General features: G+C 71.6%; 51 protein-coding genes and 3 pseudogenes (2 of these 54 cut by a window edge). 27 read left to right on the forward strand and 27 right to left on the reverse strand.

All coding sequences use genetic code 11. The features are described from left to right. A protein-coding gene (locus ACFU5F_RS09390; protein ID WP_383884281.1) for an ABC transporter substrate-binding protein crosses the window boundary here: on the reverse strand, positions 1-79 show its start. The gene continues 1,319 nt to the left of window position 1, outside the view; only the first 79 of its 1,398 coding nucleotides appear in the window; it begins with the start codon at positions 77-79; its stop codon lies off the left edge, out of view. 202 nt (positions 80-281) lie between these two features. On the opposite strand from ACFU5F_RS09390, the gene ACFU5F_RS09395 reads away from it, so the two are divergent. The 3 genes from ACFU5F_RS09395 (at position 282) to ACFU5F_RS09405 (ending at position 2,872) form a co-directional block, all read left to right on the forward strand. Next, positions 282-656 carry a response regulator transcription factor gene (locus ACFU5F_RS09395; protein WP_383884284.1) on the forward strand — a complete coding sequence of 125 codons (375 nt, stop codon included), beginning with the start codon at positions 282-284 and terminating at the stop codon, positions 654-656. A gap of 236 nt (positions 657-892) precedes the next feature. Next, positions 893-1,858: a hypothetical protein gene (locus ACFU5F_RS09400; RefSeq protein WP_383884287.1), complete on the forward strand. Its 966-nt coding sequence runs from the start codon at positions 893-895 to the stop codon at positions 1,856-1,858. A 102-nt stretch (positions 1,859-1,960) separates the two neighbouring features. Next, positions 1,961-2,872 (forward strand): carbohydrate kinase, encoded by a 912-nt coding sequence (locus tag ACFU5F_RS09405; protein ID WP_383884290.1) that lies wholly within the window; start codon positions 1,961-1,963, stop codon positions 2,870-2,872. A 144-nt stretch (positions 2,873-3,016) separates the two neighbouring features. On the opposite strand, the gene ACFU5F_RS09410 is transcribed toward ACFU5F_RS09405, so the two are convergent. Both ACFU5F_RS09410 and uvrA read right to left on the reverse strand, forming a co-directional pair. After that, positions 3,017-3,880 carry a helix-turn-helix domain-containing protein gene (locus ACFU5F_RS09410; RefSeq protein WP_383884293.1) on the reverse strand — a complete coding sequence of 288 codons (864 nt, stop codon included), beginning with the start codon at positions 3,878-3,880 and terminating at the stop codon, positions 3,017-3,019. Positions 3,881-4,077: 197 nt separating this feature from the next. Continuing rightward, on the reverse strand, positions 4,078-7,119 hold the full coding sequence (uvrA, locus tag ACFU5F_RS09415; RefSeq protein WP_383884296.1) for an excinuclease ABC subunit UvrA: 3,042 nt from the start codon (positions 7,117-7,119) through the stop codon (positions 4,078-4,080). A gap of 224 nt (positions 7,120-7,343) precedes the next feature. Between uvrA and ACFU5F_RS09420 the strand changes: the two genes are divergently transcribed. Beyond that, positions 7,344-8,030, forward strand: a complete 687-nt coding sequence (locus ACFU5F_RS09420; protein ID WP_383884299.1) for a maleylpyruvate isomerase family mycothiol-dependent enzyme — start codon at positions 7,344-7,346, stop codon at positions 8,028-8,030. 9 nt (positions 8,031-8,039) lie between these two features. Further along, positions 8,040-8,693: an MBL fold metallo-hydrolase gene (locus ACFU5F_RS09425; protein ID WP_383884302.1), complete on the forward strand. Its 654-nt coding sequence runs from the start codon at positions 8,040-8,042 to the stop codon at positions 8,691-8,693. 456 nt (positions 8,694-9,149) lie between these two features. Here the strand turns inward: ACFU5F_RS09425 and ACFU5F_RS09430 are convergent, their stop codons facing one another. Continuing rightward, entirely contained in the window at positions 9,150-9,395 is a 246-nt protein-coding gene (locus ACFU5F_RS09430) for a hypothetical protein (protein WP_383884305.1), read from the reverse strand. Positions 9,396-9,457: 62 nt separating this feature from the next. Between ACFU5F_RS09430 and ACFU5F_RS09435 the strand changes: the two are divergent. Next, a pseudogene (locus ACFU5F_RS09435) lies at positions 9,458-10,072 on the forward strand (type III effector protein). A gap of 251 nt (positions 10,073-10,323) precedes the next feature. Here ACFU5F_RS09435 and ACFU5F_RS09440 read toward each other — a convergent pair. After that, on the reverse strand, positions 10,324-10,998 hold the full coding sequence (locus tag ACFU5F_RS09440) for a TetR/AcrR family transcriptional regulator (protein WP_383884308.1): 675 nt from the start codon (positions 10,996-10,998) through the stop codon (positions 10,324-10,326). A 109-nt stretch (positions 10,999-11,107) separates the two neighbouring features. On the opposite strand from ACFU5F_RS09440, the gene ACFU5F_RS09445 reads away from it, so the two are divergent. The 5 genes and pseudogenes from ACFU5F_RS09445 (at position 11,108) to ACFU5F_RS09465 (ending at position 15,142) form a co-directional block, all read left to right on the forward strand. Next, a complete protein-coding gene (locus tag ACFU5F_RS09445) occupies positions 11,108-11,533 on the forward strand; it encodes a nuclear transport factor 2 family protein (protein WP_383884311.1) in 426 nt (141 codons plus the stop codon). Between the two features lie 490 nt (positions 11,534-12,023). Then, a pseudogene (locus ACFU5F_RS09450) lies at positions 12,024-12,221 on the forward strand (MBL fold metallo-hydrolase); the annotation flags it as partial. 328 nt (positions 12,222-12,549) lie between these two features. Beyond that, positions 12,550-13,449, forward strand: a complete 900-nt coding sequence (locus ACFU5F_RS09455; RefSeq protein WP_383884313.1) for an ABC transporter substrate-binding protein — start codon at positions 12,550-12,552, stop codon at positions 13,447-13,449. After that, positions 13,446-14,363 carry an amino acid ABC transporter permease gene (locus ACFU5F_RS09460; protein ID WP_383884316.1) on the forward strand — a complete coding sequence of 306 codons (918 nt, stop codon included), beginning with the start codon at positions 13,446-13,448 and terminating at the stop codon, positions 14,361-14,363. Before ACFU5F_RS09455 ends, ACFU5F_RS09460 begins: the two co-directional genes overlap by 4 nt. After that, positions 14,360-15,142, forward strand: a complete 783-nt coding sequence (locus tag ACFU5F_RS09465) for an amino acid ABC transporter ATP-binding protein (RefSeq protein ID WP_383884319.1) — start codon at positions 14,360-14,362, stop codon at positions 15,140-15,142. The genes ACFU5F_RS09460 and ACFU5F_RS09465 overlap by 4 nt, the downstream gene beginning before the upstream one ends. An 86-nt stretch (positions 15,143-15,228) precedes the next feature. Here the strand turns inward: ACFU5F_RS09465 and aroQ are convergent, their stop codons facing one another. Further along, positions 15,229-15,702, reverse strand: a complete 474-nt coding sequence (gene aroQ / locus ACFU5F_RS09470; protein ID WP_383884322.1) for a type II 3-dehydroquinate dehydratase — start codon at positions 15,700-15,702, stop codon at positions 15,229-15,231. 101 nt (positions 15,703-15,803) lie between these two features. Here aroQ and ACFU5F_RS09475 point away from each other — a divergent pair, with 101 nt between their 5' ends. Both ACFU5F_RS09475 and ACFU5F_RS09480 read left to right on the forward strand, forming a co-directional pair. Further along, positions 15,804-16,850, forward strand: a complete 1,047-nt coding sequence (locus ACFU5F_RS09475) for a S66 peptidase family protein (protein WP_383884325.1) — start codon at positions 15,804-15,806, stop codon at positions 16,848-16,850. Positions 16,851-16,973: 123 nt separating this feature from the next. Then, entirely contained in the window at positions 16,974-18,251 is a 1,278-nt protein-coding gene (locus ACFU5F_RS09480) for an MFS transporter (protein ID WP_383884459.1), read from the forward strand. A 42-nt stretch (positions 18,252-18,293) separates the two neighbouring features. Here the strand turns inward: ACFU5F_RS09480 and ACFU5F_RS09485 are convergent, their stop codons facing one another. From ACFU5F_RS09485 to ACFU5F_RS09510, 6 genes are all read right to left on the reverse strand, one after another. Beyond that, positions 18,294-19,394, reverse strand: coding sequence for a calcium:proton antiporter (locus tag ACFU5F_RS09485; protein WP_383884328.1), 1,101 nt, complete (start codon positions 19,392-19,394; stop codon positions 18,294-18,296). 111 nt (positions 19,395-19,505) lie between these two features. Then, a complete protein-coding gene (locus ACFU5F_RS09490) occupies positions 19,506-20,507 on the reverse strand; it encodes a TerC family protein (RefSeq protein WP_383884331.1) in 1,002 nt (333 codons plus the stop codon). Positions 20,508-20,786: 279 nt separating this feature from the next. Next, positions 20,787-22,850 carry a TerD family protein gene (locus ACFU5F_RS09495; protein WP_383884334.1) on the reverse strand — a complete coding sequence of 688 codons (2,064 nt, stop codon included), beginning with the start codon at positions 22,848-22,850 and terminating at the stop codon, positions 20,787-20,789. A gap of 47 nt (positions 22,851-22,897) precedes the next feature. Next, the gene (locus ACFU5F_RS09500; RefSeq protein WP_383884337.1) at positions 22,898-23,476 is read right to left on the reverse strand and encodes a TerD family protein; all 579 of its coding nucleotides are present in this window, start codon (positions 23,474-23,476) and stop codon (positions 22,898-22,900) included. Positions 23,477-23,647: 171 nt separating this feature from the next. Further along, positions 23,648-25,777 carry an excinuclease ABC subunit UvrB gene (uvrB, locus tag ACFU5F_RS09505; RefSeq protein WP_383884339.1) on the reverse strand — a complete coding sequence of 710 codons (2,130 nt, stop codon included), beginning with the start codon at positions 25,775-25,777 and terminating at the stop codon, positions 23,648-23,650. 39 nt (positions 25,778-25,816) lie between these two features. Then, positions 25,817-26,680: an MHYT domain-containing protein gene (locus ACFU5F_RS09510; RefSeq protein ID WP_383884342.1), complete on the reverse strand. Its 864-nt coding sequence runs from the start codon at positions 26,678-26,680 to the stop codon at positions 25,817-25,819. 282 nt (positions 26,681-26,962) lie between these two features. Between ACFU5F_RS09510 and ACFU5F_RS09515 the strand changes: the two genes are divergently transcribed. Then, positions 26,963-27,832, forward strand: a complete 870-nt coding sequence (locus ACFU5F_RS09515; RefSeq protein WP_383884345.1) for a glycerophosphodiester phosphodiesterase — start codon at positions 26,963-26,965, stop codon at positions 27,830-27,832. Positions 27,833-27,916: 84 nt separating this feature from the next. Continuing rightward, the gene (locus ACFU5F_RS09520; protein ID WP_383884348.1) at positions 27,917-28,471 is read left to right on the forward strand and encodes a methylated-DNA--[protein]-cysteine S-methyltransferase; all 555 of its coding nucleotides are present in this window, start codon (positions 27,917-27,919) and stop codon (positions 28,469-28,471) included. A gap of 158 nt (positions 28,472-28,629) precedes the next feature. Here ACFU5F_RS09520 and ACFU5F_RS09525 read toward each other — a convergent pair whose 3' ends face one another. Next, positions 28,630-29,058, reverse strand: a complete 429-nt coding sequence (locus ACFU5F_RS09525; protein WP_383884351.1) for a VOC family protein — start codon at positions 29,056-29,058, stop codon at positions 28,630-28,632. 66 nt (positions 29,059-29,124) lie between these two features. On the opposite strand from ACFU5F_RS09525, the gene ACFU5F_RS09530 reads away from it, so the two are divergent. Together ACFU5F_RS09530 and ACFU5F_RS09535 are read left to right on the forward strand one after the other, a co-directional pair. Next, the gene (locus ACFU5F_RS09530) at positions 29,125-30,063 is read left to right on the forward strand and encodes a pseudouridine-5'-phosphate glycosidase (protein WP_383884354.1); all 939 of its coding nucleotides are present in this window, start codon (positions 29,125-29,127) and stop codon (positions 30,061-30,063) included. A 1-nt stretch (position 30,064) separates the two neighbouring features. Further along, positions 30,065-30,967, forward strand: a complete 903-nt coding sequence (locus ACFU5F_RS09535) for a carbohydrate kinase family protein (protein WP_383884357.1) — start codon at positions 30,065-30,067, stop codon at positions 30,965-30,967. A 151-nt stretch (positions 30,968-31,118) separates the two neighbouring features. On the opposite strand, the gene ACFU5F_RS09540 is transcribed toward ACFU5F_RS09535, so the two are convergent. Further along, positions 31,119-31,916 carry a methyltransferase domain-containing protein gene (locus tag ACFU5F_RS09540; RefSeq protein ID WP_383884359.1) on the reverse strand — a complete coding sequence of 266 codons (798 nt, stop codon included), beginning with the start codon at positions 31,914-31,916 and terminating at the stop codon, positions 31,119-31,121. 256 nt (positions 31,917-32,172) lie between these two features. Between ACFU5F_RS09540 and ACFU5F_RS09545 the strand changes: the two genes are divergently transcribed. Beyond that, a complete protein-coding gene (locus ACFU5F_RS09545) occupies positions 32,173-33,300 on the forward strand; it encodes a magnesium and cobalt transport protein CorA (protein ID WP_383884361.1) in 1,128 nt (375 codons plus the stop codon). A gap of 52 nt (positions 33,301-33,352) precedes the next feature. Here the strand turns inward: ACFU5F_RS09545 and ACFU5F_RS09550 are convergent, their stop codons facing one another. Together ACFU5F_RS09550 and ACFU5F_RS09555 are read right to left on the reverse strand one after the other, a co-directional pair. Continuing rightward, the gene (locus ACFU5F_RS09550) at positions 33,353-33,781 is read right to left on the reverse strand and encodes a CBS domain-containing protein (RefSeq protein WP_383884364.1); all 429 of its coding nucleotides are present in this window, start codon (positions 33,779-33,781) and stop codon (positions 33,353-33,355) included. 255 nt (positions 33,782-34,036) lie between these two features. Then, the gene (locus ACFU5F_RS09555) at positions 34,037-34,678 is read right to left on the reverse strand and encodes a uridine kinase (RefSeq protein ID WP_383884461.1); all 642 of its coding nucleotides are present in this window, start codon (positions 34,676-34,678) and stop codon (positions 34,037-34,039) included. Positions 34,679-34,806: 128 nt separating this feature from the next. On the opposite strand from ACFU5F_RS09555, the gene ACFU5F_RS09560 reads away from it, so the two are divergent. The 3 genes from ACFU5F_RS09560 to ACFU5F_RS09570 all read left to right on the forward strand — a co-directional run bounded on the left by ACFU5F_RS09560 (position 34,807) and on the right by ACFU5F_RS09570 (position 37,755). Further along, the gene (locus tag ACFU5F_RS09560) at positions 34,807-35,490 is read left to right on the forward strand and encodes a DUF2293 domain-containing protein (RefSeq protein ID WP_383884367.1); all 684 of its coding nucleotides are present in this window, start codon (positions 34,807-34,809) and stop codon (positions 35,488-35,490) included. 133 nt (positions 35,491-35,623) lie between these two features. Next, positions 35,624-36,103, forward strand: a complete 480-nt coding sequence (locus ACFU5F_RS09565) for a DUF1772 domain-containing protein (RefSeq protein ID WP_383884370.1) — start codon at positions 35,624-35,626, stop codon at positions 36,101-36,103. 164 nt (positions 36,104-36,267) lie between these two features. Further along, complete coding sequence (locus ACFU5F_RS09570; RefSeq protein WP_383884373.1) at positions 36,268-37,755, forward strand: glutamate synthase subunit beta; 1,488 nt, start codon at positions 36,268-36,270, stop codon at positions 37,753-37,755. A 111-nt stretch (positions 37,756-37,866) separates the two neighbouring features. On the opposite strand, the gene ACFU5F_RS09575 is transcribed toward ACFU5F_RS09570, so the two are convergent. Then, positions 37,867-38,418 (reverse strand): carboxymuconolactone decarboxylase family protein, encoded by a 552-nt coding sequence (locus ACFU5F_RS09575; protein WP_383884376.1) that lies wholly within the window; start codon positions 38,416-38,418, stop codon positions 37,867-37,869. A 41-nt stretch (positions 38,419-38,459) separates the two neighbouring features. Between ACFU5F_RS09575 and ACFU5F_RS09580 the strand changes: the two genes are divergently transcribed. Then, complete coding sequence (locus tag ACFU5F_RS09580; protein ID WP_383884379.1) at positions 38,460-39,872, forward strand: PLP-dependent aminotransferase family protein; 1,413 nt, start codon at positions 38,460-38,462, stop codon at positions 39,870-39,872. A 420-nt stretch (positions 39,873-40,292) separates the two neighbouring features. Here the strand turns inward: ACFU5F_RS09580 and ACFU5F_RS09585 are convergent, their stop codons facing one another. The 3 genes from ACFU5F_RS09585 to ACFU5F_RS09595 form a co-directional block, all read right to left on the reverse strand. Beyond that, on the reverse strand, positions 40,293-41,096 hold the full coding sequence (locus ACFU5F_RS09585) for an SAM-dependent methyltransferase (RefSeq protein WP_383884381.1): 804 nt from the start codon (positions 41,094-41,096) through the stop codon (positions 40,293-40,295). Between the two features lie 91 nt (positions 41,097-41,187). After that, positions 41,188-41,466 (reverse strand): DUF397 domain-containing protein, encoded by a 279-nt coding sequence (locus ACFU5F_RS09590; protein WP_383884383.1) that lies wholly within the window; start codon positions 41,464-41,466, stop codon positions 41,188-41,190. Positions 41,467-41,475: 9 nt separating this feature from the next. Beyond that, on the reverse strand, positions 41,476-42,336 hold the full coding sequence (locus ACFU5F_RS09595) for a helix-turn-helix domain-containing protein (protein ID WP_383884386.1): 861 nt from the start codon (positions 42,334-42,336) through the stop codon (positions 41,476-41,478). A 295-nt stretch (positions 42,337-42,631) separates the two neighbouring features. On the opposite strand from ACFU5F_RS09595, the gene ACFU5F_RS09600 reads away from it, so the two are divergent. From ACFU5F_RS09600 to ACFU5F_RS09610, 3 genes are all read left to right on the forward strand, one after another. Beyond that, positions 42,632-43,543 carry an ATP-binding protein gene (locus tag ACFU5F_RS09600; protein WP_383884388.1) on the forward strand — a complete coding sequence of 304 codons (912 nt, stop codon included), beginning with the start codon at positions 42,632-42,634 and terminating at the stop codon, positions 43,541-43,543. Then, a complete protein-coding gene (locus ACFU5F_RS09605; RefSeq protein ID WP_383884390.1) occupies positions 43,534-44,004 on the forward strand; it encodes a hypothetical protein in 471 nt (156 codons plus the stop codon). Before ACFU5F_RS09600 ends, ACFU5F_RS09605 begins: the two co-directional genes overlap by 10 nt. 257 nt (positions 44,005-44,261) lie before the next feature. Beyond that, positions 44,262-46,262 carry an ABC transporter ATP-binding protein gene (locus ACFU5F_RS09610; RefSeq protein ID WP_383884392.1) on the forward strand — a complete coding sequence of 667 codons (2,001 nt, stop codon included), beginning with the start codon at positions 44,262-44,264 and terminating at the stop codon, positions 46,260-46,262. Positions 46,263-46,264: 2 nt separating this feature from the next. On the opposite strand, the gene ACFU5F_RS09615 is transcribed toward ACFU5F_RS09610, so the two are convergent. The 3 genes and pseudogenes from ACFU5F_RS09615 to ACFU5F_RS09625 form a co-directional block, all read right to left on the reverse strand. Beyond that, positions 46,265-46,450 (reverse strand): hypothetical protein, encoded by a 186-nt coding sequence (locus ACFU5F_RS09615; RefSeq protein ID WP_037693204.1) that lies wholly within the window; start codon positions 46,448-46,450, stop codon positions 46,265-46,267. Positions 46,451-46,672: 222 nt separating this feature from the next. Then, positions 46,673-47,284 (reverse strand): annotated as a pseudogene (locus ACFU5F_RS09620) (DUF899 family protein). Between the two features lie 174 nt (positions 47,285-47,458). Continuing rightward, entirely contained in the window at positions 47,459-49,531 is a 2,073-nt protein-coding gene (locus ACFU5F_RS09625; protein WP_383884396.1) for an FUSC family protein, read from the reverse strand. 374 nt (positions 49,532-49,905) lie between these two features. On the opposite strand from ACFU5F_RS09625, the gene ACFU5F_RS09630 reads away from it, so the two are divergent. Next, positions 49,906-50,319, forward strand: coding sequence for a RidA family protein (locus ACFU5F_RS09630; RefSeq protein ID WP_383884399.1), 414 nt, complete (start codon positions 49,906-49,908; stop codon positions 50,317-50,319). 104 nt (positions 50,320-50,423) lie between these two features. Here ACFU5F_RS09630 and ACFU5F_RS09635 read toward each other — a convergent pair whose 3' ends face one another. Together ACFU5F_RS09635 and ACFU5F_RS09640 are read right to left on the reverse strand one after the other, a co-directional pair. Then, a complete protein-coding gene (locus ACFU5F_RS09635; RefSeq protein ID WP_383884402.1) occupies positions 50,424-51,158 on the reverse strand; it encodes an aspartate/glutamate racemase family protein in 735 nt (244 codons plus the stop codon). A 2-nt stretch (positions 51,159-51,160) separates the two neighbouring features. Next, positions 51,161-52,639, reverse strand: a complete 1,479-nt coding sequence (locus ACFU5F_RS09640) for an NCS1 family nucleobase:cation symporter-1 (protein ID WP_383884405.1) — start codon at positions 52,637-52,639, stop codon at positions 51,161-51,163. A gap of 191 nt (positions 52,640-52,830) precedes the next feature. Here ACFU5F_RS09640 and ACFU5F_RS09645 point away from each other — a divergent pair, with 191 nt between their 5' ends. Next, a complete protein-coding gene (locus ACFU5F_RS09645; protein WP_383884408.1) occupies positions 52,831-53,541 on the forward strand; it encodes a GntR family transcriptional regulator in 711 nt (236 codons plus the stop codon). A 67-nt stretch (positions 53,542-53,608) separates the two neighbouring features. Here ACFU5F_RS09645 and pip read toward each other — a convergent pair whose 3' ends face one another. Together pip and ACFU5F_RS09655 are read right to left on the reverse strand one after the other, a co-directional pair. After that, positions 53,609-54,568: a prolyl aminopeptidase gene (gene pip, locus ACFU5F_RS09650; protein ID WP_383884411.1), complete on the reverse strand. Its 960-nt coding sequence runs from the start codon at positions 54,566-54,568 to the stop codon at positions 53,609-53,611. A 63-nt stretch (positions 54,569-54,631) separates the two neighbouring features. Further along, positions 54,632-54,974, reverse strand: partial view of a uracil-DNA glycosylase gene (locus ACFU5F_RS09655; protein ID WP_383884413.1) — the final stretch only. 392 nt of this gene lie beyond the right edge of the window; the window shows 343 of its 735 coding nt (coding positions 393-735); the start codon falls outside the window, past its right edge; it ends in the stop codon at positions 54,632-54,634.

The following is a 54,974-nucleotide window of genomic DNA, read 5'->3' on the forward strand; positions in this document are numbered from 1 at the left end:
GCAGTGCGGCGGTCGCCGCACCTGCCATCAGGGCACGGCGTACGGGACGTTCTCCGAGGTCCCGGCGCTGCCTGTTCATCGCACACCCCCACTCCTCGGGCCTGATCGGCCCCAGGGCAGCGACATGCTACTCCTCGTGTCGCGTCCGACTCCCTGGGTGAGAGTGAACCCGTCGTTCCGGCACGGGACATGGGCACATTCCGGCGGACGGAGTCCCGCGGCGCCCACTCTTTCCCGCTAGCCGCAATGTGCGCCCATGACCGCCTTGGGAGGCTGTGCGCATGTCCACGCGCTGTCTCATCGTCGATGACAGCGCCCGGTTCCTGGAGGCTGCCCGTACGCTGCTGGAGCGCGACGGGATCCGCGTCGTCGGTGTGGCCCGTACGGGCACGGAGGCGCTGGCACGGGTCGCGGAGCTGGTCCCGGATCTCGTCCTGCTGGACGTCGAACTCGACGGCGAGTGCGGTCTGGAGCTCGCGCCGAGGCTCGCGGGCACCGCCCCGTCCGTCATCGTCCTCACGTCCACGCACCCGCTGGACGAGATGGAGGAACTCGTCACGGCCGGTCCGGCCCGCGGGTTCGTGCACAAGTCGAGGCTCTCGGGGCAGGCGCTGCGGGACCTGCTGGGGCCCGAGCACGGGCACCGGACGCGTTGAGGATCTTGCCGATGGTGTCCGGCCATGTCACGCGTCAGGTGTTGTCGGGACCTGGTCAACACGCTTCAATGCGGGGGAACTCGGGGCAAGAGGCTCTCTCCCGCGGATGTACGGACGGACGCACGTGCGGACGGACGGCCGCCGGCGGCACCCGGAGCCCCGGGGGCCCACCGGGCGCCCCTCGGCCCGCGTGGTCCGGCCACCCGTCGCGCCCTGCTCTACAGAAAGGTCTCTGCATGCGGCACGCCACAGAGCACGCGGACGTCGCGGCGGTGCGGGACGTCTCCACGGCGGAGCTGGAGTCGGTCCTGCGGGGCGGTCCCTTCCATGTCGCGCTGCGCGCCGCGATCGCCGCCCGCGGCCTGCCGCTGCAGCGCGTGCAGCACCATCTCTCGCGCCACGGGGTCAGGGTCGGCGTCACCAGCCTCAGTTACTGGCAGCAGGGCGCCCGGCGTCCCCAGCGTCCCGAGTCGCTGCGGGCCGTGCGGGCCCTGGAGGAGATCCTCCAGCTCCCGGACGAGTCCCTGATCCGGCTGCTCGTCAGGGCCGACGAGCACCCCGGCCCGGAGCGCCCCGCCGCCCGCTCGTACCGCTCGGTCGTGGAGGCATCCGGTGTCCTGGAGCGTCTCTTCGACGAGCTGCGGATGCCACTCGACGGGGGTGTGCACACCGTCGGCCACCACGAGCGGGTGCGTGTCGGCGCGGGCCGGGAGTTGCTCGGCCGCGAGTCCCAGCACATCGTGCGCGCCCACCGGGACGGCGTGGACCGCTATGTGGCCGTCCACCAGGGCGACCCGGGCTGCGCGCCGGAGCGGATCGCCGTCCGCGCCCTGGAGAACTGCCGCAGCGGCAGGGTGCGCTGGGACCGGGAGACCGGTGTCCTCGTCGCCGAGCTCCTCTTCGACACCCGGCTGTGCAGCGGTGACACCTACCTCTTCCGCTACGGCTTCGACGACGGCACGGCCGGTGTGTGCACCGAGTACGTCCGCGGCTTCCGTTCCACCGGTGGCCAGTACGCCCTCCAGGTCCGCTTCGACGAACGGGCCCTGCCCCTGCGCTGCCACCGTTTCAGCCAGCACTCCCCCGCGGCCCCCCGGGGCGGGCGGCAGGTGCTCCCGCTGAGCGTCCCGCACCGCTCGGTCCACCTCGTGGAACCGCGGGTGCGGACGGGGGTCGTGGGGATCGGCTGGGACTGGGAGTGACGGCCGGGCGGGTCACGGTCCACCCCGCCACCGCCGTCCGTCGTGGTGCGCACACCTTTGCGATACTTTCCGGCCGGTAGTCCCCGAGAAAGGATCCGCCTCGTGATCGTCGTCGCCGGTGAAGCCCTGATCGACCTGGTCCCGCGCGGTGCGGGCGCGCTCGTGGATCTGCGGCCGGCGCGCGGTGGCGGCCCCTACAACACGGCCGTGGCGCTGGGCCGCCTCGGCTCCCCCACCGCCTTCTGCTCACGGGTCTCCCAGGACGCCTACGGCGAGGCCCTGCTGGACGGCCTGCGCGACGCGGACGTGGACGTGACGTCCGTGCAGCGCGGTCCCGAACCGACGACCCTCGCCCTGGCCTCGATCGGCGAGGGCGGCTCCGCCCGGTACTCCTTCTACGTCGAGGGCAGCGCCGACCGCCTGTTCGAGACCCCCGACCGGCTGCCCCCCGGTACCCGGGCCGTCTCCTTCGGGACCTGCTCCCTCGTGCTGGAACCGGGCGCGAGCGCCTACGAGAAGCTGCTGCACGCCACCGCCGCCCAGGGCGTGTTCACCGCCCTCGACCCCAACATCCGGGCGGGGCTGATTCCCGACGCGGACGCCTACCGGGCCCGCTTCGGAAGCTGGCTGCCCTCGGTGTCGCTGCTCAAGCTGTCCGAGGAGGACGCGCGGTGGCTGGGCGGCACCCCGCGCGCGTGGCTGGACTCCGGGCCCGCCGCGGTCGTCGTCACCCGGGGCGGCGACGGCCTGACCGTCCACACCCGCGCCGGAGCGGAGCTCTCCGTGCCGGGCGAGAAGGTCGACGTCGTCGACACCATCGGCGCCGGTGACACGGTCAACGCGGCCCTCCTGCACGGTCTGTCGGCGCGGGACGCGCTCTCCGCCGGCGCCCTCGCGGCCCTCGGCACCGACGACTGGATCCGCCTGCTCCGCTTCGCCGCCCGCGCGGCGGCGATCACCTGCTCCCGGGAGGGCGCGGAGCCGCCGTACGCGGCGGAGGTGGGGGAGGTCTAGCCGCCGCCCCACGGCCGCCGGTGGGCGGGCGGGGGCCGGTGGGCGGGGGCCGGCGGGCGGGCGGGGGCCGGCGGCCGGACGGGGGCCGGTGATCGGATTCCCGCGCGGTCCCGCGCGCCCCGCGTGCCGCGTGTGTGCGTCCGTTCAGCCGCCGACCGTGCTCGGGGCCTGGTGCTCACGGCCGTCGAGGTGGTCGAGCCGGGCGAGGCGGGTGGCCGTGGCCTCGTCGGCCGGGAGGTGGACCACGAGGCGCTGGCCGTCGTCCGGCAGGGCGAGCGTCTCGTACGCCAGGCGCAGCCGGCCCGCCTGCGGATGCACGACCAGATCCGTGCCGTTGCGCAGCGGCATGGCCGGTACGCCCTTCAGCCGCAGGGTGAACCTGGCGCCCGCGGTGACCGTCAACTCGTCGGTCAGGGCGGCGACGTACGGGTCGTGCGGCGGGGCTTCGTGGCGCAGATGGGCGACCTGCTCGTCGGCGAGCCGCTCCCAACCCGGATACACCGCGCGGGCCCGCTCGTCGGTGAACAGATACCGCGTGACGTTGGGCGGGTCGCCGTCGAGCAGTCCGAGCGGACGGGCGAAACGCTCGTAGCCAGAGGTGTGGGCGACGATGTCGCCGAGCCAGTTGAGCAGCACGGCGGGGGTGGGCTCCAGCCGGTCGAGGAGGGCCCGGACGGTGGGCCGTACGCTCCGGGCGGGCGGAGCGGCAGCGTGGCGGACCGTCGTGGGGTCGCCGTTCTCCTCGGCGAGCCGGCGCAGCAGGAGCCGGTCCGGCACCCGCAGGCACAGCGCGTCGGCGAGGGCGCCGAGCACCTGGGAGGAGGGGGTGAGGTCGCGGCCGTGTTCGAGCCGGGTGAGGTACTCGACGCTGATCCCCGCGAGCGTGGCCAGCTCGGCGCGGCGCAGGCCGGGGGCGCTGCGGCGGGGGCCCGCGGGCAGGCCCGCCTCGGCGGGGGTCATGGCTTCGCGGCGGCTGCGCAGGAAGGCGGCCAACTCGTTGTCGCTCACGCGTCGAACGTACAGGGTGCGCCGCCGCCGGGGGTGACCCTTCCGCCACCCCCTCGCCCGGGGTGCGACGTGCGCCGGCCCTAGGGAGTTCCCCCGGGCCGCCACACGTTCCCGGAGGGCCGGCGGACCGGCCGCCCGGGCACCTCGGACTCCGGAGGTCTCCGTCGTCCCGAGGCGCCCGGGGTGCCCCGGCCTCCTCAGTCCTCGCGGGCCCGCGTGGTCCTCTTCGCGGGGGTCGCCTTCTTCGTGGCCGCGGCCGCCTTCCTGGCCGTGGCCGTCTTCCCGGCGGCCGTCGCCGTGCGGGCCGTCGCCGTCTTCCTCGCCGCCGCGCCGGCGGCGGCCGTCCGCTTGGCGGCGGCCTTGCGCGGGGCCTTCACCGGGGCCGCGTCGCTGATCCGGTCGGCGCCCAGGATCTCCCGCAGGAACTTGCCCGTGTGGCTGGCCGGCACCCCGGCGACCTGCTCGGGCGTGCCCTCGGCGATGACGAGGCCACCGCCGGCGCCGCCCTCGGGACCCATGTCCACGACCCAGTCGGCGGTCTTGATGACGTCGAGGTTGTGCTCGATGACGATGACCGTGTTGCCCTTGTCGACCAGGCCGGACAGCACCGTGAGCAGCTTGCTGATGTCCTCGAAGTGCAGACCGGTGGTCGGCTCGTCCAGGACGTAGACCGTGCGTCCGGTGGAGCGGCGCTGCAGCTCGCTGGCGAGCTTGACGCGCTGCGCCTCACCGCCGGACAGGGTGGTCGCGGACTGCCCGAGCCGGACGTACCCGAGGCCGACGTCCTTCAGCGTCCTGAGGTGGCGGGCGATCGCGGGGACGGCCTCGAAGAAGTCGGTCGCCTCCTCGATCGGCATGTTCAGCACGTCGGCGATGGACTTGCCCTTGTAGTGGACCTCCAGCGTCTCCCGGTTGTACCGGGCGCCGTGGCAGACCTCGCACGGGACGTAGACGTCCGGGAGGAAGTTCATCTCGATCTTGATGGTGCCGTCGCCCGCGCAGTTCTCGCAGCGGCCGCCCTTGACGTTGAAGGAGAAGCGGCCGGGCAGATAGCCGCGGACCTTCGCCTCGGTGGTCTCGGCGAACAGCTTGCGGACGTGGTCGAAGACACCGGTGTACGTCGCCGGGTTGGACCGGGGCGTACGGCCGATCGGCGACTGGTCGACATGCACGACCTTGTCGACGAGGTCGTCGCCGTCCACGCGCGTGTGCCGGCCGGGCACGTTCCTGGCGCCGTTCAGCTCGCGGGCCAGGTGCGTGTACAGGATGTCGTTGACCAGCGTGGACTTGCCGGAGCCGGACACACCGGTCACGGCGGTGAAGACGCCGAGCGGGAACGAGACGTCGATGTCCTGGAGGTTGTTCTCCCGGGCGCCGTGCACCGTGAGCTGCCGGGTCGGGTCGAGCGGGCGGCGGATGTCGGGCAGCGGGATGGCCTTGCGGCCCGAGAGGTACTGCCCGGTCTGCGACTCGGTGTTGTCGAGCAGCTCCTTGAGCGAGCCGCTGTGCACGACCTTGCCGCCGTGCTCGCCCGCGCCGGGACCGATGTCGACGATCCAGTCGGCCATCTTGATGGTGTCCTCGTCGTGCTCGACGACGATGAGCGTGTTGCCCATGTCGCGCAGCCGGACCAGGGTCTCGATCAGCCGGTGGTTGTCGCGCTGGTGCAGGCCGATCGACGGCTCGTCGAGGACGTAGAGCACGCCCACGAGACCGGAGCCGATCTGGGTGGCCAGCCGGATGCGCTGGGCCTCGCCGCCGGAGAGCGTGCCGGCCGCGCGGTTCAGCGAGAGGTAGTCGAGGCCGACGTCGACCAGGAACTTCAGCCGTTCGTTGACCTCCTTCAGCACGCGCTCGGCGATCTTCTTGTCGCGGCTGTTGAGCCTCAGCTTGCCCAGGAAGTCGGCGCAGTCGCTGATGGACATGGCGGCGACCTCGGCGATCGACTTCTCCATGACCGTGACCGCGAGGACGATCGGCTTCAGGCGTGTGCCCTCACAGGTGGGGCAGGGCACCTCGCGCATGTAGCCCTCGAAGCGCTCACGGCTGGCGTCGCTCTCGGCCTCGCCGTGCCGCCGCTTCACGAAGGGGACGGCGCCCTCGAAGGCCGTCGTGTAGACCCGCTCGCGCCCGTACCGGTTGCGGTAGCGCACCTCGATCTGTGTCTTGTGGCCGTACAGCAGCGCCTTCCGCGCGCGCTGCGGGAGTCCGGCGAAGGGGATGTCGGTGCGGAAGCCCAGCGCCTCGGCGAGGGCTCCGATGAGGCGGCCGAAGTAGTCCTTGGTGTGGCCGTGCGACCACGGGTGGATGGCGCCCTCGTCGAGCGACTTGTCCTCGTCCGGGACGATCAGCTCGGGGTCGACCTCCATGCGCGTACCGATGCCGGAGCAGTCGGGGCAGGCGCCGAAGGGCGAGTTGAAGGAGAAGGAGCGGGGCTCCAGTTCCTCGAAGGACAGGTCGTCGTACGGGCAGTACAGGTGCTCCGAGAACATGCGCTCGCGCTCGGGGTCGTCCTCGGGGAGGTCGACGAAGTCGAGCACGACCATGCCGCCGGAGAGGCCGAGAGCCGTCTCCACGGAGTCGGTGAGGCGGCGCTTGGCGGAGTCCTTCACCGTCAGGCGGTCGACGACCACCTCGATGGTGTGCTTCTCCTGCTTCTTCAGCGTGGGCGGGCTGGAGAGCTGGACGGTCTCGCCGTCCACACGGGCCCGGCTGTACCCCTTGGTCTGGAGGTCCGCGAAGAGGTCGACGAACTCGCCCTTGCGCTCGCGCACCAGCGGCGAGAGGACCTGGAAGCGGCTGCCCTCGGGCAGCTCCAGGACTCGGTCGACGATGGCCTGCGGCGACTGGCGGGAGATCGGGCGGGAGCACTCGGGACAGTGCGGCTTGCCGATGCGCGCGAAGAGCAGCCGCAGGTAGTCGTAGACCTCGGTGATCGTGCCGACCGTGGAGCGCGGGTTGCGCGAGGTCGACTTCTGGTCGATGGAGACCGCCGGGGACAGACCCTCGATGAAGTCGACGTCCGGCTTGTCCATCTGCCCGAGGAACTGCCGGGCGTAGGAGGAGAGCGACTCCACGTACCGGCGCTGCCCCTCGGCGAAGATCGTGTCGAAGGCCAGCGAGGACTTGCCCGACCCCGACAGGCCCGTGAAGACGATGAGCGAGTCGCGTGGCAGGTCGAGCGAGACGTTCTTCAGGTTGTGCTCGCGCGCGCCACGGACGATGAGACGGTCGGCCACGCCGGTCCGCACCTTTCTTGAGTGAGTGACAGAGGCCGCAGCCCCCGTCCTCCACAGACTAGGGGGAGCCACTGACAGCGCCGGTCCTGTTTCCCCGTTCCACAACAATTCCGGGCCTTCCAGCATGCCCGACGCCGCACCCGACCATATAGCACGTGCATTCGATTTGCGGGCGTGGCCGGACTCCTTCACCCGAAGGTGTGGCCGGGGCTAGGGTCGACGGCATGATGGATCACGCACGTGACCTGGCCTCTGTACGAGAAGCGACGGACCGGCTCCTCACCGCGGTCGCCCGACTGGACGCCGCCGCTGTGACCGAGGCGTCACGGCTGCCCGGCTGGACCCGGGGGCACGTCCTCGCCCATCTCGCCCGCAACGCGGACGCGCTGGTGAACGTCTTCGAGGGACGCCCCATGTACGCCTCCGGCGAGGCCCGGGACGCGGACATCGAGCGGGACGCTCCGCGGCCCCTGAAGGAGCAGCTCGCCGACGTCCACGACAGCGCGGACCGCTTCCAGGACGCCGCCGCGCTCCCCGCGGACTGGACCCGCACGGTCGAGCTGCGCAACGGAGTCACGGACACCGCGGCGCGGGTGCCCTTCCGGCGCTGGATCGAGGTGGAGCTCCATCACGTGGACCTCGGCATCGGGTACGAGCTGGAGGATCTCCCGCCGGAGTTCACGGAGCGGGAGATCGGCTTCCTCGTCGACCGGTTCACCGGGCATCCCGACGTGCCGCACACCCGCGTGACGGACGGTACGCGCGCGTGGACCACCGGTCGCGCCACTTCCGGATCCGGGGTGACGGTGACCGGAACCGCGCCGGCGCTCCTGGGCTGGCTCGCGGGTCGCCGCGACGGCACCGCGCTGCGCGTCGAAGGAGGGGCTCTCCCGCAGCTGCCCCCGCTATAGGCTGCCACCATGACGTACAGCGGAGCGGTGAAGGTCGGCGGTCCTGCGGATGTGCACGAGCTGCGGGACCTGATGATCTCCAAGGTCGCCGTCGGCCCGATGGACAACAACGCGTACCTGCTGCGCTGCCGGGCCACCGACGAGCAGCTGCTGATCGACGCCGCCAACGACGCGGGCACCCTGCTCACCCTGATCGGCGACGACGGGATCGCGTCCGTGGTCACCACCCATCAGCACGGCGACCACTGGCAGGCCCTCGCCGAGGTCGTGGCGGCCACCGGCGCCCGTACGTACGCGGGCCGGGACGACGCCGAGGGCATCCCGGTGGCCACCGACGTCCCCGTCGGCGACGGCGACGTCATCCGGGTCGGGCGCGTGGAACTCACCGCGCGCCATCTGGTGGGCCACACACCGGGTTCGATCGCCCTGGTCTACGACGACCCGCACGGGCACCCGCACGTGTTCACCGGGGACTGTCTTTTCCCGGGCGGCCCTGGCCGGACAACACGTCCGGAAGAGTTCAACTCCCTGATGGACGGCCTGGAAACCAAGGTGTTCGACGTCCTGCCCGACGAGACGTGGATCTACCCCGGCCACGGCAACGACACCACCCTCGGCACGGAGCGGCCCCACCTCGCGGAGTGGCGCGCGCGAGGCTGGTAACCCGTCCGACCACGACCGCCCCCTTTTCGAAACCGAAGCGGGGGCGGTCGCGCGTTCAGGCCCGTCGACGCTCGGGCAGTGTCTTGCCTCACGGACGGCTGGTGTCCAGAGCTCCGTCACGGACGCCGGCAGCAGTCACCGCGAGGTGAGGAACATCTGTGCCAGATCGTGCGCTAAGGCCAGGCGGGTTGCAGACGGACCGCCGACCCATGATCAGTTTCGAGGGCTACCCGGCACGATCCCACTCTTCAGATTGCGCTGCCTCGGCAAGAAGCTCCGGCTTCGGGTCGGCGGGCGGGCGGGCGGGCGGGCGGGCGGGCGGGCGGGCGGGCGGGCGCACAACGCCTGGCTCCCTACGCACGAAGCAGGTAACCGCTGAGTCTTCCTGGCCGCCGTGACGGATGGCCCCACGCTTGGTCACCAAGACCGGGCGGGGAGGCCATCCGCATGTCCGGCTCACAGATCCTCGGTGTCCCGCACGTCAATCTCGCACTCCAGATCGGGAATCGCATCGAGCTGCTTCTTCACCGCCTCACGGGCGTCACCGTTCAGCGATACCGATACCCCGGCGGGGACGTCGGGAGCGTCCGAGCGGTTGACGGATGCCACGATCGCATCCGGATCCAGGTTCTCCAGCGCGTGGAGAACCTCCTCGACACGGTCGTTCCGCACAGTCGTCGACACGTAGGTACGGACAGTCATGGTTGTCTCCCTGGTGGTAGCCCCACTCCTCCGGCCCGCCGCCCGCCGTCCTCGTCGGGCGGGTGTACGACCACGGACGGAAGCCATGCCGCCAGCCTCACCCCGGCGAAGGCAGAGCGCATCCGCACCCGTTTGCGCGAGCACGAGAGGCGTGCCAAGGACGTGCCATCTGCCTGAGAATTCGCTCGTTGTGGCTTGGCGCCGCCGCATCGTCCCCGCGTGGGTGGCCGGCCTGTACACGCTCGGCAGCGCCTTCTGGTGGCTCTCTGATGCTGCTGCGGCAGGTGCGCGAGCTGCTCGCCGGAGGGGAGACCGACCTGATCGAAACCGCACGCGACGCGGGCGCCAGCTGGGCCGACCTCGCCCATTCCCTCGGCGTCGCCAGCCGCCAGGCAGCCGAACGCCGCTACCTGCGCGGCCGCCCCGGCCCTGTCGGAACCACCGGCGAGCAGCGCGTGACGGCCACCCGCCAGGCCCGGGCCGCCGAACGCACCACCGCCGCCTGGGCCCGCGCCAACGCCGCCGACCTGCGCCGCATCGCGGGCCAGATCACCGCCCTCACCGACCTGCCCGCCGCCGCCCGCTCAACAAGCTCCACGCGGCCCTCGCCCACGACGACCCCGCCGACCTCGTCGCCCGACCTCGCCGCCCGGCTCGACACCCTCACACCCCCCTGAACCCACCCGTAGTCCCAGGGCATGCGCGAGATCCCCCTGCCGTCACGTGACACCACTCTGCGCTTCCTCAAGCGAGGCGCTGGTGAGCAAGGATCGTCACGTCCCCTCCTGGGCTGCCCCGTCCATCACATGAGGTGACGCTCTGGTCCGACATGGGAGATCGCTTCACGCTCCCCCAGGGCACGAGCCCTCCGGACCCGGCCCGTGGTCGTGCTCACAATCATCTCGACCACCCGGGGGGGACGGTCGGGTCACCCTGGGGCGCCATGGTGGGCTCCTGGGGTGTCGGGTACGGGCGCGGGCAGTGCAGTGACGTCATCACAGGGCGTCGCCTTCTGTGAGGAGCTGACGCAGGGCTCGATTCCCACGTGCACCAGACGGAGGAACAACGCCTTCCGCTGCTGCCGCACCTGCGGGTCCGCGCTCGTCTTCTTCAGCCCGTCCTCGACCGCGAGGAGGAGAAGCACGATGTCCTCGGCGGTCGCGTCGGAGGTCGAGAACTGCACTTCTCCCGCTGCCGCGGCGGTCTGCAGCGCGGAGGCGAGCCGGACGACCAGAGCCGCATGGGCCTCGCCGGCGATGTCCCCGGCGACGTCGAGACTCGCATCGAGGACTTCCCCGCCGTGCACGCTCGACGAGATCTGTGCCAGGAGTCCCCCGAAGTAGGCGGCCATCGCGGCATCGACTCGGGACAGCACATCGCCCTGCTGGGTGAGAGCCGTGTCCACCGCGCCGAGCGCCCGGGAGTGCGCCCGGCGGGACCCTGCCCGGAAGAGATCTTCCTTGCTGGGGAAATGCAGGTACAGGGCAGCCCGGGACATCCCGGCGGCACGGGCCACGTCCTGCATGGTGGTCTTGCCGTAGCCGTACTGACAGAAGGCGGTCAGTGCGGCATCGAGGATGTGTTCCGTTCGGTCGTCTGCCATGCTGTGATCCTGACGCAATGGACTCCCAGCGTCAATGAGTCCAATTTAGCTGGTCATCTGGGTTCCGCACTCAGTGCCTGGCCTCTCAACCCACCAGGAGTGAAAGCCCATGACGCAGACAGCGGCCGTCCCGGCCGGTGGTGCGATCGCCGAGCAGATCCGCGACGTCGAGCGGGCCAGGCTCCGAGCGCTCGTCGCAGGCAACATCCGTGCCGCTTCCGAGCTGCACGCACCCGACTTCCAGCTCGTCACCCCCGTCGGCCACGTGCTGCCCAAGGACGCCTACCTCCAGGCGATCGCGACCGGAGACATCGACTACGTGGAATGGGAACCCGGCCCCATCGACGTCCGCATTCACGGGAACGCCGCCGTCATCCGCTACCGGGCCACACTGGAGGTGATCTTCAAGCACCACCGGATACCCCGCGCGAGCTACTGGCACACCGACACCTATGAGAACGCAGACGGCCAGTGGCAAGCGGTCTGGTCCCAGGCAACCGCGATCGAGCAGATGACAGAGCGCCCCCTCCCGTAGCGGACCCGGACCGCCGGACCGGAGAGCGCCGTAGCTCCCAGGGACGTGGGCGCGTCCGCGGACGCATGCCGCACGCTCTGCTCACCTCGGCCTCTTCCCGCCCGGGCGGGCCGCCGGCGGCCCCGCGACGGCTCATCGCGTCTGCGCATTCGATCGCTCGGCGATGGCCGCCGCTGCGCGGGAGCGGGATACGGCAGCCGCCGGCCCCAGGTCGAGGCGCTTGCTCATGCCCAGGCGGAAGGTGCCACGACGGATTGACGTTGGACCAGAACAGCGCGGTCAGGCCTCGCCGGTCCTCGTCGCTCAGCTTCTTCACCCAGGCCGGTTCGGCCAGGACCTGCTGCACCAGCAGGGTGAGGACCCCTTGATGCGCACCATCACAAAGGCCTCCGCCAGATCCAGCACCGCAGCAACGTCATTGACGGCCGCCTCGCCGGAAAGGGCCTCACCCTGACGACACCACGCCAACAAGGTCAGGAGCGCTCTCCCGGGCAACCGCGTGTTCCCGGGCGGGGTGGGCAACACCCGCAAGGATCCGGAGACGTTCGCCCGTCTGATCCACGTCGAGCAGACGAACATCTTCGCCGCCCTGCCGGACGAGACCTGGGTCTACCCGGGCCACGGCAACGACACCACGCTCGGCGCGGAGCGCCCGCACCTGCCGGAGTGGCGCGCACGGGGCTGGTGAACTCCTGAGCGGTGTACGGCAGTTGGTGAAGCGGCCGACAAGGGGGCGTGCGCCCACCGTCGCGCGCCCCGTGTGAATCGAACACACGCGCCGACATCCCGCGCGCGCTCCCGGCGTGCGCCGTGGCGTAGTCCACTGGAAGCAGGTCCGCACGGGATGACGGCTCCCGCGCGGACGGGCCGCCGGCCACCCATCCCCGCCCTCGGCCGGCGGCCCCGCCCGGCACACGGGAAAGCGCGTTCACAGGAAGGCAACACGCGTTCCCAGAATGCGGACAGTTACCCATGTGACCTCGACAAACAGGACGTCCCGCTGTCAATCTCACGCCATGCCTCCCGTCCTGCGAGCCTCGCGTTCCCCGCGCCGTGCCGCCTCCGCCGCCCTAGCCGCCCTGCTCGCCGCCGTCGCGGTGGGCTGCGCCCCGCAGCCGGAGGACGACGCCTCCGGCTCTGCTTCCGCCTCGGCGTCCGGGGCGTCCTGCGCCAAGGGCGAGTTGGACACGAGGACCCCGGGCAAACTGACCGTCGCCACCGACGAACCGGCCTACGAGCCCTGGTTCAGGAACGACGACCCGAAGAACGGTGAGGGGTTCGAGTCGGCCGTCGCGTACGCCGTGGCCGAGCGGCTCGGTTACGCGAAGCAGGACGTCGTCTGGCAGAGCGTGCCCTTCAACAAGGCGTACGCGCCGGGCGCGAAGACCTTCGACTTCGACCTCAACCAGGTCTCGATCAGCGACGAACGCAGGAAGGCCGTGGACTTCTCCTCGGGCTACTACGACGTGCGCCAGGCCGTCGTCGCGCTGAAGGGCTCCGCGGCCGCGAAGGCCACGAGCATCACGGACCTGAGGAAGCTGCATCTGGGCGCCCAGGTGGGCACCACCAGCCTCGACTACATCGACGACGTGGTGAAGCCGACCCGGGACGCCGCCGCGTACGCGAAGAACGACCAGGCCAAGTCCGCGCTGAAGAACGGCCAGATCGACGCCATCGTGGTCGACCTGCCGACCGCGTTCTACATCACGGGGGCCGAAGTGACGGACGCGAAGGTCGTCGGTCAGTTCGAGCACCAGGGCGGCACCCCCGAGCAGTTCGGGCTCGTCCTCGACAAGGGCAGCGCCCTCACGTCCTGCGTGACCTCCGCCGTGGACGCGCTGCGCGAGGACGGCACGCTGGCGAAGGCCGAGCAGCGGTGGCTCTCCGAAGCCGTGGACGCCCCGGTGCTCAAGTGACCGTCGCCGAGCAGGAGTCCGGGCAGGAGGACGCTGGCGGCGACGGCGACATGTCCGGCGGGGAGGACGGTTACGTCCCCTCACGGCGACGACTGGACCGGGAGCGCTACCGGCGCGACCGGGCCCGCCGCGCCACCGGCGTCGCCGCCCTGTCGACCCTGGTCACGGCCGTCGTCCTGTATCTGGTCGTGGTCAACGCCCCCGGCTGGCCGCGCACCAGGGAGACGTTCTTCAGCGCCGAGTACGCGCGCGAGGCGTTCCCGAAGGTGCTCGAAGGGCTGTGGCTGAACGTCCGGCTGCTGCTGGTCTGCGGTGTCGCCGTCCTGGTCCTCGGGATGCTGATCGCCGTCGCCCGCACCCTGCGCGGCCCGGTGTTCTTCCCCCTGCGGGCGCTCGCCGCCGCGTACACCGACTTCTTCCGCGGTCTGCCGCTGATCATCAACCTGATGATCGTGGTCCTCGGCGTCCCGGCGCTCCGGCTCCAGGGGGTGACCGTCGACCCGGTGCTGCTCGGCGGCACCGCGCTGACGCTCACGTACTCGGCGTACGTGGCCGAGGTGTTCCGGGCCGGCATCGAGTCGGTGCACCCCTCGCAGCGCGCGGCGGCCCGCTCGCTGGGCCTGACGAACCGGCAGGCACTGCGGCACGTGGTGCTCCCGCAGGCGGTACGCCGCCAGGTGCCGCCGCTCCTCAACGACCTCGTGTCACTGCAGAAGGACACCGGACTGGTCTCGATCGGCGGCGCGATCGACGCCGTACGCGCCGCCGACATCATCGTCGGCCGCAGCCTCAACTACACGCCCTACATCGTCGCGGGACTGGTCTTCGTCGCCCTGACCATCCCCATGACCCGCTTCACCGACTGGGTCACGGCCCGGATGGACCGGCAGCGGGCGCAGGGAGGAACGACATGAGCGGCACCCCGGAGACCGTGGACGCAGCCGCGGAGTCCCCCGTGCTGCGGATGGAGGCCGTGCGCAAGACGTTCGGCGGCTCGGTCGTGCTGCGGGACGTCGACCTGGAGGTCGCCCCGCACACCGTCACCGCGTTGATCGGCGCCTCCGGCTCGGGCAAGTCGACGCTGCTGCGCTGCGCCAACCTCCTGGAGGACATCGACGACGGGGCGATCTGGCTGGACGGCGAGGAGATCACCGACCCGCGCGTCGACCAGGACGCGGTACGCCGCCGCATCGGTGTGGTCTTCCAGTCGTACAACCTGTTCCCGCACATGACGGTGCTGGACAACATCACCCTGGCTCCGCGCCGGGTGCACGGCGTGGGCCGGGCGGAGGCCGAGGAACGCGCCCGCGGACTCCTGGACCGGCTGGGGCTGACCGGCAAGGCGGGCGCGTACCCCGACCAGCTCAGCGGCGGTCAGCAGCAGCGCGTGGCGATCGTGCGCGCCCTGGCCGTACGCCCCCGGCTGCTGCTGCTCGACGAGATCACCGCGGCGCTCGACCCCGAGCTGGTGGGCGAGGTCCTGAACGTCGTCCGTGACCTGAAGGCCGACGGCATGACGATGGTGCTGGCCACGCACGAGATGGGCTTCGCCCGCGATGTCGCCGACCAGGTCTGTTTCCTGGACGGCGGTGTGGTGCTGGAACGCGGCAGCGCGCAGCAGGTCTTCGGCGACCCGCGTGAGGAACGCACACGGCGGTTCCTGCGCCGGATCGTGGAGGCGGGCCGTCTGTAGGAGGCGGCCACACGGAGACCGGGCTTGCCCTCCGCGTCACCGGCCGGGCCGGTCCCGGCCCGGCCGCGCACCCCGGTGACGGAGCTCTACGCCTGCGCCTTGCCCTCCCCCGCCAGCGCGGCGACCCGCTCCACACCGAACACATAGCCCTGCACCCCGCAGCCGGCGATGACCCCGTCGGCGCGCAGGGAGACGTAGGAGTGGTGCCGGAACGCCTCCCGCCGGTGGATGTTGGAGATGTGCACCTCCAGCACGGGCAGCCCGTCACAGGTGTTGAGCGCGTCGAGGATCGCCACGGACGTGTGCGAGTAGGCGCCGGGGTTGATGACGATGCCGCTGTGGTGGAGCCGTGCCTCGTGGATCCAGTCGACGAGTTCGCCCTCGTGGTTGGACTGCCGGAAGTCCACCGTGCCCCCGTGGGCGGCCGCCGCCCCGGCGCACATCGCCTCGACGTCGGCGAGGGTGTCGGAGCCGTAGATCTCGGGCTGCCGCTGTCCCAGGAGGTTCAGGTTGGGGCCGTTGAGAATCATGATCGGGGCGTGGGCCAGGCTGCGGGGCACGGTTCCTCCGGTCCGGTCGGGTGCGCGGGCCGGCGAGGACCGCTGCTCGACCCCGGTTTATCACGGTGAAACGGCACGGCAGGAGGCCGTACCCTCCCCGCATGACCATGCCCTCGTACCCGCCGAAGCCCGCTCCCGGTGATCGTGTCGCCGTCCTCTCGCCCGGCGCCGGCCTGCCCGGACTCTTCCCGCGCCCCTTCGAACTGGGGCTGCGGCGACTGCGGGAGGAGTACGGCCTCGAACCGGTCGAGTACCCGACGACCCGGAAGATGGGGTCCACCCCGCGGCAGCGGGCCGACGACATCCATGCCGCCTTCGCCGACCCGGACGTCAAGGCGGTGCTGACGTCGATCGGCGGCGACGACCAGATCACCGTGCTGCCGCTGCTGGACCGGGAGTTGCTGCGGGCCCACCCCAAGCCGTTCTTCGGACTGAGCGACAACACCAACCTGCTGGCGTTCCTGTACGCCACGGGAATCGTCGGCTATCACGGCGGCACCGTCATGACCGCGCTCGGCAGGTCCGTCGCCATGGACCCGCTGACCGCGGACTCCCTGCGCGCCGCCCTGTTCACCTCCGGGCCCTACGCACTGCGGCCGGCCGAGCGCTTCAACGACATCGACCGGGACTGGGCCGACCCGGCGACCTTCGACACGGAGCCGGACACCGTGCCCGGCACCGGATGGACCTGGGTGAACGCCGACCGTGTGGTGCAGGGCCGGAGCTGGGGCGGCTGTCTGGAGATCCTGGGCTGGCTGCTGATGGCCGACCGTGAGATACCGCGCGACCTGTCCGTGTTCGACGGCGGTGTGCTCTTCCTGGAAACCTCGGAGGAACTGCCGAGCGGCGAGGAGGTCTTCCGCACCCTGCGCAACATGGGCGAGCGCGGCCTGCTCCACCGGTTCTCCGCGCTGCTGATGGGACGCCCCAAGGCGTGGTCCCTGGAGCGGCCCACCACCCCGCAGGAGGCGGCCCGTTACACGGCCGGACAGCGGGAGGCCGTCCTGCGCGCCATGCGGACGTACGCTCCCGATGCCACGATCGTCTTCGACGTGGATCTCGGGCACACGGATCCGCAGTTCGTCATCCCCTACGGGGGCGTGATCCGGGTGGACGGTCCCGCTCGGCGCATCACCGTGACCTACTGAGGGCCGTTGACGCCTCCCGGGACACAGTGACCTCGCGCGTGCCTCCGCACGCCCCCGTAACGGCTTGTCACCGTGGGTAGTTGAGGTGGCATGCACCCAGCACGCACCGTGAGCCCGCCGTCGATGCTGCGCCTCGCGTCCGCCTCGCTCGCCGGGACGGCCATCGAGTTCTACGACTTCTTCGTCTACGGGACGGCGGCGGCGCTCGTCCTCGGGCCGCTGTTCTTCCCGACGTTCTCGCCCCTGGCCGGGACCCTCGCCGCCTTCGCCACCTTCGGGGTCGGGTTCGTGGCGCGGCCTCTGGGCTCGGTGCTGTTCGGGCACATCGGGGACCGGCACGGGCGGCGGCCGGTGCTCGTGGCGTCGCTGCTGCTGACCGGCGGCGCGACCGTGGCGGTCGGCTGTGTCCCCACGTTCGGCTCCATCGGCGTGCTGGCCCCCTTCCTCCTTCTCGTGCTGCGCTTCCTGCAGGGGCTCGGGCTGGGCGGGGAGTGGGGCGGGGCGGTGCTGCTGACGGCGGAGCACGCGCCGGCCGACCGGCGCGGGCTCTGGTCGAGCTTCCCCCAGGTCGGGCCCGCGGTGGGGTTCCTGCTGGCCAACGGGGTGATGCTGGCGCTGTCGGCGGCCCTGACGGAGGCCCAGTTCGCCGCCTGGGGCTGGCGGGTGCCGTTCTGGGCGGCGGGCGTGCTGGCCGTGGCGGGGCTGTGGCTGCGGTCCTCGCTCACGGAGAGCCCGCAGTTCCTGCGGATCGAGGAGCCCGCGCGCGTGCCGTTCGCCGAGGTCGTGCGCGGTCACTGGCGGCTGGTCCTGCTGACGGCCGGGGCGCTCGCGATCGGGTACGCGGTGTTCTACACGGTGACGACCTGGTCCCTCGCCTACGGCACCGAGCGGCTCGGCGTCAGCCGGACGGTCATGCTGACCTGTGTCATGGCGGCCGTGGTGGTGAAGGGCGCCCTGACGCCGGTGGCGGCGGTGCTCGGCGACCGCTACGGGCGGCGCCCGATGTGTCTGGTCGGCTGCGGCGTCACCGTGTTGTGGATGTTCCCGCTGGTCGCGCTGCTGGCGACCGGTGAACCCCTGCTGATCTTCTTCGGCTTCCTGGTGGCGATGCTCGCGTTCGTCACGATGTTCGCCGTCGTCGCCGCGTACCTGCCGGAGTTGTACGAGCCCCGGGTGCGCTGCACGGGCGCCGCCGTCGGCTACAACCTCGGCGGGGTGCTGGGCGGCGCCCTGACCCCGATCGTGGCCACCGCCCTGGCGCAGGGCGGGCGTGTGCCCTGGGGTGTGGGCGCGTATCTGACGGGGATCGCGGTGCTGAGCCTGGGCTGCTTCGCGCTGCTCCCGGAGACCCGGCCGGTGCCGCTGGCGACGGCGGCGGAGGCGGAGGCCGCCGCGGGGTGAGCGCCGCCTGCCCGTGCCCAGGGCTCGCGCCACGGCCTCGGTCTACGGGTTGACCGCCAGTTCCAGGTACGCCGCGAACAGCACCAGGTGGACGCCTCCCTGCAGGGGCGTCGCGCGTCCGGGGACGACGGTCAGCGAGGCGACCACGACGGTGAGGGCGAGCAGCACCATGTGGGTGGAGCCCAGGCCGAGGACGAGCGGTCCGGAGAGCCAGACGGAGGCCAGGGCGACGGCCGGGATGGTCAGGCCGATGCTGGCCATGGCGGAGCCGAGGGCGAGGTTGAGGCTGGTCTGGACGCGGTCGCGGCGGGCCGCGCGCAGGGCGGCGATGGTCTCGGGCAGCAGTACGAGCAGCGCGATGATCACACCGACGACGGCGTGCGGCATGCCCGCGGCGTCCACGCCGGACTCGATGGTGGGCGAGACCCCCTTGGCCAGGCCGACCACGCCGACCAGGGCGAGGCCGAGCATGCCGAGGCTGATCTTCGCGGTGCGGGCCGAGGGTGCCTCGGCGTGGTCGTCCTCGGCGATCACCTCGCCCATGCGGGTGATGGGCAGGAAGTAGTCCCGGTGGCGCACGGTCTGTGTCGCGACGAACAGCCCGTACAGGGCCAGTGAGGACAGTGCGGCGAAGGTGAGTTGCGCGGTGGAGAACTCCGGGCCCGGCTTGCTGGTGGTGAAGGTGGGGAGCACCAGGCTGAGGGTGGCCAGGGTCGCGACCGTGGCGAGGGCGGCACCGGTGCCCTCGGGGTTGAAGACCGCGAGTCCGTGGCGCAGTGAGGCGACCAGCAGACAGATGCCGACGATGCCGTTGCAGGTGATCATCACGGCGGCGAAGACGGTGTCGCGGGCGAGGGTCGCGCTCTTGTCACCGCCGTCGATCATCAGGGTGACGATCAGGGCGACCTCGATGATGGTGACGGCGACGGCGAGGACGAGGGAGCCGAACGGTTCACCGACGCGGTGTGCCACGACCTCGGCATGGTGGACGGCGGCCAGGACGGCTCCCGCGAGCACCACTGTCACCAGCGCGACGGCCCCGGGGGGCAGACCACGTCCCCAGGTGAGAGCGAGCAGGACGACCGCGGCCACCGGGACGACATCGGTCCATCGTGTCGTGAGCGACCGGAGCCGAGCGAGCATACGGTGATCCTTTTCAGACGTGCAGGGGCCCCGCACGCCGGTGGACGCCTGGGAACTGCGTCTCCGTCGTGCGGGGCCCCATCAGAGAGTGCTGTGCGGTACGGGCCTGTGTCAGGCCTCGATGCTGTCCTTCTCGGTGCCGTCGACCTTCTGCGACGCCGCCTCGGCCTCCGCCTGCTTCTTGGAGGCGATCAGGCTGGTGATCGTGGTGACGACCAGGACGGCGCAGATCACGCCCAGCGACACGGGGATGGAGATCTCCGGCACGTGTACCCCGGACTCGTGCAGGGCATGCAGCACCAGCTTCACCCCGATGAAGCCGAGGATGACCGACAGTCCGTAGGACAGGTGGACCAGCTTCTTCAGCAGTCCGCCGATCAGGAAGTACAGCTGCCGCAGGCCCATGAGCGCGAACGCGTTGGCCGTGAACACGATGTACGGATCCTGGGTCAGGCCGAAGATCGCCGGGATCGAGTCCAGCGCGAAGAGGATGTCCGTGGTGCCGATGGCGAGCATCACGACCAGCATCGGCGTCATGACGCGCTTGCCGTTCTGCTCGATCCACAGCTTGGTGCCGTGGTACCGGTCGGCGACACCGAAGCGCTTCTCGGCGGCCTTGAGGAGCTTGTTCTCCTCCCAGTCCTCGTCCGACTCCTCGGCCCTGGCCTCCTGGATGAGCTTCCAGGCGGTGTAGATCAGGAACGCGCCGAAGATGTAGAAGACCCAGGCGAAGCTGGCGAGGATCGCCGCGCCCGCGGCGATGAATATGGCGCGGAGCACCAGGGCTATCAGCACACCGACCAGCAGCACCCGCTGCTGGTACTGCGTGGGCACCGAGAACTTCGCCATGATCAGTACGAAGACGAAGAGGTTGTCGACGCTCAGGGACTTCTCGGTGATGTAGCCCGCGAAGAACTCTCCGGCCGGCTGGCCGCCGGAGAAGACGAGCAGCCCGAGTCCGAAGAGAGCGGCCAGGACGATCCAGACGATCGTCCAGATGCCCGCTTCCTTGATGGACACATCATGGGGCTTGCGGCCGATGAAGAAGTCGACCGCGATGAGGGCGGCGAGGCCCACGACTGTCAGGACCCAAAGGGTCGTCGAAACATCCACTGCGCCTCCGGCAGTACGTAACGGCACATAGCAGCGTCATCGCTACCGGAGGTCTCTTCCACCCGGTCCTCCAGGGCGTTCCACAACGCCTGGTGCCGCCGGGCCGACGCCCCGGGATCAGGATTGATCCGTATTGACGGGTACGCCGCAGCAAGCAGGGAGTACTCCCCTCCGCACCAAAAGAGTACCCCAATCACCAAGAACAGGTAAAGGGACAGGCAAAGAAAGCATCAAACCAGCAGGTCAGGCGGCTTTACGCGGGCTTGGTACGGAGGTGTTTCACCGGTTCCAGGAACGGCGGGCTTCCGCGACGCGGGCGAGGACGTCCTGCATGACCCGGCTGCCGGGCGGGATGTTCGACGGCTCGTAGGTCCAGGCGTGCCCGACCCACGGGTCGGCGAGGTGGTCGTCGGGGGTGGGTGTCAGTCGCATCAGCGAACGCCACAACGGGTCGAGCAACGGCCCGTAGGCGGCGGCTTCCTCACGGTCGGCGACCATCATCAGATGGACGCCGAAGGCCGGGCCCTCGTCCGCGAGATAGCGGAGCTGGGTGACGGCGCGGTCGTCGAAGCCGTGCGGGAAGTCGTTGACGATCAGCAGTTGTTCGGCCGTGTCGAAGCCGGGGGGCAGGGCGTCGGCCGCGCCGCCGCGCACCGCCATCTGCACGAGGTCGACGCGCTGGGTGAGCCGCCCCAGGAGGTCGGAGACGCCCGCGGCTCCGGCGGCGGGCGGCCCGGCCAGCACACCGGCCCCCACCAGCGGTGCCAGCGCGGACACGCCTGCCCCGGCCGCGTCGACGACGTGCACGGTGAACTCGCCGGGCGGGTAGACCGCGAGCAGGCGCGCGGCGAGCGCCACTGCGGTGTCCAGCGCCCGGCGGCGCAGCTCGTCGGAGTCGGCGAGCGAGTCGCGGGAGCCGGAGCGGCCGCTGTCGATCCACAGGCCGCGCTCCAGCGGCAGCCGGACCAGCATCGGTATGCGCACGTCCTCGCTCTCCGGGAGGCGGAGGTCGCCCAGGCGCAGCGCCATCGGGATCTCCATCGGCACCCGGTAGCCGTGCCAGACCGGGTTGTCCCAGCTCGCGAAGGCGGGGGGCAGCGCGGGCTCGACGACCTCGGCCTCGGCCCGGAGCTGGGCGAGGTCGCGGTCGAGGGCCTCCCTGGCCCGGTCGACGAGCTGGGCGTGCTTGGCGCGGGCGGCCTCGCGCACCGCGTCGCCCTGTCCGCCGATCCTGCTGCGCGGGTCGGACAGGGCCTTGTCCAGCTCCTGTTCCATGCGCGACTCGGCGAAGTCGACGGCGCTGCGATACGCGGCGGTGGTGCGGGCGAGGTCCTCGAACATGCCCCACACCTGGTTGTAGAGCCGCTCCTCCATGGACCAGCCGGTCGCGTCACCGGCGACGGGCCGCGCGGGCTCTCCCGGCCGGGCCGGTGGCGCGGTCGGCGGCGGAGGCGGCGGTGCGGTGGTCTGCCGGCCGGGGTGGCTGTAGTTGACGGGTGCGCCGCTGGTGGACGCGGCGGGCTGGGTCCCGGCGGACGGGTCGGCCGGGGCGGGGCCGCCGAGCTGCGGCGACGCGTGGTCGGGCAGGGTGGCGTCGGGCGAGGAGCCGTAGGGGGGTGTGGCGCCGTACGGGGAACCCGGCGTGTGCCCTTGCTGCGGCGGGGTGGTCCCGGGCAGCCCCTGGGGTGCCGAACCCCCGTGGGTCTGGTCGGGGCCCTGCGCGGGAGCGGCCGTCCGGCGGGGGCGGTCCGCGTCCGCGACGCGGGGCGGCGGCGCGGCCACCGAACGGGCGAGGCCCTGGAGCACGGCCTCGTGGATGCCGCCGGCGAGCTGCTGGGCCTGCGGCAGCCCCTGGTCGGCGAGCAGCTCCGCGAGGCCGCCCGCGTACCCCTGGCCGACCGCGCGGACCTTCCACACACCCTGTCTGCGGTACAGCTCCAGGGCGATGACCGCCGACTCCGGCTCCAGGTCGGTGATGGTGTAGCTGGCGACCTCGGTGCCGTCGAGGCCGGTGACCGCGACGAAGGGGGCGGCGACGGCACCGAACCTGGCCGGGCCGCCGCTGCCGGACGGCAGGGCCAGCAGCACGGTCACCCGGTGCACGGACGAAGCCAGGGCGTCGAGGTCCACGGCGAGGCGGTGGTCGGCCGCCGCCTGTCTGGGCACCTCGACGCCCGGCAGAGTGGGCGCGCCCGGATGGGCGACCCACTCCACACCCTGTATCCGGCCGCCCTCGTCGCCGAGGGTGACCCCGGCCACGATCGGCGTGCCGGCCGAGACGCGGATCTCCAGTCGGGCCTCGGGCAGCGGATGGTTCTGCCCCCGGACCAGCTCGGCCGTCATCGACTTCTTCCCCCTGTGTGGCTCACCGCGTGATGCGTCGTGCTCGCCTAGAGAACCGGCAGGATCGCCGGCATCAGGTCCTGGAAGGTACGCCCGTTGGCGGGTGTGCCGATGGCGGTCATCTGCCATCCCGCGCCCGCGCGGTGCACCTTGGCCATGATCTGGGCCGTGTACTGGCCGCCGCCCGCGAGGGTGTAGCGCGCGAGCTCCTGGCCGTTGGTCTCGTCGACCAGACGGCAGAACGCGTTCTGCACCTCCTGGAAGGTCTGGCCCGTGAAGGAGTTCACGGTGAAGATGATCTGGTCGATGTGCACCGGCACCCGGGCCAGGTCGACGAGGATCGCCTCGTCGTCGCCGCCCTGTCCCGCGCCGCCGACGAGGTTGTCGCCGGTGTGGCGGACGGAGCCGTCGTCGCTCACCAGGTGGCGGAAGAAGACGACGTCGACGGGCTGCTTGTCCGCGAACAGCACGGCGGAGGCGTCGAGGTCGATCTCACGGGTGCGGGATCCGAACAGGCCGCGCCTGGGGGCAGCCTGCCAGCCGAGACCCATGCGTACCGCGGTCAGGCTGCCTCCGTCGTTCTTCTGCAGACTGATGGCCTGACCCTTGGTCATGTTGACGGTCACGCGCTGTTTCCCCTCTCGAACTGTCCCCTGTTTCCGCGGAGTCCGCGGATGTGCAGCACCTTACGCAGCGGCAGCGGCATTGCCGCAGCCTGTGTGGCACTTTGTGTCGGTCTTGCAACACATCGCATCCACGCCGGGGGTGTGCCCCTCCCCCGGCGTCCGGCCCGGCCGTCAGGCCTGCCCCGCCTCCCTCATCTGCCGCAGCTCCTTCTTCATCTCGGACACCTCGTCACGCAGCCGGGCGGCGATCTCGAACTGCAGGTCGGCGGCGGCCGCGCGCATGCGCTGCGTCATCTCCTCGATCTGCTGGGCCAGCTCGGCGGCGGGCCGGTCGGTCGGAGCGGCCTCCTTCGCGCCACCCTTGGCCGCCCCGGCCGTCCTGCCTCCGAGGGCGGGGACGGGAGCCTTGGCGGCCTTGCCGTCCTTCCCCTGGCGGTAGCCCGTGCCGAGGAGCTGCTCGGTGTCGACGTCCTCGCGGGCGATCCGCGCCACGATGTCGTTGATCTTCTTGCGCAGCGGCTGGGGGTCGATGCCGTTCGCCTTGTTGTAGGCGACCTGCTTCTCCCGGCGGCGGTTGGTCTCGTCGATGGCCTTCGCCATCGCCGGGGTGATCCTGTCGGCGTACATGTGAACCTGCCCCGACACGTTGCGCGCCGCACGGCCGATGGTCTGGATCAGCGAGGTCCCGGAGCGCAGGAAGCCCTCCTTGTCGGCGTCGAGGATCGCCACCAGGGAGACCTCGGGGAGGTCGAGACCCTCCCGCAGCAGGTTGATGCCGACCAGGACGTCGTACTCACCGGCCCGCAGCTCGCGCAGCAGTTCGACGCGGCGCAGGGTGTCGACATCGCTGTGGAGGTAGCGGACCTGGATGCCCAGTTCCAGGAAGTAGTCGGTGAGGTCCTCGGCCATCTTCTTGGTGAGGGTGGTGACCAGGACCCGCTCGTCCTTCTCGGTGCGCTGGCGGATCTCGTGCACCAGGTCGTCGATCTGGCCCTCGGTGGGCTTGACGACGACCTCGGGGTCGACCAGGCCGGTGGGGCGGATGATCTGCTCGACGTGGCCGTCGGAGCGGGACAGCTCGTACTGTCCGGGGGTCGCCGAGAGGTACACCGTCTGGCCGACGCGCTCCTGGAACTCCTCCCACTTCAGGGGACGGTTGTCGAGGGCCGAGGGCAGCCGGAAGCCGTGGTCGACGAGGGTGCGCTTGCGGGAGGCGTCGCCCTCGTACATCGCGCCGATCTGCGGCACGGTGACGTGGGACTCGTCGATGACGAGGAGGAAGTCGTCCGGGAAGTAGTCCAGCAGGGTGTTCGGCGGGGAACCGGGCTCGCGGCCGTCGAAGTGCATCGAGTAGTTCTCCACGCCGGAGCAGGACCCGATCTGGCGGAGCATCTCCAGGTCGTACGTCGTGCGCATGCGCAGCCGCTGGGCCTCCAGGAGCTTGCCCTGCTTCTCCAGCTCGGCCAGACGCTCCCCCAGCTCCTTCTCGATGTCGTTGGCGGCGCGCTCCAGGCGCTCGGGGCCGGCGACGTAGTGCGAGGCGGGGAAGACGTACAGCTGCTGGTCGTCGCTGATGATCTCGCCGGTGAGGGGGTGGAGCGTGGAGAGCGCCTCGATCTCGTCGCCGAACATCTCGATGCGGACGGCGAGTTCCTCGTAGACCGGGAAGATCTCGATGGTGTCGCCGCGGACGCGGAAGGTGCCACGGGTGAACGCCAGGTCGTTGCGCGTGTACTGGATGTCCACGAAACGGCGCAGCAGCTCGTCCCGGTCGAACTCCTCACCGACCCGCAGGGGGACCATGCGGTCCACGTACTCCTGGGGCGTACCGAGACCGTAGATGCAGGAGACCGAGGCGACCACGACGACGTCCCGCCGGGTGAGCAGCGAGTTGGTCGCGGAGTGGCGCAGGCGCTCCACCTCCTCGTTGATCGAGGAGTCCTTCTCGATGTAGGTGTCCGACTGCGGGACGTACGCCTCGGGCTGGTAGTAGTCGTAGTACGAGACGAAGTACTCGACCGCATTGTTCGGCAGCAGCTCTCGGAACTCGTTGGCCAGCTGGGCGGCCAAGGTCTTGTTCGGCGCCATCACCAGGGTGGGGCGCTGGAGCTTCTCGATCATCCACGCGGTGGTGGCGGACTTGCCGGTACCGGTCGCGCCGAGCAGGACGACGTCCTTCTCACCCGCCCCGATGCGCTGGGCGAGCTCGGCGATGGCGGTGGGCTGGTCACCGCTCGGCTGGTAGGGGCTGACGACCTCTAGGGGCGCCACCGTGCGTTCGATCTTTGAAACGGGCCGCATGGATCCACCGTACGACCCCGCACTGACAACGGGCTCCGGTCAGCGGTTCTGCGGAGTGCGCGAACTCCGCTCGCGGTGCTCCCGGGCGACGCGGTACTCCGGGTGCCGGCAGGTGTGCGCGGTGGCCTGGGCCGGAATGCCGGGCCGCCGCTCGACCGGAACCGTGTGGAACCTGTCCATGATCATGAACGGGTCGAACATCACGACGACGCCGGCGAGGAGCAGGAAGACCAGCGGGCCGATGATCAGCGGGGCGAGCAGACCGGCGGAAGAGGCGCCCTCTGCCGGGGCGGCGGCACCGTGCAGATGGACGTCGAGGGCGGCCATGCCCGTGTAGTGCATGCCGCTGACCGCGATCCCCATGACGAGGCTGGCGCCGACGCTCCACAGGAAGCCGCGGACCTGACCGGCGGCCCACAGGGCGGCGATCGCGGCCACCACGGCGATCACCACGGACGCGGCCACGGTGACCGTGTCGTACTCGAGCGTCCCGTTGAGGCGCAGTCCGGCCATGCCCAGGTAGTGCATGGAGGCGATACCCAGTCCGGTGATGGTCCCGCCGGTGAAGAGGGCCGCCCCGGTCGCCCCCTTGGAGGTGACCATGAAGATGCCGATGCCGACCATGACGATCGCGACGGCGAGACTCGCGAAGGTGGTCAGGGGGTCGTACCCGACCGGGGTCTGCAGGACCTTGAACCCCATCATCGCCACGAAGTGCATCGTCCAGATGCCGGAGCCGATGGCCGCCGAGCCCAGGGCGAGCCAGCCGATCCGCAGACGGCCGTCCACGAGCATCGATCTGGTGGTGCAGCGCAGACCGAGCGAGCCACCGAGGCAGGCCATGAGATAGGCCACCACCGGTGTGACGAGTCCGTAGCTGAAGCCGTCGACCGTGCCCTGCATGCGCGGCTGCCTTTCCCGCCCTGTCGCGTCCCTGTCGGATTCCCTGTCGTGCCCCCGCCCCGGGGCCGTCACGACGGTCAGGGTTGTCGCAGAGAGTATGACCCCCACCGGAATGGTCGAACGATTTTCCGGCAAAGAAACACGTCCTTGCCTCACTTGTGCGGTGCCCGTGAGCGGACTTGGGCAACTCCATTCAATTCGTGGCCATCCTGCGCCCCTCTGCTGTTGACCCTCTGCTGTCAGTCTTGAACCGACCGTGATCGTTCGACGCGAGGAGTACGCATGCACGTGCGCGCAGTTGCCGCCGCGACCACAGCGTTCTTGGGGGCCACCGTCCTCCTGCTCCCCACTTCCGCCGCCCATGCGGCCGCCGACGCCGAGTATCCGCTGGTCGTCGCGCACCGCGGAGCATCCGCCTACGCGCCCGAGAACACCTTGGCCGCCGTCGACAAGGCCGACGAGATGGGCTTCGAGTGGGTCGAGAACGACGTCCAGCGGACGAAGGACGGCAGGCTCGTCGTCCTCCACGACGCGACGCTGACGCGGACGACGAACGTCGAAGAGCTCTATCCCGAGCGCGCGCCCTGGAACGTGGCGGACTTCACCGCCGCGGAGATCGCCCGCCTGGACGCGGGCAGCTGGTTCGGCAGCGAATACGCGGGCGCGCGCGTGCCGACGCTGGAGCAGTACATGAGGCGTGTGTCGCGCAACCACCAGAAGCTCGTCCTGGAGATCAAGAACCCGCAGCTCTATCCGGGCATCGAGCAGCAGACCCTGAAGGTCCTCGGCAACGAGGGCTGGCTCGGCGCGGAGCAGATGGAGAGGCTGGTGATCCAGAGCTTCGGCGCCGACACCGTCCGGCGGGTGCACGAACTGCGCCCGGCGGTGAAGACCGGCCTCCTCGGCACCCCGGACATCGCCGACCTGCCCGAGTACGCGACGTTCAGCGACCAGATCAACTCCTCGTACACGACCATCTCCGCGTCGTACGTCGCCACGCTCCACGCGCTGGAGGGCCCGCACGGCAAGCCGTTGGAGATCCTCACGTGGACCGTGAACGACGCGGCCAACGCGCGCCGGGTGGCGGGCTACGGGGTGAACGGCATCATCACCAACAAACCCGACGTGGTCAGAGAGGCCACTCAGGGCTGAGCGCGGTCCGACGCCGAACGCGTGCGTGCCCGGACCGGAACGCACGCCGGCGCCGTTGTCGGTGGCGCCCCGTACGGTGGTCGCATGAACAGCCATGCGCAGGACGAGCAGCGGGTCGTGTGGGCCGTCGTCGGCACGGACATCGGGCCGCTGCTGCTGGCCGCGACCGACGAGGGCCTGGTGAACGTCGTGTTCCACGCCACGGACGCGGTGCGCGAGCGGACCCTCGACCGGCTCGCCTCCCGCCTGGGCACCACCCCCGTGGAGTCACCCGCCGCTCCTCAGCTGGCCGAGGCGATACGCCAGGTCGAGGCGTACTTCGCGGGTGAGCGCCATGACTTCGAGCTGCCGCTGGACTGGTCGCTGATCTCGGGGTTCAACCGTCAGGTGCTGCGCGAGCTGGCGTCCGGCGTCCGTTACGGCTCGGTCGTGGGCTACGGCGATCTCGCGCGGCGCGTGGGGCAGCCGGGTGCGGCCCAGGCCGTCGGCATCGCCATGGGGTCGAACCCGCTGCCCGTGGTCGTGCCCTGCCACCGGGTGGTCGAGAGCGACGGGGGCATCGGCGGGTTCGGCGGCGGGCTGGAGACCAAGCGGAAGCTGCTGGCACTGGAGGGTGTGCTTCCGGAGCCCCTGTTCTGAGTCTGGGACTGAGACGGCGACGGCGGCGACGGGTGGCTTCGTGCATCCGTGTGCGGCCCGTGCGGGTGCGTCAGGGGGCACCGAGGGCGGGGCCGTGGCGCGAATCGGTCATCGGGCGTCGTTCCGGTACGCGGAGAGCGGCCGAAAACCGATCATGGTCAGTCGTAATGGCGTGCCTCCAGCACGTTGCCGTCCGGGTCCCGGAAGTAGAAGCTGCGCCGGGCCGCTCCCCGAGCGCCGAAGGAGTCGTAGGAGAAGGCGGAGACGGGAACCGCCCTCTCCTCGAGACGGGTGCGCAGTTCGTCGAAGGCGTGACCGGGCAGGGCCAGGCAGACATGGTTGACCGGGTGCCCCGCGCTGTCGGCGGCGCCGGGCACCATGGTCAGGGTCTCGGCCATGGCGCGCGGCATGAGGTCGAGGATGGTCTCGTCGTTGATGCGCACGGAGGGAAAGGGGGCTCGTCCCTCCGCGTACTCGCTCACCCTCACGGGCTCCAGGCCGACGGCCTCTTCGTAGAAGCCGGCCGCGGCGACCGGCTCCCGGACCCAGAGGACCACGTGGTCGAGACGTGTCGTGTTCTCCTTCATGCACCTCAGGCTGGTGTCCTGCACCACAGGGCGCAAGGGTTTGGCCGGGCGCGCCGTCCGCCAGGGATGAGGGAAGAACGACAGACAGGAGGCGAGCGCGTGCTGGTGGTGTCCGAAGAGGTGCGAGAAGCGGTTGACGCGCGTCGACCCGTGGTGGCGCTGGAGTCCACGATCATCGCGCACGGGCTTCCCCGCCCGCGCAATCTGCAGGTGGCGCTGGAACTGGAGGAGGTCGTACGGCAGGAGGGGGCCGTACCCGCGACGATCGCCGTCCTCGACGGACGGCCCCACATCGGCCTCGGCAAGGACCAGTTGGAGCGGGTCGCGAACGAGGACGGCATCCGCAAGCTCGGACACCGGGACCTGCCCCTGGCGGTGGCCTCCGGGGTGAGCGGCGCGACCACCGTGTCGGCGACCGCCCAACTGGCGGCCCTGGCAGGCGTACGGGTGTTCGCGACGGGCGGGCTCGGCGGCGTGCACCGGGAGTGGACGTCGACCCAGGACGAATCCGCCGACCTGGGGCTTCTCGCCCGCACCCGGATCACGGTGGTGTGCGCCGGCGTGAAGTCGATTCTGGACGTCCCGGCCACTCTGCAGCGTCTGGAGACGCTCGGAGTCGCGGTCGCCGGTTACGACACGGAGCGCTTCCCCGGCTTCTATCTCTCCGACTCGGGACATCCGGTGGAGTGGACGCTCCGTTCGCCCGATGAGGTCGCGGACGTCATGCGGGCGCAGGACGCTCTCGAGGGCCCGGAGTCGGCGCTGATCGTCGCCAACCCCGTACCGGAGGAGGAACAGCTCGATCCCGAGCTGCACGCGCGCGTGCTCGCCGAGGCGCTGCGGGCCTGCGAGGCGGAGGGCGTCACGGGACAGAGGGTCACCCCCTTCCTGCTGAGCTATCTGGTGCGGCACACCGACGGCGCCTCCCTCACCGCCAACCTGGCGGCGGTACGCGGCAACGTACGGCTCGCGTCACGGATCGCGGCGGCCTGGGCCGGGGCGTGACATGAGCGGGGCGCTGCTCGTCGTGGGCGACATCGTCACGGACGTCGTCGCCCGGCACCGCGGCCCGCTGGCGGCGGGCACCGACACGGCCTCCGTGATCCGGACGCTGCCGGGCGGGGCGGGCGCCAACGTGGCCTGCTGGGCGGCCCACTGGGGCTGCGCCGACGTACGGCTGCTGGGGCGTGTGGGCACGGACGGGGCCGCTTGGCACGAGCGGGAGCTGCGTGCCTCGGGGGTACGACCCCAACTCGTCGTCGACCCGCACGCGGCCACGGGGACGGTGATCTGCCTGGTGGACACGGCTGACGCGGCCGAACGTACGTTCCTCACCGACAGCGGCGCCTCGTTGCGGCTCGACCCGGACGACTGGTCGCCGTCGCTGCTCGACGGGGTCGCGCGGCTGCACCTGTCCGGCTATCTCTTCTTCTCGGAACCGAGTCGCGCGCTGGTGTCCGTCGCTCTGCGGTCCGCACGCGCACGGGGGGTGCCGGTCAGCGTCGATCCCGCGTCGGCGGGGTTCCTCCGGCGGCTGGGCGTGGCCCGTTTCCTCTCGCTCGTCGACGGGGTCGACCTGTTGCTGCCCAGCCGCGACGAGGCGAGCCTCTTGACCGGACTGCCCGACCCGGCCGACGCGGCGGCCAAGTTGAGCCGTCTCGTTCCCCTGGTCGTGGTCAAGCAGGGGAACGAGGGCGCACTGGTGGCCCGCGGGGGCGGTGTCGCGTCACGCATTCCGGCGACTCCCGCAGTGCCCCGCGACACCACCGGCGCCGGCGACGCCTTCACCGGGGCGTTCCTGGCCGCGCTGCTCGCGGGCGCGGAGGCTGAGGAGGCGGCGACGGAGGGGTGTGGGGCGGGGGCGCGGGCGGTGGAGAAGGTGGGAGGGAGGCCGCCGGTGGTGGGCTGAGACGTTTCCGGGTGCCCGTGCGGGACAGGGGTGCGTGGTTCGTGGGCCAGGCGCACGGCACACGGCACACGGCACACGGCACACGGCACACGGCACAATCCTCACTGCTCACGGCTCATCTCCGCACGCCGGTGCGGGGCTGGTCCTGTCGCTACGCCTTCCGGCCCCAGGCCGAGATGAGCGGTGGCGCGGCGATGTCCAGGGCGCCGGAGGCGACATCGGCCAGATGCCGGTCGATCTCCTCCTCCGTGGCCAGGTTCGCCGTGACGAGCGCCGGCCGCAGCCGGGCGACCGTCGTCGACTCCAGCGCGGCACAGGCGGGTGAGGCCACGGGGAAGTACGCGTCGGCCTCCACACCGCGCAGTCCCGCCGCGCGCAGCAGGCGCGGGAGTCGGCGGCCGTGCGCCGGGTCGGTCCCGCGTTCGGCGAGCAGTGCGCGGACGGCCTCGCGGAGCCGGTTGGCCAGCTGCTGCTCGGGGCCTGATTCCTCCAGGCAGGCCAGGGGCTGGAGAGCCGGGTCGGCGTCCTCGACCAGGAGCCGTCCGCCGGGCCGCAGGGCCCTGATCATGGACAGCAGTGCGCTCTCCCGGTCCGGTGCGTGGGCCAGGGCGAGGCGGGCGTGGACGAGGTCGAAGCCGTCGCCGGGCGGCTGGTCGACGCCCAGGCGGTGGACGAGGGCCTCGACCGGGGGGCGGGTGACCGAGGGGACGGCCCAGGAGATGTCGGTGTCGGTCGCGATGACCTTGCCGGTCGGTCCGACCTTCTTGGCCAGCCAGGAGACCACGGTGGTGCCGCCCGCGCCGACCTCCCAGCAGCGCCAGCCCGAACCCAGGCCGAAGCCCTCCATGTGCCGGAACGTCGTGGGGTCGAAGAGCGTGGCGAAGGCGTCGGGGCCCTGGCCCGTCTCGGCCCGCCGTTGGTCGAGGAGATACCCGTCGGTTCGCATCATGCGTGGATCATCCCATTTGACCGACTTATCACTGATGGCGACGCTCCAGCGGCACGCGAGGTCACCCGACGGCCGACCTGATCGCAGTTGCCCGATGAGACCGGCTCGGATCGGAACGTCCGGGCCGGCAGACACGTCTACAAGCGAAGTGGAGCGTTCCGTTCCCACAGCCTTACCCGGCACTCGTCCGGCCCTGGCAAACTGGCGCGACAGGGCACGAAGTGCGGTGCGAGGGGATTCACGCGAGGAGATCCAGATGTCCATGGCAGGGAATCTGCGGAAGGTCACCGGCCTCGACAAGGTAGGTGGTCTGCGCAGGGTGGCACGGCTGGCACGACGGAGTCCCCGCGTCGACCTCAGCCACCCGGCCCGCTCCCCGCTGGGCACCTCGGTGGTGAACTGCGTGACGTATCACAAGGGTGTCCGGTCCCCCGGCGGTCGCGATGTCGTCGAGGCCGTCAAGCAGGTCCGCAAGCACGATCACGGCTTCGTCTGGCTGGGGCTGCACGAGCCCACGCAGCGGGAGTTCGCCGGCATCGCCGAACTCTTCGACCTGCACCCGCTGGCCGTGGAGGACGCGGTCGAGGCGCATCAGCGTCCCAAGCTGGAGCGCTACGGCGACACCCTGTTCGCGGTGTTCAAGACGGTCTGCTACGTCGAGCACACGGAACTGACCGCGACCAGCGAGGTGGTGCACACCGGCGAGATCATGGTCTTCGTCGGCGCCGACTTCGTGATCACGGTCCGGCACGGGCGGCACGGCTCGCTCGGTCCGCTGCGGGAGGAGCTGGAGGCGAACACCGAGCAGTTGTCGAAGGGACCGGCCGCGGTGCTGCACGCGATCGCGGACCACGTGGTCGACGACTATCTGAGCGTCACGGACTCGGTCCAGACGGACATCGACCAGGTCGAGACGGATGTGTTCGCCGCGAACGGCGCGCGCGTCGACCCGGGGCGCATCTACCAGCTCAAGCGCGAACTGCTCGAACTGAAGCGGGCGGTGGCCCCGCTCGCCCGGCCCCTGATGGAACTGACCTCACGACCGATCCGGGTGGTCGAGCCGGAGATACAGGCCTACTTCCGGGACGTCTCCGACCACCTGCTGCGAGCCACGGAACAGATCGCCGCGTTCGACGAACTGCTCAACTCGATCCTGCAGGCACACTTGGCGCAGGTCAGTGTCGCGCAGAACGAGGACATGCGGAGGATCACGGCGTGGGCGGCGCTGATCGCCGTGCCGACCATGGTGTGCGGGGTCTACGGCATGAACTTCGAGCACATGCCCGAGCTGCACTGGAAGTTCGGCTATCCACTCGTCCTGGGAGTCATAGCCATGGCCTGCGTCACCCTCTACCGGGGCTTCAAACGCAACGGTTGGCTGTGACTCCCGGAGAGCGGCGACGGCACGGCAGCGCAGAGCCGGTCGGACGGTCGATTCAGCGCGTCGCGGTCTTGGCGTAGACGCTCTCGGCCCAGGCGGCGATCTGGTCGTCCGACAGATGACGGGCGAGGTCGGCCTCACTGATCATGCCGACGAGCCGCTTGTTCTCGATCACCGGGAGCCTGCGGATCTGGTGGCCCTTCATCTCCTCCAGAACCTCGGAGATGTCGGCGTCGGCGTCGATCCAGCGCGGGGTTCCCTTGGCCATCTCGCCCGCCGTGATCGTCGACGGGTCGTGGCCCAGGGCGACACAGCCGACGACGATGTCGCGGTCGGTGAGGATGCCGCAGAGCCGTTCGTTCTGGTCGCTGATGGGGAGTGCCCCGACGTTCAGCTGACGCATCAGCTGCGCGGCGCGGTCCAGGGTCTCGTGGGCGGGGATCCACTGGGCTCCGCGGTGCATGATGTCTCCGGCGGTGGTCATGTGGTACCTCCCGGTGCCGGACGGCCGGCGCGGCGCAGGAGGCACCGCTGGTCCCGGCGCCCTACATTCTTGCCGCCACCGGAGCGAAGCGCATTCGGAAGGGACCGCCCCTCCACGTGGGGCGCGCGTGTGACCTGGGCGGGCGGACGGACGGACGGCACTTCGGGGGAAGGTCGGAGGATGCGGATGGCCAGGCCGCTGGTTCCGCGGCTGCGAGATCCACGGGCCGGCGGGCGGGCTCCGTGAGAGCCGCGGTCAGCCGTTCCAGGCGGGATGTCGTGGGTCGTCGGCCCGCACCAGTACGTCTGCGGTGGCGGCCGGGTCCGTCTCGGCCTCGTAGCGCTCGAAGGCGGGGAGGGTCCAGTGTTCGCGCTCCGGAGTGCGGCGGCGCAGGGCACCCGAGGAGAGGAGGACATGGACGGTCAGATCGAAGGGGAACCAGTGCTTGAGGAGGAGAGGTCCGTGCGTCAACAGGACCGCGCCGGGCGGGAGTTGGGCGTAAGGGCTGCGGGTCGCCCGATCGGTGGCGGAGTCCCGGAGATCGGGCAGGACCCGGCCCGAGCCACCGGGGTCGAGGGGGCCGAAGACCTCGCGCCACAGGGCCGCGGTGTCGAACCAGCCGTCGTAGTAGGCCTCCACGTCCTCGTGGCCGTACTCGAACCGGAGCGAGGCGGACCGGAGGAACCCCTCGGTGCCCACGACGAGCGAGGGCCTGCCACGTACGCGCAGCGCCTCCGACACCCGCTCGGCGAGATCTCCGGGGCGGGCGGCCGGAGCTCCGTCGAAGGCGATGCGTGGCCAGGGCGATCCGTCGTCCGGCTCCAGGTCGACGATGCGGTCGGCGAGGAGGTCGCCGAGCCGTTCCCAGGTGATCGCTTCGAATCGCACACGGCCCATCATGCCGCGCCCGGTCGACCGCGCCCGCGTGGGTCGGGACCCAGGGCGGAACACCGGTCGAGACGCGGATCGGGACGCCGGTCCGACGACCGCGTGACCATGCGGCCACCAGGGGGAATGAACCGTGTATGGCAGCGCTCGCCACTCCCCCGCCCCGTACCGGAATCGTCGTCGTGCAGGCACTCAGGAAGAAGCACTGCGCCGAGTGCCGGAGCGGTCCGGTGGCGTTGCTGGTGCTGGAGGAGGGGGCGCCGCGCTGCCTGGACTGCGCGGATCTCGGGCACCTGGTGTTCGTGCCCCGCGGTGACACCGCGCTCACGCGGCGGGCTCGGGAGGAGAGTTCGCTGTCGGCGGTGGTCGTACGGTTCAACCGACGTCGGAGCCGCTACGAGCGACAGGGAGTCCTGGTCGAGGACGCCGCGCTCGCCCGCGCGGAGGAGCGGTGCCTGGCGGACGCCGAGGTGCGGCGCCGGCGGCGGCTGCGGGACGCGCGGCGGCGGGCGGTGGAGGACGTTCGCTTCACGGACGCGTTCGCCGCGGAGGTACGGCGGTTGTTCCCCGCGTGTCCGGCCGAGCGGGCCAGGGAGATCGCCGCCCACGCCTCGTTGCGCGGCAGCGGCCGTGTCGGCCGCAGCGCGGCCGGCCGCGCGCTGACCCAGGTCGCGGTGACCTCCGCCGTCATCGCATCCGTACGGCACGTGGACACGCCGTACGACCGGCTGCTGATGAGCGGCGTGCCCCGGCACGAGGCGCGACGACGGATCACGGGGACGGTGGAGGCGAGGCTGCGGGAGTGGCGGGAGGCGGGGTGAGGGGGAGGGAGGGGAGGGGGGAGGGGCCCCTCCTCCCTCCGCGACCGTCACTGCGGCTGCGGCTGTTCGCTTGTGGTGACAGTGGGTGCGGGGCAGGATCTTGGGGATTCGAGGGGGCGAGGTGGGAGCGGACATGATCGATGGGCCGTACTTCGTGCTGACGGTGCTGGGGCTGCTCGGGACGGCGATCGTGGCGGGGGTGTTCTGCGGGTTCTCGACGTTCGTGATGAAGGGGCTGGCATCGTTGCCACCCGCGCAGGGCGTGGCGGCGATGCAGGCGATCAACGTGAGTGCGTTGACGCCGGCGTTCATGCTGTTGTTCGTGGGTACGGCGGTGCTGTGTGCCGTGCTGGCCGTCGTGACCTTCGTGCTGTGGCCGGACGAGGGCAGGGTGGAACTGCTGCTGGGCAGTGCGCTGTATCTGTTCGGCTGTTTCGGGGTCACGATGGTGGCGAACGTGCCGCGCAACGAGACGCTCGCCGGGCTGGGCGCGGGCACGGCTGAGGCCGCCGCGTACTGGCGTGAGTACGTGAGCCGGTGGACGACGTGGAACACCGTCCGGGCGGTCGCGTCGGCCGCGGCCGCCCTGTCGTACCTGCTCGCGCTGGCCTGAGGCGAGGGCGGCGGGCGCGTCGTATCGTGGCGGGAAGAGAGTGTCGCCCGACGGCGTACGGCCTCGTGCTCCGCGCCCCCAGTCCCTCATGCCGGTCCAGTCCGCCGGCTGCGGTCGTGCCCGGCCGTGGCCGCACGCGTACGTCATACGTGAGGGAGACGGCCATGGCCGATCCCAAGGGTTTTCTGACCACGCCGCGCGAGGAGTGGCGCCGTCGGCCGGTGGAGGAGCGGGTGCGGGACTGGGACGAGGTGTATGTCCCGGGGGCGCTTCTGCCGATCGTCAGCAAGCAGGCGGACCGGTGCATGGACTGTGGGATTCCGTTCTGTCACGACGCCTGTCCACTCGGGAATCTGATTCCCGAGTGGAACGACCTGGTGTCGCGGGAGGACTGGCGGGCGGCGAGCGACCGGCTGCACGCCACGAACAATTTTCCCGAGTTCACCGGACGGTTGTGTCCCGCGCCGTGCGAGGCGGGGTGTGTGCTGGCGATCAATCAGCCCGCGGTGACCATCAAGAACGTGGAGGTCGCCATCGCGGACCGGGCCTGGTCGGACGGTTTCACGCCTCCTCGGCCGCCGGACCGGCTGTCGGGGCGGACGGTCGCCGTCGTCGGCTCCGGGCCCACCGGGCTGGCGGCGGCGCAGCAGCTGACGCGGGCCGGTCACACGGTGGCCGTGTACGAGCGGGCGGACCGGATCGGGGGGTTGCTGCGCTACGGGATCCCGGCGTTCAAGATGGAGAAGCGGCATCTGGACCGGCGGTTGGAGCAGATGCGGGCGGAGGGCACGAAGTTCCGTACGTCGACCGCCGTGGGGAGGGATGTCGGGGCGGCTGAGCTGCGGGCCCGGTACGACGCGGTGGTGATCGCCACAGGTGCTACGGCATGGCGTGAACTGCAGGTGCCTGGGCGGGAGTTGGGCGGTATTCATCAGGCGATGGAGTATCTGCCGCTGGCCGACCGGGTGTGTGAGGGGGACCTGGCGGTGTCGCCGCTCTCGGCGGCCGGGAAGCATGTGGTGATCGTCGGGGGTGGTGACACGGGGGCGGACTGTCTGGGGACGGCGGTGCGGGAGGGGGCCGCGTCCGTGACGCAGTTGGACATCTATCCGCTGCCGGAGGCCGAGCGTGACGAGGACGTGGATCCGTGGCCGACGTATCCGAAGGTCTATCGGCTCTCGGCGGCGCACGAGGAGGCGCGCGATCTTCGGTCGGCGCCGGCGGCGGACGCGGACGCGCGGCTGTTCGCGGCGTCCACGCTCCGCTTCACGGGGGACGAGTCGGGGCAGGTCCGGGCGTTGCACCTGGTGGAGGTCGACGGTGGGAGGCGGGCCCGGCCCGGCACCGGGCGGACGCTGCCCGCCGATCTGGTCCTGCTGGCTCTCGGGTTCTCCGGGCCGGACCGTCATGACGGGCTCGTGGAGCAGCTCGGACTGGCTCTTGATCCGCGCGGGACGATCACCCGTGGGCGGGACTTCGAGACCACCGTGCCCGGCGTGTACGCGGCCGGGGACGCCGCGCGCGGGCAGTCCCTGGTCGTCTGGGCGATCGCCGAGGGGCGCGCGGTGGCCGCCGCGGTGGACCGTCGGCTGACCGGGACGGCACGCCTGCCGGCCCCGATCGGACCGTACGACCGGCCCATGACGGCGTGACCGCGGGCCGGTGGGGCGGCGCCGGGCCGTATCGCGGGCGCGACCCGGCCGGGAGTGGCGAGCCCTTGCGGGCCCGGCGGATGGGCGAAGGCCGCTCCGGGGCCGAGTTGTTCAGCGGGTGTCCGTGCCGGCTCGTTTGGCGGTGGAGAGGGCGATGCGGTTCCACGTGTTGATGGTGAGGATCAGGGCGAGGACGTGGGCAAGTTCGGTGTCGTCGAAGTGGGTGGCGGCTTCCGCGTAGACGTCGTCGGGGACGCCGGCGTCGGCGACGAGTGTGACCGCTTCGGTGAGGGCGAGCGCGGCCTGTTCGCGGGCGGTGAAGAAGTGCCGGGCCTCTCGCCAGACCGGGATCATGTGCAGCCGGTCCTCGCTCTCGCCGGCCTTGCGGGCGTCGGTGGTGTGCATGTGGAGGCAGTAGGCGCAGTGGTTGAGGTGGGAGGCGCGGATCTGGATCAGTTCCACCAGGGCCGGGTCGAGGCCTTCGCGGGCCGCCGCGTCGAAGCCGATGAGGGCGCGGAAGGCGTTCCGGGCGGTCTTCGCGAAGTCGAGGCGCGGGGGTGCGGTGGTGGGGTCGGCCGGGTTCGTGCAGTTCACCGTGCCCGTCGCGTCGGTCGCGTCCGTCGTGTTCTTCGTGTTCTTCGTTGTGTTCGTCGTCATGACCATGAATCTATGGCGCGGAAAGACCTCCCGTAGGGTGCATTTTCATGGAGGATTCGTGGGTCAATTCGGCGGAGCGGATCGGAGCCGATCTGCATCTCGAACTGTCCGGTGGGGGCGGGCGGCGGGCGGCGTTGATCCGGGCTTTGCGGGACGCGGTGCGGGGTGGGCGGCTCGCTCCCGGGACCCGGTTGCCCCCGTACCGCTCGCTGGCGGCGGACCTGGGTGTCGCCCGGAACACGGTCGCCGACGCGTATGCGGAGCTGGTCGCGGAGGGCTGGCTGACGGCGCGCCAGGGCTCGGGTACGCGGGTCGCCGAGCGGGCCGAACCGTTGGGCGTTGCGGCGCGCCCGCCCCGGGAGGCTCCGCCCCGCGCGCGGGGGCCGCGGCACGACCTGCGGCAGGGTTCACCGGACGCGTCGGCGTTCCCGAGGGCGGCCTGGGCGGCGTCGTATCGCAGGGCGTTGACGCGGGCGCCCAGCGAGGTGTTCGGGCCAGGTGATCCGGCCGGTCGGATCGAGCTGCGGGAGGCGCTGACCGAGTATCTGGCCCGTGCGCGGGGCGTGCGGACCGATCCGTCGCGGATCGTGATCTGCTCGGGTTTCGCGCACGCGCTGCGGCTGCTGTTCCACGGGCGGGTGCTGCGGGGGCCGCTGGCCGTGGAGTCGTACGGTCTGGGTTTCCATCGTGAGCTGCTGGCGGCGGCCTCCGTGCGGACGGTTCCGTTGCCGCTCGACGAGGACGGTGCCGGGGTGGACGGTCTGGACCGGGAGCGGGCCGTGCTGCTCACTCCGGCGCATCAGTTCCCGACCGGCGGCCCCCTGCATCCCGTGCGGCGGGCCGCTGTCGTGGACTGGGCACGCGCACGTGGCGGACTGGTCCTGGAGGACGACTACGACGGGGAGTTCCGTTACGACCGCAGGCCCGTGGGGGCCTTGCAGGGTCTGGATCCCGAGCGGGTCGTGCACATCGGTTCGGTGAGCAAGAGCCTGTCGCCGGCGTTGCGGCTGGGGTGGATGGTACTGCCGGAGCGGTATGTGGGTGCCGTGCTGGAGGCGAAGGGTGAGCGGGAGGCGTGGGCGAGTGTGCCGGAGCAGTTGGCGCTCGCGGACTTCCTGGTCTCCGGGGCGTACGACCGTCATGTGCGGCGTATGCGGCAGCGGTACCGGGCGAGGCGGGACCGGCTCGTCGCGGCCCTCGCCGCGCAGGCGCCGCACATCGAGGTCACCGGGATCGCCGCCGGGCTGCACGCCGTGCTGCGGTTGCCGCCCGGGACCGAGCGGTCCGTGGTGAGGGCGGCGGTCTGGCGGGGGGTGGCGCTCGACGGTCTCGCGGAGTTCCGGCATCCGGAGGCTGTGGGGGACGCGCCGGACGGGCTCGTCGTGGGGTATGCGACGCCGCCGGAGCACGCGTACGGGGCGGCGGTGGAGGCGCTGTGCGGCGTGCTGCCACCGGGGTGAGCGGGGCACGACGCTCAGCACTCAGCTGAGCGGGGTGCGGTGGCCGACGGGCCGTGGATCTCCGTAGGCCCCAGGCCCCGGCGGGCGCGAGGTCTCGGTGGGCCGTGGGTCCCCGTGGGCCTGAGGTCCCGGCGGACCCGAGGGCCGGCGGGACGCACGCAGGTCCCGGTGGGCCTGGTCGCCGGGGTTCTCCCTGTCGACGGGGTGTCATGGTCGTACGTGTGGGCGCGGCGCCTCTTCGACGCCTGGACGCGCGCCCAGCTCACTCGCGCGCCACGACTCACGCCCGGAGCGCCCCCTCGCGCAGTGCACGCGCCCGCGCAGCCGCGCGCACCCGCGCAGATGCGCGACGACCGGGTGGACGCGCGGCGCGTGCCGTGGGGCGCGCGCCGCACTCGTCGCAGGGCGGTCCGCGAAGCGCTACGGCTTGCGCGCCACCGCCCCGTAGCCGGGGATGATCCCGTCGTCCTGGCCGGGGACGGGTTCGCCGAGTTCGGGGTGCCAGTGCTGGGGGACCTCGACGCCGGGGTCGACCAGGTCGAGGCCGTCGAAGAAGCGGGCGAACTCCTCGCGGGAGCGCAGGGCCAGGGTGACGCCGGCGGCCTTGAGCTTGTCCGTGGCCGCCCTGGACTCCTCTGGGGTGAAGTCGGCGGTGGCGTGGGTGACGACCAGGTAGCTGCCGGAGGGCAGTTCGGACATCAGCCGCTGGACGAGGGTGTGGGCGCCGTCCTCGTCGGAGACGAAGTGCAGCAGCGCGATGAGGGAGAGCGCCACGGGCCGGGTGAGGTCCAGGACCTTCTTGGCGCCCTCGATGACGGCGTGCGGGTCGCGTACGTCGGCCTGCAGGTACTCGGTGTGCCCCTCGGGGGTGCCGCGCAGCAGGGCGGCGGCGTGGGCCAGCACGATGGGATCGTTGTCGCAGTAGACGACGTTCGCGTCGGGGGCGACGCGCTGGGCGATCTGGTGGAGGTTCGGTTCGGTCGGGATGCCGGTGCCGACGTCGAGGAACTGGCGTACCCCGTTCTCCGCGAGCCAGCGTGTGGAGCGGTGCATGAAGGCCCGGTTGACCCGCGCCATCACCGGTACCCGCGGGTCGAGGGCCAGCATCTGCCTGCCCATGGCCTCGTCGACGGGGTAGTTGTCCTTGCCGCCGAGATACCAGTCGTACATGCGTGCGGGGTGGGGTCTGCTCGTGTCGATCTCGACGGGAGGACTCCCGTTCATGACGGACTCCAGGGGAAGGTGCGGCGGTTGGTGATCAACTCAAGGCCAACTTAGGGAAATCGACTGAGCAACAGGGAGTGCGCAACAGGCCTCAGGAGAGGAGGAAGTCGGCCACCCCCGCCTTGGCACCCTGGATGAAGGCGTTCATCTCGTCGGGTGTGTAGATCAGCGCCGGTCCGTCGGGGTCGGTGGACTGCCGTACGGCGATGCGGCCGTCGGCGAGTTTCATGGCCTCCAGGCAGTTGCCGCCGTTTCCTCCGCTCCAGGGCTTGTGCCAGCCCTCGCTGCCGAGTTCCCGGGCGGGCATGCCGTTGTAGACGCGTGTGTGCGACTGCTTGCGCGTGCGCGACTGCGACTTGATGTAGTCCATTCGGTGTCTTCAGAGCTCCTTGCGGAGATCGCGGAGGATCTCCTTCGTGCGTTGTGCCGTGGCGGCCTGCGCCGCCATGCGGTCCATGACCTCGAGGTGGGTCGCCACCTCGGAGCGGTCGTCCAGATAGACGGCGCCGGTCAGGTACTCGCTGTAGACCATGTCCGGGAGTTCGGGCATGGCGAAACGGAACAGGACGAACGGCCCGTAGGTGCCGGGGTGCGGTCCTGTGTCGAAGGGGGCGACCTGGAGCGTCACACGGGTCAGTTCCATGGCCTCCAGCAGTCGGTCGATCTGGGCGCGCATGACCGCCGGTCCTCCGACGGAGCGGCGCAGGACGGTCTCGTCCATCACGCACCACAGCCGGGGTGCGTCGTCACGGGTGAGCAGTTCCTGCCGTTGCATGCGCAGGGCGACGTGGCGCTCGATGTCGTCGGGTTTGGTCTGGCCGATGGCGCCCGAGGTCATGACGGCACGCGCGTAGTCCTCGGTCTGCAGCAGTCCGGGGACGAAGTGGGGGTCGTAGCCGCGGATGAGGCCGGCGGCGCCCTCCAGGCTGACGTACATGGAGAACCAGCCCGGCAGGATGTCGTGGTAGCGCTGCCACCAGCCGGGTTTGTTGGCGTCCTCGGCGAGCCGGACGAACGTCTCGGCCTCTTCGTCGCCGACTCCGTACGCCTTCAGCAGGAGTTGGAGGTAGGGGATCTTGAGAGCGACCTCGGCGGTCTCCATCCGGCGGACCGTGGCGGCGGTGACGTGCAGGATGCGTCCGGCTTCCTCGCGTCGGATGCCCGCGCGTTCGCGCAGATCCAACAGGCGTCGGCCCAGCACGACCTGGCCGACCGTCGGCGCGGACCGCGGCTCGCTCATCTCGCCCCTCTCGCTCTCTGACTCTGCGCCGACCTGTGTCCGACGGGCGGCCTGTCCGGTCTTGCGGTCCCGGCAGCCGGGCGGCGCCGCTCGGAGGTCTCGCGCGCCACGCGGGTCCGTGTACACATACGAACACTGTGCGTGCTTATGAATGTTGTGCGAGGGATTTCCAACTGGCGCCGCTACACGTGCTGTTGCGTGCAGTGTGCCATGACCGTTCAGAGAGTCACACGGCACTCTGCAATTTTCAGAGTGACACTTGCCAAGTGTTCACGGCGGGGCGATAGTGGCAAGCGTGATTCCGCCCCCTGCGCCGTTAGGAACAGACGCCGCCGGAGACCGTGTCGGTCCCGGTCCGGCCGCCGGGGCGCGCCCCGAGACCATCGCCGAGCGCCGGTTCCGGTTCGAGCTGGCCGCGCACCCGGGTGCCGTGGCCCAGGCCCGGCGTGTGACCCGTACCCAGCTCACGGGCTGGGCCGTCTGCGAGGACGCCTGCGACACGGCCGCGCTGGTCGTGTCCGAGCTGGTGACCAACGCGATCGTGCACACCGCGAGCACCCATGTCGTCTGCGAGCTGGTCGACGGCGGCGAACTGGTGCGCATAGCGGTGCGGGACGAGGGCTGCGCGCCCGGTGAGCCGCACCCCTCGCCGCAACGGCCGGAGGAGGAACACGGCAGGGGGCTGCTCCTCATAGAGTCCCTCTGCCGCTCCTGGGGTGCGCAGCCGGTGGGTCTGGGCCTGCTGGTGTGGGCGGACGTGCCGCGAGGGCTCGTCCCCGTCGTCCCCGACGAGGTCTCCCCCGACACGGGCGCGTGCGCGGTCACCGTCACGGGCCCGGCCGTGCACGCGGACACCGCGGCCCGGTCCGATCTGGGCTGGGGCGCGAAGAAGCCGCCGACGGAGGACCGGGACGGCGAGCCGGAGGCGTTCCGTCTCACGGCTGCCGGCGGTCCCGGGGATGCCGGAGCCCGCGGGGACACCGCGCCCCGCAGGAGTGCCGAGGTCCGCGGGAGCACCGAGCCCCGCGCGGTCGGCGACCCCCGTCGGGGTGCGGCGGAGGCCCGTGCGGGGGCCGAGGCCCGCAGAGGGACCGAGGACCGCAGAGGCATCGTCGGCCTCACCGTGGCCGGGGGCCGTGCGGGTGCGGGTGCGGAGGTCGAGGTCCGGCAGGAAGTCGGGCGCTGGTCGGGGGCCGAATGGGTGTGAGCGCGTCGATCGGTCCCGCTCTGCCCCCCGGTGGGGGCAGAGTGGCTCGCGTGGTGAGCCTTGACACCCTGACCCGACTGCGCCGCGCCCAGCGACCCGCTGCGACGCCCCGCCCCCTCCCCCTGCCCGAGGGCATGACCGCACCGATGGGCTGCGACGCCGTGGCCGTCCCGGCCCGCTTCGGGCCGCTGGTCCTGCCCCGGCTGCCCCGCGTGGGCTGCGTCTACGCCGACAGGGCGCACTGGTGGTGGATCGTGCCCTCCGATTCCGACTACGCGCTGCAGTGGCCCGCCCCGGCGCGCTACACCACCGGAGCGCTGGTTCCCGACGGCGCGGACGTGCCCCCGCTGATCCTCCGGCCGGAGGGCGCCATTCCCTACACCCCGCCGATACCGCTGTACCTGGCGCTGTGCCGGGTCACCGGGACCACGCCGTCGTGGTCCCGGACGATGACCGCGTAGCGCTCCGACGGCCGGGCCGCACTCCCCCGCGCGAGCGCCGCCCGCGCCCCCGCTCCTGTCTGGACTCTCCTGTCCCGCCCCTTCCGTCTCGGCGCTCCTGTCTCGACATCGTCGGCGAACTTCTCCCCCGCTCCCCTCCCCCCTGCTTCGCGCCCCGCGTGCTCCGGGCGGGTGGGGTCGCTACGTCGTGCGCCCTGGCCGGGGACCGGGCGCGCCGGGATAGTGGCCTGTCGGCGACGACTCGGGGGAGGCCGTGGGTGGGCAGGGCACGTGACGGGGACAGGCCGGAGACGTCGGAGTCGGAGCGGCTGCTGTTCGGAGGGCCGCTGCGGTACGACATGGGCTGGTCGCAGCATGCGAACGCGTTTCTGGAGCTGAACTTCCGCGCGATGGTGCGGCGGCTGCCGTCGCTGCTCGCGTCGAGTTTCCGGCTGGCCTGGCAGGCGGACCGGTGGGCGGCCCGGACCGTGCTGGCGTCCGAGACGGGCCGCGGCCTCGCCCAGGCGGTGAGTCTGCTGGCGATGAACTCGGTCCTGGCGCGGCTGATCGCGGACGGCACCGTCGAGCAGCGGCTGCGGGAGGCCGCCCCCGCGCTCGTCGCCATCGCCGCCGTGATGCTGGTGTCCACCCTGCTGCGGGCCGCGTCGACGTACGCCACGGGCCGGCTGGAGCCGAAGGTGGAGCGCGTCGCGACCGAGCTGTATCTGGAGCGCGCGGCGGCCGTGGAGCTGTCCGCGATCGAGGACGACGGTTTCCACAAGCTGCTCGACACCGCGAAGTACGGCGCCCAGTCGGCCCGCAGGATGATCAGCTACTCGGCGCGCGTGGTGAACGCGCTGATCTCGCTGATCGCGGCGGCCGGTGTCCTGACCGTGCTGCACCCGGCCCTCCTGCCGCTGCTCGTGACGATGACGCTGCCGAGCGCCTGGAGTTCCCTGACGATCGCCCGCCGCCGCTACACGTCCTTTCACGCCTGGGTGCAGCACGCGCGCGCGGGATATCTGATCGGCTCGCTGCTGATCGAGCCGGAGGCAGCCCCGGAGATCCGGGTGCACGGCGTCGGCCCGTTCCTGCTGCGCCACTTCCGTTCCATGTCGGAGACGGCGGAGGCCGAGCAGGCCCGCCTGGCCCGGCTGGCGGCCCGTACGGGCCTGTACGCGGCCCTGTGGACCGGGCTGGCCACCGTGGCGACGTACGCGACGCTGGGCGCTCTGCTGCTCGGCGGCGCGATGGCACTGTCCGTGGCGGGGACGGCCGTCATCGCGATCCGCACCGGCTCCGCCAGCCTCGACACCCTGGTGCTGGAGGTGAACTCCCTGCACGAGGAGGCCCTGTTCGTGGGCGACATGCAGCGGCTGTACGTGGAGGCCGCCAAGCGCGCGATCCCGGAGGGCGGTGATCCGCTGCCCGAGGACCCGCGGGAGATCCGGGTGGAGAACGTGTCCTTCACCTACCCGGGCAAGGCCGCCCGGCCCGCGCTGAGCGATGTCACCCTGACCGTGCCGCTGGGCAAGATCGTGGCGCTCGTCGGGGAGAACGGTTCGGGCAAGACGACCCTGGTCAAGCTGCTCGCGGGGCTGTACGCGCCCGACCGGGGCAGGATCATGTGGGACGGCGTGGACGCGGCGGGCGCGGACCGGCGGCGGCTGGCCGAGCGCATCGCCATGGTCGCGCAGGACTTCAAGCGGTGGCCGTTCACGGCCCGCGTCAACCTGGCGATCGGCCGCCCGTCGGCGCCGCTGACGGAGGAGCGGCTCGCCGCGTCCGTGGCGGACGCCGGGGCGCAGGACGTCGTGGAGGACCTGCCGCGCGGCCTGGACACGCTGCTGGGCAGGGGGTTCAGCGGCGGGCACGAACTGTCGGGCGGGCAGTGGCAGCGCCTCGGGATCGCTCGCGCGGCCTACCGGCGCGGGCGCATCCTGATCGTCGACGAGCCGACGGCGGCCCTCGACGCCCGCGCCGAGCTGGAGGTCTTCGAGAAGATCCGCGCCCTGGCGGGCACCGGTCAGACGGTCGTCCTGATCACGCACCGGCTGGCGTCGGTGCGCCACGCCGACCTCGTGCACGTCCTCGACCAGGGCCGTCTCGTGGAGTCCGGTACCCCGGACGAGCTGCTGGCCACAGGCGGGGTGTACGCGGAGCTGTACTCGCTGCAGGCGGAGCAGTTCGCGGCGAAGGTGCCCGCGCCCGCGCGGCCCGCCACGCCGGCGGCGGCCGCAGCCGCCCCGGAGAAGGTGCCCGCGCCGAAGCCGGGGTGAGATCAGGCCGACGCGGTCACGGCGGTGTCGGCGCCGCGCACGATGACCAGGAACATGTCGGTCGCGATGTCCATCACGACCTCGGCCTGCTGCCCCTCGAGGCGGGCCGCGTGCGCCAGCTCCTCCGCCGGCCACGAGCCGCGCGGCCCACCGGCGGGAAAGCGCCCCAGCACCGTTCGCCCGTTCATGCTGCACCTCCGTGTCCCGCTGCACCCGTGGGTACCGTGATCACGGCCGGGCAGCTTGTAGATTTAAACGCCAACCACGGGGTGAACGGCTCGCGAAGTGACGGTACTGAGACGTAGTTGACACGAGGTCAACGACGGATCGTGAGGTACCTCTCAGAAACCACACATTCCGGTGACCTTGTGTGCAAAACCTTGCACTGCCTGCCACGCTGTCACGCTCAGTCACTCCTCGTACTCGTCGCGGTACCGGATCCGCTCGTCGCCCACCCCTCCCAGCACCGTGAGGGCCAGCAGTCCGGCGGTGGAGCCGAGCCCCTCCAGACCGCGCCCGTACGCCGAGTACGTGTGGAACACCCGCTCGCGCTCCCGCAGGAAGCAGCTCACGCCCGGCCGCTCGACGGCGTCGTGGTCATGGTCGAACGTGTTGCCGAACGACGAGTACCAGGGCACCGTCCCTCCCATGCGTGCCTTGAAAGGCAGGATGCGGGGGTACGGCGCCCGCGACACGACGGCGAACTCGGTCCCCCGCGCGCGCAGATGCGCGAGGTGCCCGATCTCGTCGAGGAAAGCAGAGCAGTCGCGGGAGCCGGCCTCCCACTCCGGGGCGAACGCGAGTGGTGCACGATCAGTTGCCGCCGCTCCCGGAACAGGTCCCGCAGGGTCGCCTTGCCGTCACCGCCCTCGAAGACGGACTCCTCGCGGACCTCGCCCATCGGCATCCGCCGCCGCTCGGCCTCCAGCGCGTCGCGCGCGGGTGAGGGCCTTCTCCTTGAGCAGCAGTTCCTCCCGCGCGGCGCGCCATTCCTCGCGCGGGGCGATCCACGGAAGCGACATGGGTTCCTCCTCCGGTGCGGTCCGTTCTGCCGGTGTGGAGCGGAGGGGGAGGCGGAACTCATCGGTCGGGCGGGGCTTTTCTTCGTCGCCGCCGGGATGGGCGGGGTGAGGCGCCGGTCCGCTCGCCCACCCGGTCCTCCGGCCCGCCGCCACGGCCGCTCCGCCCGCGGGGGATCACGCGCGCAGACCCTGCCTCGGCGGTGCCTCGGCCGCGCCCGGTGCGTCGGCCGCGCCCGGTGCGTCGGCCGCGCCCGGTAGACCGGTCATGTCCGGTGCCTCGGGAAGGCTGGTGCCGGTGTTCCCGCGGTGGCGGGCGAGTTCGTCGAGGAGCGCGGTGAGACGGTCGGTGTGGTGGCGGCTGAGCCGTCCGGTGTCGTCGAGGTGCACGGCGCAGGCTGTGGTGGTGTCCACCAGGCGTTCGAGGGCGGCGGCGACCTCGTCGGTACCCTCGGTGTGCCGGGCCAGGGCGGGCAGTTCGGCCCCGGAGAGGGCGATCGCACCTCGGGCGCGGGCGAGCGCGCGGTATGCCTCGCGGCGCAGGGCCCAGCGTGCGGCCCGCTCGTCGGCCGCGCCGGGCAGGGCGGCGCCGACGGACACGGTGACCCCGTTGGGCGTGGCCGGACCGCTCGCCGGGGGCGTCCCGTTGGCATCGGAGCGGGCGCCCGGCGCACGCGACTCGTCCAGGACGTGCGCGAGGTAGGCGTACGCCGCGGTGCCCGCTTCGGTGAGCCGGGCGCGTACGCCCCCGCCCCGCTGCCCCTTCGGTATCGGCAGATGGCCGACGACCAGGACGATGGCGCAGGCCAGAAGCGTTTCGCCGATGCGGCTCCAGGATGCCTGGGGATCGCCGCCGACCATGACGAGGGCGAGGACGAGGACGGTGACGACGGCCGTCTGGGCGGCGAAGTGCCGGGTGGCGACGGGGATCAGCGCCCCGCTGACCGCGACCAGCGCGACGAGCCCTTCGGGCCGGGGCAGGACGGCGGCGAACCCGGCGAAGAGGACCGCGCCGAGCACGGTCCCCGCGGCCCGGCACAGCACACGGGACACCAGCGGCCCCAGGTCCGGCTTGACCAGGAAGACGGCGGTCGCCGGCAGCCAGTACCAGTGCTCGTGGTGCAGCGCCTGTGCCACGGCCGCGGCCGCCCCGAAGGACAGGGCGACCCGCAGCCCGTACTCGCGGCCGCCTGCCCCGAGGCCGAGCCGGAGCAGGGAGCCGAGGGTGCGGCGGCGGGTGTGCAGGGCGCGGGGGTCGCCGCCCCGGTCGAAGGTCTCGGCGGCCCGCAGGAGCGCGTCGTCGAGGGCGCGCAGCGCCGGTTCGACGGGGGCGCCGGCGGGCCGCCGAGTCCGGGCGCGGGGCAGGACGGGCGCGGGCAGCGGTCCGGTCGTGGTGTTGCCCCGTACGGCCGCGGCGAGCCGCCGGGGTCCTTCGGAGGCGCGGCCGACCGGGGCGTCCCCGGCCCAGGCCAGTGCGGTCGCCGCCTCCGCCAGGGGCAGCGCGGCGGCGTACTGGGCGTGCAGGCGCCACTCGGCCGACGAGCCGGCGTGGCGCCGCAGCCGGGGTCCGGCGAGCGCGTCCTGTGCGTGGTCGAGGGCGGCGGTCAGCGCGGCCCGCCGGGCGAGCGCGCCGGGGGTGCCGACGGCGTCCAGCAGGGCGGCGATCGCGTCGTAGACGGCGGCGACGGCGTCCCGTTCCCCGTCGAAGCGGTAGTCACCGGCGGTGAGGACCGCGGGTGTGGGCAGGGCGAGGCGCAGGGCGAGCAGCCATCCGGCGCCGGCGAGGTAGGCGAGCGCCCGCTCCCAGCCCGCCTCCGGCAGCGGCATGCCCGCGCCGATGGCGGCCGCGACCAGCAGTTGCGTGCCCGCTCCGGAGGCCACGAGCCCGACCGCGCTCATCGCACCGGCGAGGAGTCCGAGCGCGGTGAGCAGCAGGGTGAGGACCACGGCGCCGGTGTACTGCCCGGCGTAGGTGCCGACGAGCAGCCCCACGGCTCCCGCGAGCGCGGGCACGCCGAGCCGCTGGACGGCCACGCGTCGGCTTCCGGGACGGTCGTTGATCCCGGCGAGCATCGCGCCGAGGGCGGCGAGGACCCCGGCGGACGGCCGCCCCAGCACCACGGCCGCCAGCAGCAACGGCCCACCGGCCAGCGCCCCGCGCACGACAGCGTTCCAGGGCACCGGCCCCCTTTGCGCGCGCAGAGCGTGGGCGAGCCAGGGCGGCAGGGCGAGGGCGGCGGGGCGGGACACGGGGCTCCTGTCGTCGGGTGAGGGCGGGGGTGTGCCTTCGGGCGACGGTGGCCGGGGCGTGGCTGGTGCGGCGACGTCGGGAGACGCGCCGCTCGCGTCATCGGTACTCGTGGCATCCGTGCTCATGGCACCGGTACGCGTGCCCTCCACGGTAGGTGCCGCACCTGGAGGATGTGGAACGCTCGTATTACCGCGGTGTGACGATCGCTGCAGATACCACGTTCTTTATGAACGCAATCGGGGCACGCGAGCGTGGGCCGGCACGGAACAGCGACTCGGGTCCGACGCAGAGGACGGGGGACGGCCCGGAATTCGGATGCGGGCGGGGCGAGAGGTCCGCATCATCGACTGGTCGTCCCTCACGAGGAGCCTTCATGATTCAGCGCACCACCGTCCCCGGTCTGTTCGCGCCGCCCGTGTACGCGCACGCGTCCGTCGTCGAGGCCGGGACGAAGCTCGCGTTCCTCGCCGGGGCCGTTCCGCTGGACGCCGACGGGAAGCTGGTCGGGGAGGGGGATCCGGTCCGGCAGGCCGAGCAGGTGCTGGCGAACCTCGGGGAGCAACTGCGGGCGGTGGGCAGCGACTTCGAGCACGTCGTCTGCACCGATGTGTATGTCGTCAGCGGCGAGACCGCGGCCCTCACCGCGGTCTGGGACGTCGTCGAGGCGTCCGGCCTCAGCACGGGCCCCCACTCCTCGACCCTCCTCGGCGTGGCCTGCCTCGGCTACACGGGTCAGCTGGTGGAGATCACGGCGACGGCGGTGGTGCCGGAGCCCCCGGCCGCGTAGGCGAGGGCTCCGGACATCGAGAGGGCGCTTCCACCCGCGCCCTTCTCACCGCCCCTCCCTACCCGTTCACCCCTGACCCGTTCCCCCCTGCCCCGTTCCCCTCCTCACCCGCTGTCCGGCTCGGCCGGCCCCGCGGCCCCCCAGCTCCTCCTCTTCGGGAGCGGCTTCGCGTACCCGCCCACGCGGCTGGTGGTCAGTCCCAGCGTCACCAGCGACTCGGCGAGCTTCACGGCCGCTCCCACCCCGTCGACGACCGGCATCCCCAGCTTCTCCCCCACCGTCCGCTGCAGTCCGGTCATGCCGGCGCAGCCGAGGACCAGCACCTCGGCACCGGCGTCCCGGGCCCGCTGCCCGGCCGCCAGGAAGGCCCGGGTGGTGCGGTCGGCTTCGGCGAGGTCGAGGACGCCCAGCCCGGTGCCGACGATCGCCGCGCAGTTGCGGCCCACCCCGGCGGCGTCGAGGCTGTCCTCGATCTGCCCGCAGGAGCGTTCGAGCGTGGTGACGACGCCGTAGCGCCGCCCGAGGAGACAGGCGAGGTGCGCGGCGGCCTCGGTGATGTCGACGACGGGGACGTCCACCAGTTCGCGTGCGCCCTCACGCCCGTGCTCGCCGAACCCGGCCATGACGACCGCGTCGTAGGGCTTGTCGTAGGTGCGCAGGGTGTCGAGGACGGCGGCGGCGGAGAGGTAGCTGTCGAGCCAGCCCTCCGCGGACTCGGGGCCCCAGGCCGGGGTCAGTCCGGTCACGGTGGTGCCCGGGCCTGCTGCGGCCCGGGCACCTCGCACGATCTCCTCGGTCATCCCCTGCGTCGTGTTGCAGTTCGTGACGACGATGCGCACGCTCAGCCCTCCACGGCTGCCGGTTCGGACGGGGCCGGAGCGGCGGCCCGCTCGTCCCGGCACAGCACGGCGTACAGCCCGGCGGACAGCGCGGTGCCGATGAACCAGGAGTACGGGGCGACGTGACCGAAGGTCGGGACCAGGGCGAGGACCGCCGAGACCGCAGCGGCCGGCAGGAACGCCCACAGGGCCTTGGGGTTGACGCCCTTGCGGTAGTAGTAGCGGGAGCCGGGCGTGGCGTCGAAGAGTTCGTCGACGTCGATGCGGCCGCGCTTGACCCAGAAGTAGTCGAGCATGATGACGCCGAACAGCGGGCCGAGGAAGGCGCCCAGGCCGCCGAGGAAGTACTGGACGACGGTGGGGTTGGAGAAGAGGTTCCACGGGGTCACCACCAGCGCCGCGACCGTGCTGATCATGCCGCCGACCTTGAAGGTGATCTTCTGTGGCCAGACGTTGGCGAGGTCGTACGCCGGTGAGACGAAGTTGGCGACGATGTTGACGCCCATGGTGGCGATGGCGAAGGTCAGGGCGCCCAGCACGAGCACCCAGGTGTTGCCGACCTTGGCGACGAGTTCCGCCGGGTCGGTGATGGCCTCGCCGAACACCTCCAGCGAGCCGGCCGTGACGATGACCGACACGACCACGAAGGCGGTCGAGTTGATCGGCAGACCCCAGAAGTTGCCGCGCTTGACGGTCCTGTAGTCGGGCGCGAAGCGGGAGAAGTCGCAGAAGTTGAGCATCAGCGTGCCGTAGGTGGCGAGGACGAGTCCGATCGCTCCGAACCACTGCCGCCACTGCTCGCCCACGGAGACCGGGTGAGGGGTCGTGGTGAGGGAGATGGTCCAGCCGGCCTTGGCGAGGATCCAGACCGCCAGCGCGATCATGACGATCCAGATCGCGGGACCGCAGAAGTCCTGGAACTTGCGGACCGACTCCATACCCTGGCTGATGATCAGCGCCTGGATGAGCCAGAGGGCGACGAAGGTGCACCAGCCGAGCTGGTGCAGGCCGAGGAAGGAGTTGTGCGTCCAGGACTCCAGGCCCGGCCAGGCGGCCATCAGCATGATGTTGACCGCGACGGACGCGAGGTAGGTCTGGATGCCGTACCACATGATGGCGATCACGGCCCGGATGATGGCCGGGATGTTGGCGCCCCAGACGCCGAAGCTGATGCGGCTGACCACGGGGAAGGGCACGCCGTGGCGCTGCCCGATCTTCCCCATCCAGTTCATCCCGATGTAGATGATCACGAAGCCGACGAGCAGCGAGGTGAACACCTGCCAGACGTTCATACCGAGGACCAGCAGGCCCGCGGCGAACGTGTAGTTACCGAGGTTGTGGACGTCGGACATCCACAGGGCGAAGAGGTCGAAGACCTTCCAGTTCCGCTTCTTCGCGGGGGCGAGGTCTTCGTTGGTGAGGCGGGGATCGGGGACGAACGCTGTGGTGCCGGTGGCTTCGGCACGGTCGGCGAGGGACACGGGGCCTCCAGGAGCGTCAGGAGACGGGGTCGGGTGGCGGGGAGGGGCGGCACCGGAGTGGGGGACCAGGGGAGCACCTCGACTGTTTGGTATACCAAACTGCGCTCATCGTCCTCCCGTCAACAGTTCTGACCGATGTCGTTGTTGTTAACGGTCGGTAAAAGACCTCCGGAGTCGGCGAGGATTGCCCCATGAGCTCCCTGGCTCCCGAAGGAGCGAAGATCGAACCCCTGGGCGCGGTGCGCGAACGTGTCCTGGGCACGCTGCGGCAGGACATCATCGCCGGACGCCTCCGTCCGGGTGACCGACTCGTCGAGCGCGAGCTGGCCGAACGCTTCGGGGTCTCACGCGTCCCGGTCCGTGAGGCGATCCGCGCGCTGGTCGCCGAGGGCTTCGTCCACTTCGAGACCCCGCGCCGCACGGTCGTGCGCCGTCTCACCCGGGCGGACGTGGCCGAGCTGTTCGAACTGCGCGAGGCGCTGGAGGTCTACGCCGCCGGGCTCGCCGCCTCCCGCGCCACCCCCGAGTCCCTCGCGGAGCTGGCGGCCCTGCTCGACCGGGCGGCGGAGGCGACCCGCGCCGACGACGCCGAGACGATCACCGACATCAACACCCGCTTCCACGACCGCGTCCTCGCCATGGCCGGCAACAGCCTGCTCATCTCCGTCATGGAGCCGGTCGACGGCCGGCTGCGCTGGCTGACCAGCCAGAACACCGAGTGGCCGCAGCTCCTCACCGAACACCGCGAACTGTACGACGCCATCGCCTCGGGCGACCCTGCCCGCGCCCGCGCGCACGCCCTCACCCATGTGCGGACCAACTACCGGTCGACCGTGCGGCACCTGTTCGGCGAGGACGGCACGGGCGACCACGGCGCCGGGGAGTGCGGCATCGACGTGTGAGTCGGAGAGACCGGGGACACCACGGGCCGCGAGGAGAACGCGGACGGCGGCCCGTGAACCCGGAGGCTCAGCCCCTGGCGTACCGGTCCGTCGCCGCCACCAGTGCCTCGGCCACGTCCGGGGCGCCCGCGTCGTGTCCCACGTCGTCGACGAGGACCAGCTCACTGCCCGGCCAGGCGTGGTGGAGGCGCCAGGCGATGCCGAGCAGGTTGCCGGGGTCGAGGCTGCCCTGGACGAGGGTGCCCGGGATGCCCCCGAGCAGCGGCGCGTCCCGCAGGACCGCGCCGTCACCACTGCCGTCGAGGAAGTGGCCGTTGCCCCAGTAGTGGGTGACGGTGCGGGCGAACGCGTAGCGGAACACCGGGTCCTCGTAGCGGGGCACGGAGCGGGGCGGCTGCGCCGCGATGGCCGTCTCCCAGTCGGTCCAGGCCCGCGCGGCCCGTGCCCGCACCGCCTCGTCGGGCGACTCGATCAGCCGGTTGTAGGCGGCCGCGAGATTCCCGTCCCGCTCGCCCTCCGGCAGTTCGGCGAGGAACCGTTCGAACGCCTCCGGGAAGAACTGTCCGAGTCCTCGGGTCAGCAGCGCGACCTCGGCGTCGGACGCCGCGGTGACGCCCGTGAGCACCAGCTCCGTCACTGCCTGCGGATGCGTCTCGGCGTACCGCAGGCCGAGCGCCGACCCCCAGGACACACCCCACACCAGCCACCGCCCGATCCCGAGGTGCCGCCGCAGCAGCTCCAGATCGGCGATCAGGTGCTCCGTCGTGTTGACCCCCATGTCGGTTTCGTACGCGCTCGCGGGCGGCGTCGAGCGCCCGCAGCCGCGCTGGTCCAGCAGCACGATCCGGTACGCCTCGGGGTCGAACAGACGCGGGAACCAGGCATTCGCCCGGGACCCCGGCCCGCCGTGCAGCACCACCGCCGGCCTGCCGCGCGGATTCCCGCAGACCTCCCAGTACACGCGGTTGCCGTCGCCGACGTCGAGCATGCCGTGGTCGTACGGTGCGATCTCGGGGTAGAGGGGCATCGCGCGACCCTAACCGGCTCGGGGTGAGCACGCAGCCGGTTTTCCCGGCACCGGCCGCCGCCGCTACGGGGCGACGGGCAGCCCCGCGGAGCTCGCCGCCGTACGCAGGACCTCGCGCAGCATCGCCGGGGTCAGTCGGCCGGTGAAGGTGTTGCGCTGGCTGACGTGGAAGCAGCCGTAGAGGTCGAGCCCGTGGAGCGGCACGTGGGCGCCGTGCCCGAAGACGGGGCGCGGCCGGGGCACGTCCCAGCCCGCTTCGGCGAGCGCGGGCAGCGCGGCCTGCCAGCCGAACGCCCCGAGGACGACCACGGCCCGCAGCGTCGGCCGCAGCAGCTCCAGCTCCCGGACCAGCCACGGCCGGCACGTGTTCCGTTCCTCGGGCGTCGGCTTGTTCGCGGGCGGCGCG

It is taken from the genome of Streptomyces sp. NPDC057438, from assembly GCF_042802995.1.
Lineage (GTDB): Bacteria > Actinomycetota > Actinomycetes > Streptomycetales > Streptomycetaceae > Streptomyces.

Coding starts and splice junctions, on each gene's coding strand:
- ACFU5F_RS09545 (WP_383884361.1), top strand. CDS start 32,173: ATGTCCATGGCAGGGAATCTGCGGAAGGTCACCGGCCTCGACAAGGTA.
- pip (WP_383884411.1), bottom strand. CDS start 54,568: ATGCCCCTCTACCCCGAGATCGCACCGTACGACCACGGCATGCTCGAC.
- uvrB (WP_383884339.1), bottom strand. CDS start 25,777: ATGCGGCCCGTTTCAAAGATCGAACGCACGGTGGCGCCCCTAGAGGTC.
- ACFU5F_RS09425 (WP_383884302.1), top strand. CDS start 8,040: ATGACGTACAGCGGAGCGGTGAAGGTCGGCGGTCCTGCGGATGTGCAC.
- ACFU5F_RS09535 (WP_383884357.1), top strand. CDS start 30,065: ATGAGCGGGGCGCTGCTCGTCGTGGGCGACATCGTCACGGACGTCGTC.
- ACFU5F_RS09480 (WP_383884459.1), top strand. CDS start 16,974: ATGCTGCGCCTCGCGTCCGCCTCGCTCGCCGGGACGGCCATCGAGTTC.
- ACFU5F_RS09530 (WP_383884354.1), top strand. CDS start 29,125: ATGAGGGAAGAACGACAGACAGGAGGCGAGCGCGTGCTGGTGGTGTCC.
- ACFU5F_RS09510 (WP_383884342.1), bottom strand. CDS start 26,680: ATGCAGGGCACGGTCGACGGCTTCAGCTACGGACTCGTCACACCGGTG.
- ACFU5F_RS09485 (WP_383884328.1), bottom strand. CDS start 19,394: ATGCTCGCTCGGCTCCGGTCGCTCACGACACGATGGACCGATGTCGTC.
- ACFU5F_RS09585 (WP_383884381.1), bottom strand. CDS start 41,096: ATGAACGGGAGTCCTCCCGTCGAGATCGACACGAGCAGACCCCACCCC.
- ACFU5F_RS09645 (WP_383884408.1), top strand. CDS start 52,831: ATGAGCTCCCTGGCTCCCGAAGGAGCGAAGATCGAACCCCTGGGCGCG.
- ACFU5F_RS09395 (WP_383884284.1), top strand. CDS start 282: ATGTCCACGCGCTGTCTCATCGTCGATGACAGCGCCCGGTTCCTGGAG.
- ACFU5F_RS09420 (WP_383884299.1), top strand. CDS start 7,344: ATGATGGATCACGCACGTGACCTGGCCTCTGTACGAGAAGCGACGGAC.
- ACFU5F_RS09475 (WP_383884325.1), top strand. CDS start 15,804: ATGACCATGCCCTCGTACCCGCCGAAGCCCGCTCCCGGTGATCGTGTC.
- ACFU5F_RS09445 (WP_383884311.1), top strand. CDS start 11,108: ATGACGCAGACAGCGGCCGTCCCGGCCGGTGGTGCGATCGCCGAGCAG.
- ACFU5F_RS09430 (WP_383884305.1), bottom strand. CDS start 9,395: ATGACTGTCCGTACCTACGTGTCGACGACTGTGCGGAACGACCGTGTC.
- ACFU5F_RS09495 (WP_383884334.1), bottom strand. CDS start 22,850: ATGACGGCCGAGCTGGTCCGGGGGCAGAACCATCCGCTGCCCGAGGCC.
- ACFU5F_RS09515 (WP_383884345.1), top strand. CDS start 26,963: ATGCACGTGCGCGCAGTTGCCGCCGCGACCACAGCGTTCTTGGGGGCC.
- ACFU5F_RS09455 (WP_383884313.1), top strand. CDS start 12,550: ATGCCTCCCGTCCTGCGAGCCTCGCGTTCCCCGCGCCGTGCCGCCTCC.
- ACFU5F_RS09580 (WP_383884379.1), top strand. CDS start 38,460: ATGGAGGATTCGTGGGTCAATTCGGCGGAGCGGATCGGAGCCGATCTG.
- ACFU5F_RS09520 (WP_383884348.1), top strand. CDS start 27,917: ATGAACAGCCATGCGCAGGACGAGCAGCGGGTCGTGTGGGCCGTCGTC.
- ACFU5F_RS09605 (WP_383884390.1), top strand. CDS start 43,534: ATGGGTGTGAGCGCGTCGATCGGTCCCGCTCTGCCCCCCGGTGGGGGC.
- ACFU5F_RS09550 (WP_383884364.1), bottom strand. CDS start 33,781: ATGACCACCGCCGGAGACATCATGCACCGCGGAGCCCAGTGGATCCCC.
- ACFU5F_RS09555 (WP_383884461.1), bottom strand. CDS start 34,678: ATGGGCCGTGTGCGATTCGAAGCGATCACCTGGGAACGGCTCGGCGAC.
- ACFU5F_RS09575 (WP_383884376.1), bottom strand. CDS start 38,418: ATGGTCATGACGACGAACACAACGAAGAACACGAAGAACACGACGGAC.
- ACFU5F_RS09615 (WP_037693204.1), bottom strand. CDS start 46,450: ATGAACGGGCGAACGGTGCTGGGGCGCTTTCCCGCCGGTGGGCCGCGC.
- ACFU5F_RS09595 (WP_383884386.1), bottom strand. CDS start 42,336: ATGAGCGAGCCGCGGTCCGCGCCGACGGTCGGCCAGGTCGTGCTGGGC.
- ACFU5F_RS09570 (WP_383884373.1), top strand. CDS start 36,268: ATGGCCGATCCCAAGGGTTTTCTGACCACGCCGCGCGAGGAGTGGCGC.
- ACFU5F_RS09525 (WP_383884351.1), bottom strand. CDS start 29,058: ATGAAGGAGAACACGACACGTCTCGACCACGTGGTCCTCTGGGTCCGG.
- ACFU5F_RS09465 (WP_383884319.1), top strand. CDS start 14,360: ATGAGCGGCACCCCGGAGACCGTGGACGCAGCCGCGGAGTCCCCCGTG.
- ACFU5F_RS09440 (WP_383884308.1), bottom strand. CDS start 10,998: ATGGCAGACGACCGAACGGAACACATCCTCGATGCCGCACTGACCGCC.
- ACFU5F_RS09565 (WP_383884370.1), top strand. CDS start 35,624: ATGATCGATGGGCCGTACTTCGTGCTGACGGTGCTGGGGCTGCTCGGG.
- ACFU5F_RS09560 (WP_383884367.1), top strand. CDS start 34,807: ATGGCAGCGCTCGCCACTCCCCCGCCCCGTACCGGAATCGTCGTCGTG.
- ACFU5F_RS09400 (WP_383884287.1), top strand. CDS start 893: ATGCGGCACGCCACAGAGCACGCGGACGTCGCGGCGGTGCGGGACGTC.
- ACFU5F_RS09540 (WP_383884359.1), bottom strand. CDS start 31,916: ATGATGCGAACCGACGGGTATCTCCTCGACCAACGGCGGGCCGAGACG.
- ACFU5F_RS09630 (WP_383884399.1), top strand. CDS start 49,906: ATGATTCAGCGCACCACCGTCCCCGGTCTGTTCGCGCCGCCCGTGTAC.
- ACFU5F_RS09590 (WP_383884383.1), bottom strand. CDS start 41,466: ATGGACTACATCAAGTCGCAGTCGCGCACGCGCAAGCAGTCGCACACA.